55 protein-coding genes (2 of these 55 running past the window's edge) are annotated in these 56157 nt (G+C 70.9%); 21 read left to right on the top strand and 34 right to left on the bottom strand.

Annotated features, from left to right (window positions below):
* Window positions 1-209, bottom strand: partial view of an L-glutamate gamma-semialdehyde dehydrogenase gene (pruA, locus tag AC060L_RS20515; protein WP_483800268.1) — the 5' portion only. 1420 nt of this gene lie to the left of the window's left edge; only the first 209 of its 1629 coding nucleotides appear in the window; its start codon is at window positions 207-209; the stop codon falls past the left edge of the window.
* Window positions 210-389: 180 nt separating this feature from the next.
* Here pruA and AC060L_RS20510 point away from each other — a divergent pair, with 180 nt between their 5' ends.
* Complete coding sequence (locus AC060L_RS20510) at window positions 390-2033, top strand: PucR family transcriptional regulator (protein WP_483800267.1); 1644 nt, start codon at window positions 390-392, stop codon at window positions 2031-2033.
* A 16-nt stretch (window positions 2034-2049) separates the two neighbouring features.
* Here the strand turns inward: AC060L_RS20510 and AC060L_RS20505 are convergent, their stop codons facing one another.
* Window positions 2050-3249: a hypothetical protein gene (locus AC060L_RS20505; RefSeq protein ID WP_483800266.1), complete on the bottom strand. Its 1200-nt coding sequence runs from the start codon at window positions 3247-3249 to the stop codon at window positions 2050-2052.
* 221 nt (window positions 3250-3470) lie between these two features.
* Between AC060L_RS20505 and AC060L_RS20500 the strand changes: the two genes are divergently transcribed.
* Both AC060L_RS20500 and AC060L_RS20495 read left to right on the top strand, forming a co-directional pair.
* Entirely contained in the window at window positions 3471-3920 is a 450-nt protein-coding gene (locus AC060L_RS20500; protein ID WP_483800265.1) for a VOC family protein, read from the top strand.
* 65 nt (window positions 3921-3985) lie between these two features.
* Window positions 3986-4450 carry an SRPBCC family protein gene (locus tag AC060L_RS20495; protein ID WP_483800308.1) on the top strand — a complete coding sequence of 155 codons (465 nt, stop codon included), beginning with the start codon at window positions 3986-3988 and terminating at the stop codon, window positions 4448-4450.
* Window positions 4451-4483: 33 nt separating this feature from the next.
* Here the strand turns inward: AC060L_RS20495 and AC060L_RS20490 are convergent, their stop codons facing one another.
* The gene (locus AC060L_RS20490) at window positions 4484-6127 is read right to left on the bottom strand and encodes a hypothetical protein (protein WP_483800264.1); all 1644 of its coding nucleotides are present in this window, start codon (window positions 6125-6127) and stop codon (window positions 4484-4486) included.
* Window positions 6128-6513: 386 nt separating this feature from the next.
* Between AC060L_RS20490 and AC060L_RS20485 the strand changes: the two genes are divergently transcribed.
* From AC060L_RS20485 to AC060L_RS20475, 3 genes are all read left to right on the top strand, one after another.
* Complete coding sequence (locus AC060L_RS20485) at window positions 6514-7836, top strand: MFS transporter (RefSeq protein ID WP_483800263.1); 1323 nt, start codon at window positions 6514-6516, stop codon at window positions 7834-7836.
* Window positions 7837-8052: 216 nt separating this feature from the next.
* Window positions 8053-8604, top strand: coding sequence for a hypothetical protein (locus AC060L_RS20480; RefSeq protein ID WP_483800262.1), 552 nt, complete (start codon window positions 8053-8055; stop codon window positions 8602-8604).
* A 124-nt stretch (window positions 8605-8728) separates the two neighbouring features.
* Complete coding sequence (locus AC060L_RS20475) at window positions 8729-9283, top strand: YceI family protein (RefSeq protein WP_483800261.1); 555 nt, start codon at window positions 8729-8731, stop codon at window positions 9281-9283.
* A gap of 97 nt (window positions 9284-9380) precedes the next feature.
* On the opposite strand, the gene AC060L_RS20470 is transcribed toward AC060L_RS20475, so the two are convergent.
* The 4 genes from AC060L_RS20470 to AC060L_RS20455 all read right to left on the bottom strand — a co-directional run bounded on the left by AC060L_RS20470 (window position 9381) and on the right by AC060L_RS20455 (window position 11755).
* On the bottom strand, window positions 9381-9869 hold the full coding sequence (locus tag AC060L_RS20470) for an isochorismatase family protein (protein ID WP_483800260.1): 489 nt from the start codon (window positions 9867-9869) through the stop codon (window positions 9381-9383).
* A gap of 26 nt (window positions 9870-9895) precedes the next feature.
* A complete protein-coding gene (locus AC060L_RS20465) occupies window positions 9896-10552 on the bottom strand; it encodes a Uma2 family endonuclease (protein WP_483800259.1) in 657 nt (218 codons plus the stop codon).
* 136 nt (window positions 10553-10688) lie between these two features.
* On the bottom strand, window positions 10689-10907 hold the full coding sequence (locus AC060L_RS20460) for a DUF397 domain-containing protein (protein ID WP_483800258.1): 219 nt from the start codon (window positions 10905-10907) through the stop codon (window positions 10689-10691).
* The gene (locus AC060L_RS20455; RefSeq protein ID WP_483800257.1) at window positions 10904-11755 is read right to left on the bottom strand and encodes a helix-turn-helix domain-containing protein; all 852 of its coding nucleotides are present in this window, start codon (window positions 11753-11755) and stop codon (window positions 10904-10906) included. The genes AC060L_RS20460 and AC060L_RS20455 overlap by 4 nt, the downstream gene beginning before the upstream one ends.
* Window positions 11756-12114: 359 nt before the next feature.
* On the opposite strand from AC060L_RS20455, the gene AC060L_RS20450 reads away from it, so the two are divergent.
* Genes AC060L_RS20450 through AC060L_RS20440 form a run of 3 tightly spaced genes read left to right on the top strand, consistent with a single transcriptional unit; the run spans window position 12115 to window position 14107 of the window.
* On the top strand, window positions 12115-12531 hold the full coding sequence (locus tag AC060L_RS20450) for an ATP-binding protein (RefSeq protein WP_483800256.1): 417 nt from the start codon (window positions 12115-12117) through the stop codon (window positions 12529-12531).
* Complete coding sequence (locus tag AC060L_RS20445; RefSeq protein ID WP_483800255.1) at window positions 12516-12818, top strand: hypothetical protein; 303 nt, start codon at window positions 12516-12518, stop codon at window positions 12816-12818. The genes AC060L_RS20450 and AC060L_RS20445 overlap by 16 nt, the downstream gene beginning before the upstream one ends.
* Before the next feature lie 47 nt (window positions 12819-12865).
* Window positions 12866-14107 carry an MFS transporter gene (locus AC060L_RS20440; protein WP_483800254.1) on the top strand — a complete coding sequence of 414 codons (1242 nt, stop codon included), beginning with the start codon at window positions 12866-12868 and terminating at the stop codon, window positions 14105-14107.
* 19 nt (window positions 14108-14126) lie between these two features.
* Here the strand turns inward: AC060L_RS20440 and AC060L_RS20435 are convergent, their stop codons facing one another.
* The 9 genes from AC060L_RS20435 to AC060L_RS20395 form a co-directional block, all read right to left on the bottom strand.
* Window positions 14127-15050 (bottom strand): aminoglycoside phosphotransferase family protein, encoded by a 924-nt coding sequence (locus tag AC060L_RS20435; RefSeq protein ID WP_483800253.1) that lies wholly within the window; start codon window positions 15048-15050, stop codon window positions 14127-14129.
* A gap of 162 nt (window positions 15051-15212) precedes the next feature.
* The gene (locus tag AC060L_RS20430) at window positions 15213-15623 is read right to left on the bottom strand and encodes a metal-sulfur cluster assembly factor (protein ID WP_483800252.1); all 411 of its coding nucleotides are present in this window, start codon (window positions 15621-15623) and stop codon (window positions 15213-15215) included.
* A 51-nt stretch (window positions 15624-15674) separates the two neighbouring features.
* Window positions 15675-16121: a Fe-S cluster assembly sulfur transfer protein SufU gene (gene sufU / locus AC060L_RS20425; RefSeq protein WP_483800251.1), complete on the bottom strand. Its 447-nt coding sequence runs from the start codon at window positions 16119-16121 to the stop codon at window positions 15675-15677.
* Window positions 16122-16135: 14 nt separating this feature from the next.
* Window positions 16136-17401 (bottom strand): cysteine desulfurase, encoded by a 1266-nt coding sequence (locus AC060L_RS20420; RefSeq protein ID WP_483800307.1) that lies wholly within the window; start codon window positions 17399-17401, stop codon window positions 16136-16138.
* 5 nt (window positions 17402-17406) lie between these two features.
* A complete protein-coding gene (gene sufC / locus AC060L_RS20415; RefSeq protein WP_483800250.1) occupies window positions 17407-18171 on the bottom strand; it encodes a Fe-S cluster assembly ATPase SufC in 765 nt (254 codons plus the stop codon).
* Between the two features lie 2 nt (window positions 18172-18173).
* Window positions 18174-18491, bottom strand: a complete 318-nt coding sequence (locus AC060L_RS20410) for a bifunctional 3-phenylpropionate/cinnamic acid dioxygenase ferredoxin subunit (RefSeq protein ID WP_483800249.1) — start codon at window positions 18489-18491, stop codon at window positions 18174-18176.
* Window positions 18488-19720: a Fe-S cluster assembly protein SufD gene (sufD, locus tag AC060L_RS20405; protein WP_483800248.1), complete on the bottom strand. Its 1233-nt coding sequence runs from the start codon at window positions 19718-19720 to the stop codon at window positions 18488-18490. The genes AC060L_RS20410 and sufD overlap by 4 nt, the downstream gene beginning before the upstream one ends.
* Before the next feature lie 57 nt (window positions 19721-19777).
* Window positions 19778-21193 (bottom strand): Fe-S cluster assembly protein SufB, encoded by a 1416-nt coding sequence (gene sufB, locus AC060L_RS20400; protein WP_483800247.1) that lies wholly within the window; start codon window positions 21191-21193, stop codon window positions 19778-19780.
* On the bottom strand, window positions 21186-22082 hold the full coding sequence (locus AC060L_RS20395; RefSeq protein WP_483800246.1) for a helix-turn-helix transcriptional regulator: 897 nt from the start codon (window positions 22080-22082) through the stop codon (window positions 21186-21188). The genes sufB and AC060L_RS20395 overlap by 8 nt, the downstream gene beginning before the upstream one ends.
* A gap of 123 nt (window positions 22083-22205) precedes the next feature.
* Between AC060L_RS20395 and AC060L_RS20390 the strand changes: the two genes are divergently transcribed.
* Window positions 22206-23147, top strand: coding sequence for an ABC transporter ATP-binding protein (locus tag AC060L_RS20390; RefSeq protein ID WP_483800245.1), 942 nt, complete (start codon window positions 22206-22208; stop codon window positions 23145-23147).
* A 71-nt stretch (window positions 23148-23218) separates the two neighbouring features.
* Complete coding sequence (locus AC060L_RS20385; RefSeq protein WP_483800306.1) at window positions 23219-23938, top strand: ABC transporter permease; 720 nt, start codon at window positions 23219-23221, stop codon at window positions 23936-23938.
* Between the two features lie 188 nt (window positions 23939-24126).
* Here the strand turns inward: AC060L_RS20385 and AC060L_RS20380 are convergent, their stop codons facing one another.
* Window positions 24127-24465, bottom strand: a complete 339-nt coding sequence (locus tag AC060L_RS20380) for a hypothetical protein (protein WP_483800244.1) — start codon at window positions 24463-24465, stop codon at window positions 24127-24129.
* 272 nt (window positions 24466-24737) lie between these two features.
* On the opposite strand from AC060L_RS20380, the gene AC060L_RS20375 reads away from it, so the two are divergent.
* Window positions 24738-25196: a hypothetical protein gene (locus AC060L_RS20375; RefSeq protein WP_483800243.1), complete on the top strand. Its 459-nt coding sequence runs from the start codon at window positions 24738-24740 to the stop codon at window positions 25194-25196.
* Between the two features lie 615 nt (window positions 25197-25811).
* Here AC060L_RS20375 and AC060L_RS20370 read toward each other — a convergent pair.
* On the bottom strand, window positions 25812-27191 hold the full coding sequence (locus tag AC060L_RS20370; RefSeq protein WP_483800242.1) for a choice-of-anchor A family protein: 1380 nt from the start codon (window positions 27189-27191) through the stop codon (window positions 25812-25814).
* A 166-nt stretch (window positions 27192-27357) separates the two neighbouring features.
* Between AC060L_RS20370 and AC060L_RS20365 the strand changes: the two genes are divergently transcribed.
* Complete coding sequence (locus AC060L_RS20365; RefSeq protein WP_483800241.1) at window positions 27358-28329, top strand: COX15/CtaA family protein; 972 nt, start codon at window positions 27358-27360, stop codon at window positions 28327-28329.
* A gap of 136 nt (window positions 28330-28465) precedes the next feature.
* Here AC060L_RS20365 and AC060L_RS20360 read toward each other — a convergent pair whose 3' ends face one another.
* Window positions 28466-28801 (bottom strand): hypothetical protein, encoded by a 336-nt coding sequence (locus tag AC060L_RS20360; protein ID WP_483800240.1) that lies wholly within the window; start codon window positions 28799-28801, stop codon window positions 28466-28468.
* Window positions 28802-28894: 93 nt separating this feature from the next.
* Between AC060L_RS20360 and AC060L_RS20355 the strand changes: the two genes are divergently transcribed.
* A complete protein-coding gene (locus AC060L_RS20355) occupies window positions 28895-29548 on the top strand; it encodes a DUF2461 domain-containing protein (protein ID WP_483800239.1) in 654 nt (217 codons plus the stop codon).
* 29 nt (window positions 29549-29577) lie between these two features.
* Here the strand turns inward: AC060L_RS20355 and AC060L_RS20350 are convergent, their stop codons facing one another.
* Complete coding sequence (locus tag AC060L_RS20350; protein ID WP_483800238.1) at window positions 29578-30528, bottom strand: heme o synthase; 951 nt, start codon at window positions 30526-30528, stop codon at window positions 29578-29580.
* A gap of 453 nt (window positions 30529-30981) precedes the next feature.
* On the opposite strand from AC060L_RS20350, the gene tkt reads away from it, so the two are divergent.
* The 5 genes from tkt to pgl all read left to right on the top strand — a co-directional run bounded on the left by tkt (window position 30982) and on the right by pgl (window position 37929).
* A complete protein-coding gene (gene tkt, locus AC060L_RS20345; RefSeq protein WP_483800237.1) occupies window positions 30982-33081 on the top strand; it encodes a transketolase in 2100 nt (699 codons plus the stop codon).
* Between the two features lie 87 nt (window positions 33082-33168).
* Window positions 33169-34317 (top strand): transaldolase, encoded by a 1149-nt coding sequence (gene tal / locus AC060L_RS20340; protein ID WP_483800236.1) that lies wholly within the window; start codon window positions 33169-33171, stop codon window positions 34315-34317.
* Window positions 34318-34421: 104 nt separating this feature from the next.
* Complete coding sequence (gene zwf / locus AC060L_RS20335) at window positions 34422-35942, top strand: glucose-6-phosphate dehydrogenase (protein WP_483800305.1); 1521 nt, start codon at window positions 34422-34424, stop codon at window positions 35940-35942.
* The gene (gene opcA / locus AC060L_RS20330; protein ID WP_483800235.1) at window positions 35939-37147 is read left to right on the top strand and encodes a glucose-6-phosphate dehydrogenase assembly protein OpcA; all 1209 of its coding nucleotides are present in this window, start codon (window positions 35939-35941) and stop codon (window positions 37145-37147) included. Before zwf ends, opcA begins: the two co-directional genes overlap by 4 nt.
* Window positions 37144-37929 carry a 6-phosphogluconolactonase gene (pgl, locus tag AC060L_RS20325; protein ID WP_483800234.1) on the top strand — a complete coding sequence of 262 codons (786 nt, stop codon included), beginning with the start codon at window positions 37144-37146 and terminating at the stop codon, window positions 37927-37929. The genes opcA and pgl overlap by 4 nt, the downstream gene beginning before the upstream one ends.
* An 84-nt stretch (window positions 37930-38013) precedes the next feature.
* Here pgl and AC060L_RS20320 read toward each other — a convergent pair whose 3' ends face one another.
* From AC060L_RS20320 to uvrA, 11 genes are all read right to left on the bottom strand, one after another.
* Entirely contained in the window at window positions 38014-38349 is a 336-nt protein-coding gene (locus AC060L_RS20320) for an RNA polymerase-binding protein RbpA (protein WP_035841977.1), read from the bottom strand.
* Window positions 38350-38533: 184 nt separating this feature from the next.
* Complete coding sequence (gene secG / locus AC060L_RS20315) at window positions 38534-38770, bottom strand: preprotein translocase subunit SecG (protein ID WP_483800233.1); 237 nt, start codon at window positions 38768-38770, stop codon at window positions 38534-38536.
* Window positions 38771-38879: 109 nt separating this feature from the next.
* A complete protein-coding gene (gene tpiA, locus AC060L_RS20310) occupies window positions 38880-39665 on the bottom strand; it encodes a triose-phosphate isomerase (RefSeq protein ID WP_483800232.1) in 786 nt (261 codons plus the stop codon).
* A 2-nt stretch (window positions 39666-39667) separates the two neighbouring features.
* Window positions 39668-40873, bottom strand: coding sequence for a phosphoglycerate kinase (locus AC060L_RS20305; protein ID WP_483800231.1), 1206 nt, complete (start codon window positions 40871-40873; stop codon window positions 39668-39670).
* A 171-nt stretch (window positions 40874-41044) separates the two neighbouring features.
* A complete protein-coding gene (gap, locus tag AC060L_RS20300; protein ID WP_483800230.1) occupies window positions 41045-42049 on the bottom strand; it encodes a type I glyceraldehyde-3-phosphate dehydrogenase in 1005 nt (334 codons plus the stop codon).
* A 233-nt stretch (window positions 42050-42282) separates the two neighbouring features.
* Complete coding sequence (whiA, locus tag AC060L_RS20295; protein WP_483800229.1) at window positions 42283-43263, bottom strand: DNA-binding protein WhiA; 981 nt, start codon at window positions 43261-43263, stop codon at window positions 42283-42285.
* Window positions 43254-44318: a gluconeogenesis factor YvcK family protein gene (locus tag AC060L_RS20290; protein WP_483800228.1), complete on the bottom strand. Its 1065-nt coding sequence runs from the start codon at window positions 44316-44318 to the stop codon at window positions 43254-43256. Before AC060L_RS20290 ends, whiA begins: the two co-directional genes overlap by 10 nt.
* Before the next feature lie 44 nt (window positions 44319-44362).
* Window positions 44363-45268, bottom strand: a complete 906-nt coding sequence (gene rapZ, locus AC060L_RS20285) for an RNase adapter RapZ (protein ID WP_483800227.1) — start codon at window positions 45266-45268, stop codon at window positions 44363-44365.
* Window positions 45269-45270: 2 nt separating this feature from the next.
* Window positions 45271-47337 carry an excinuclease ABC subunit UvrC gene (gene uvrC, locus AC060L_RS20280; RefSeq protein WP_483800226.1) on the bottom strand — a complete coding sequence of 689 codons (2067 nt, stop codon included), beginning with the start codon at window positions 47335-47337 and terminating at the stop codon, window positions 45271-45273.
* Window positions 47338-47490: 153 nt separating this feature from the next.
* The gene (locus tag AC060L_RS20275; protein ID WP_483800225.1) at window positions 47491-47946 is read right to left on the bottom strand and encodes a Rieske (2Fe-2S) protein; all 456 of its coding nucleotides are present in this window, start codon (window positions 47944-47946) and stop codon (window positions 47491-47493) included.
* A gap of 145 nt (window positions 47947-48091) precedes the next feature.
* Window positions 48092-50998, bottom strand: a complete 2907-nt coding sequence (gene uvrA, locus AC060L_RS20270) for an excinuclease ABC subunit UvrA (RefSeq protein ID WP_483800224.1) — start codon at window positions 50996-50998, stop codon at window positions 48092-48094.
* A gap of 288 nt (window positions 50999-51286) precedes the next feature.
* Here uvrA and AC060L_RS20265 point away from each other — a divergent pair, with 288 nt between their 5' ends.
* Window positions 51287-52072, top strand: a complete 786-nt coding sequence (locus AC060L_RS20265; RefSeq protein ID WP_483800223.1) for a maleylpyruvate isomerase family mycothiol-dependent enzyme — start codon at window positions 51287-51289, stop codon at window positions 52070-52072.
* 82 nt (window positions 52073-52154) lie between these two features.
* Window positions 52155-52808 (top strand): MBL fold metallo-hydrolase, encoded by a 654-nt coding sequence (locus AC060L_RS20260; protein ID WP_483800222.1) that lies wholly within the window; start codon window positions 52155-52157, stop codon window positions 52806-52808.
* 39 nt (window positions 52809-52847) lie between these two features.
* Here AC060L_RS20260 and AC060L_RS20255 read toward each other — a convergent pair whose 3' ends face one another.
* The 3 genes from AC060L_RS20255 to uvrB all read right to left on the bottom strand — a co-directional run.
* Complete coding sequence (locus AC060L_RS20255; RefSeq protein ID WP_483800221.1) at window positions 52848-53780, bottom strand: TerC family protein; 933 nt, start codon at window positions 53778-53780, stop codon at window positions 52848-52850.
* A gap of 229 nt (window positions 53781-54009) precedes the next feature.
* Window positions 54010-54591, bottom strand: a complete 582-nt coding sequence (locus AC060L_RS20250; protein WP_483800220.1) for a TerD family protein — start codon at window positions 54589-54591, stop codon at window positions 54010-54012.
* Between the two features lie 236 nt (window positions 54592-54827).
* Window positions 54828-56157 carry the 3' portion of an excinuclease ABC subunit UvrB gene (gene uvrB, locus AC060L_RS20245; RefSeq protein WP_483800219.1) on the bottom strand. The gene runs 764 nt beyond the window's last position, so 1330 of the gene's 2094 nt are visible here — the last part of the coding sequence; its start codon lies off the right edge, out of view — the gene reads right to left on this strand; the stop codon is at window positions 54828-54830.

The following is a 56157-nucleotide window of genomic DNA, read 5'->3' as shown; positions in this document are numbered from 1 at the left end:
CGAGCCGCGTGGTTGTGCGGCTGGACGACGTGGATCTCGGCGCCGGCGCCCATCCGGCGCTCGCCGTTGATCGTCATGGTCAGCTGGACGGGCTCCTGGCCCCCCAGCTCCTTCAGCTTGGCCTCCAGGCGGGCCCGTTCCGGGCTGCCGGGGGCGTAGCTGTGGACCGGCTCGTTCACCGGCGCGGGGACCTGGGTCACAGCATCCATGGGCGCGCGCTCTCCTTCGAGTCGTGGGGGGATGGGGCCCACGCGGTTCACACGCCGGCCATGAACGAACGTTAAGCTCCGCGGCCGGTCCACATGGTTGGCCAGGCGGCTAAAGTCATCCGTACGGCATTGTCCGAGTGGATGAACCGGACGGATGAACCGGACGGATGAAGGAGTGCCATGAGTACCCCCGGCCTCCCGAGCCCCGGCCTGCCGGGCCCAGGCGTCCCGACCGCAGGCCTGCCGCTGCGGCAGCTGCTGATGTCGCTCGGCGAGCCGCTGGTCGAGCTCCAGGCCGCGCCGGCCGGCCTGGACGTCCCGGTGCGTGACGTCGCGATCCTCGACCCCGAGGACCCCGCCACCGCGAACCCCGGCGAACTCGTGCTCGCGATCGGTGCCCGCGGCCGGGCCGCGCTGCCCGCGCTGCGCGCCGCCGGCCGGGCTCGGGCGGCCGCCGTCGCCGTCAAGCTGGACGGCCCCGGCCAGGCCGACGCGCTGCGCGAGGCCGCCACCGAGGCGGGCGTCGCGCTGCTCTCGGTCCGCCGGGAGACCCGCTGGGAGCACCTGGACGCGCTGGCCCGCGCCGTGATCGGCGGCCCGGACGCCTCGGAGAACGCCGAGCAGACCGCCGGCGACCTCTTCACGCTCGCCCAGACGACCGCGGTGCTGACCGGTGGGATCGTCTCGATCGAGGACACCTCCAGCCGGGTCCTCGCGTACTCCCGCTCGGCCGACTCGGACGAGGTGGACGACCTGCGCCGGCTCTCCATCCTCGGCTGGCAGGGGCCCGAGCCGTACCTCTCCAAGCTGCGCGAGTGGGGCATCTTCCAGCACCTGCGCAGCTCGGACACCCCGATCGCGGTCGAGCCGCACCCCGAGCTCGGCCTGCGCCGGCGGCTCGCGATCGGGATCCGGGCCGGCGCGCAGCCGCTCGGCACGATCTGGGTGCAGGAGGGCTCGCAGCCGCTCACCCCGCAGGCCGAGCAGGCGCTGGTCGGCGCGGCCCGGGTGGCGGCCGCCCAGCTGGTGCGCCGCCGCCGCGAGCTCTCGGCAGACGTGCGGCTGACCCAGACGCTGCTCACTGGCCTGCTGGAGGGCAGCACCGGACCGCAGTCGCTCGCCACCCACCTGGGCCTGGACCCGCACCGCCCGGCCACCGTGCTCGCGTACTCGGCCGAGGGCTCCGACCTGACCCGGGGCGAGGTGACCGGCCTGATCTCGGTGCACACCGCCGCCCGGCACCGCGGCGGGCTGCTCGCGCCGGTCGACAGCCGGATCTACGTGCTGCTGCCCGAACTGCCGCCCGCGCTGCCGATGGCCACGCTGCGCGGCTGGGCGCAGGAGGTGGTGGACGCCGCCCGCGACCACCTGGGCGTCCAGCTGCGGGCCGCGATCGGCAGCACGGTCGGCGCGCTGGCCGCGGTGCCGGCCTCCAGGGCACAGGCGGACCGGATCCTGGACGCGATGGGGCGCGGCGGCGTGGCGCCCGAGGTCGCGGCGCTGATCGACGTGCAGGCGGAGGTGCTGGTCAGCGAGGTGCTCGCACTGCTCCAGGAGCGCGGCGAGCTGCGCGATCCGCGCCTCGCCGCGCTGGCCGCGTACGACGCGCGGCACGGCACCCGGCTCGCCGAGTCGGTGCTGGCCTGGCTGGACGCGCTCGGCGAGGTGCGGGTCGCGGCGCAGGCACTGCACATCCACCCGAACACCCTGCGGTACCGGGTGCGCCGGGCCGAACAGCTCACCGGCATCGACCTCGCCCAGCCGCAGCAACGACTGCTCGCGATGCTCCAGCTGCGGCTGCCGACCGAACCCGACCGGCTCTGACCAGGCCGGCTCCCACCTAACGACCGCGTTCGCGCCGCCACTGCTCCCAGGCCGCCAGCCAGTTCTGCTCGGCCTGCCGCCGGCGCTCGTCGGCGTCCAGCTTGGCCAGCCCGCGCGGCTCCGGCTCGCCGTCCGCCCCGGCGTTCCCGACGTTCAGCTGCTCCCAGCAGCGCTGCGCGGGCAGGCTCGGCACCTGGCTCGCGAAGACCGTGTAGCGGATCACCTCCTCGACCGCCGCCTGCCCCTCGGCCGTGCCGCACAGCCAGTCGACCCGCTCGGCCAGCCTGCTGAGGTGGTCGATCATCGAGTCCACGGCGTCGCTCGCCTCCCGCCGGTTCTCCGAGGCGAGTTTCATCTGCTGGCGCACCGCGGCCTCCCAGTGCGCGGGCGGCTCCTCACCGCGCAGCCGGCGCGGCAGCCTGGTCCGGCCGCAGGAGAGCCGGTGCGCCTGCACGGCGACCGTGCGCTCGACGCTGAACTCCAGCACCGCCCGGTGCGCGTCCAGGCCGGTGAGCACGAGCTGGCGCCGCTGGTCCTCGGCGAGGCGGCGGAGGCGGGCCATGGTGACCTCGCGCAGCAGGCCGGTGCGGCCGCCGAGGTAGGGCTCCAGGCCGTCGGTGCCGAGCAGCTCGAGCTGCACGCCGTCCGGCGCGACCCCCCGCGCGCAGATCAGCACGACCGTGCCGTGCACCAGCAGCCGGCCGGCCCAGACCGTCTGCGTCTGGTGGCCGAGCGCGCCGCCGCGCTCCTCGTGGATCTGCACCGCGACCGGCTCGCCGCCGACCGCGATCCACTCGCGCAGCGCGCGCACCGGGCCGGGGTTGTCACCCTCGTCCACGCCGATCTGGTCGTAGGCACGGTCCCGCTCGCGCTCGATCAGCTCCTCCAGCTCGGGCAGCGGGCCGTGCCGCTCGGTGCCCGGACGGTAGGTGCGCACGGTGACGTACGGGCCGTCCAGCGAGGTCCAGTCGCCGGAGCGGACCTCGACCCAGAGGATCTCGCCGTTGTTCGTCTCGTAGGCGGTCATCGCGTCGGTGTCCACCACCGAAGGCCGGTGCCGCGGCTGCGCCGGCGCGATGCCACGCGCGCCACGGCCTGCCCGGTCCACGCCGTAGACCGCGAAGTCGAGCTCGGCGAGCGCCGCGCGCACCTGACGGTCGTGCACGTCGTAGAAGTCCTCCGGCTGCGCCGCCCAGCTCCCGCCGCTGATCGTCATGCTCGGGCACCCCCGGGTCTCACCGTTCGGTCGGTCGGCGGCCGACACGGGCTGGGTGGTCGCTCGCGCGGTACCGCGTCCGCCCACGATACGTGGGTCTGACCTGCTGGGCCATCAGCTTCCCTCGTACGGTTGGCAGATCAGCGAACCGGTCCCGCCGCAGCACGGTTCGCCCTATGTTGTCCTCGCCCATGCCCATGGCGCGCAATACCCTGAGCGGCATGACCAACGACAAGGGCACCGCGCTGCCCGCCCGGATCAGCATCGTCACGCTCGGTGTGAGCGACCTGGCCCGCAGCACCGAGTTCTACAGCGCCCTCGGCTGGCCGAAGGCGAGCGCCTCGCAGGCCGAGATCGTCTGGTTCCGCACCGCCGACTCGGTGCTCGGCCTCTTCCCGGCCGAGGAGCTGGCCGCCGACGCGGGCATCCCCGCGGGTGGCGAGCCCCAGTTCCGCGGTATCACGCTCGGGATCAACCTGGAGTCCCCGGCGGCGGTGGACGCGGCGCTGGAGGTGGCCGTGCAGGCCGGTGCCACGGTCGTCAAGCCGCCGGCCGAGACCAGCTGGGGCGGCTACTCCGGCTACTTCGAGGACCCGGACGGGCACCTGTGGGAGCTCGCGCACGCCCCGGGCTTCGAGATCACCGCGGAAGGCCGGCTGGTCCTGCCGTAACGGTGCACCGCCGGTGAGGTGAATCGACAGTGACCCGGATCGGGCCCGGCTGCGTACCAGTGGGCATGGAACTCAACCACTACCACCTGACCAGCACCTGGCGGCTGGCCGCGCCGCCGGGTGCCGTCTACCGCGCGCTGCGCGACGTCGAGCGGTACCCGCAGTGGTGGCCGCAGGTGCGCGACGTCCGACGGCTGGACGAGCACCGCGGCCAGCTGCGGATCCGCTCGGCGCTGCCGATCGGGATGCTGCTGACGGCCCGGGAGCGCCGCCAGGACGAGAGCGCCGGGGTGCTGGAGGCCGAGCTGACCGGCGACCTGGTGGGCTGGTCCCGGTGGACGGTCGGCCCCGACGACTCCGCCGGCGCCGACGGCTCCGGCAGCCGGGCGGTCTTCGAGGAGGAGGTGCGGCCCGGCAAGCCGCTGATGCGCCGGCTCGCGCTGCCCGGCCGGCCGGTCTTCCTGCTCAACCACGCACTGATGATGCGAGCCGGTGAGCGCGGACTGCGGCGCCACCTGCTGCGGGCCTGAGCACCGCAGCAGGTGACGCGTTGCCCGTCCCGTTTACTTCCCGCCGTCGCGGGAGCGCGCCTTGAACGCGGCCTTGCGGGCCTCCTTGGCCACCTGCCGGTCCAGGTGCAGCTCGCCGACGGCCTCCAGCACCTGCGCGGTGTACGGGTGCTCGACCCGCCACAGCTCGCCGAAGAAGCTGGCCGGGTCCGCGGTCACCGGCAGGCCCGAGATCAGCTCGCGCAGCACCTCGGCGTCGCCCTCGCTGTCCAGCAGCTGGGCGGCGAAGGTGTCCACCGTGGTCCACAGCACCATCGAGCGCTCCGGCGCCGGCACGTCGCCGGCGCCCCGGGAGACCAGCCAGACCCGCGCGCCGCCGCCCAGCTCCGGGTCGGCGAGCACCTCGCGGGCGGCCGGCTCGGCGGGCTCGCCGAGCTCCGCGAGCGCGAGCTGCGCGAGCATCCGGCGCAGCGGAGCCGTCGGGTCGTCGCCCCGGGCGGCGGCCAGCAGCTCGCGGGCGGCGGCCAGCGGCTCCCGGTCGGCCAGCCAGACCCGGATCTCCTGCTCGGGCAGCACGTTGACGGCCTCCGCGATGCCCTGGAGCAGCGCGGCCGCGTCGCCCTGGGCGAGGTCGCCGACGAGCGGGGCATCGAAGCCCTCGTCGAGCAGCCACTGGCGGACGCCGTACTGGCCCAGCGGGGTGAGCCGGACCAGGCCGAAGCGGGCCGCCTCCTCCTCGTCGAGCGGCTCGCCGTTGCCGGCCGAAGCGCCGCCGGGGCGCGCCTCGGCGTCCTCGTCCTCCTCCTCGTCGAAGAGCTCGGGGTCGATCGGCTGGTACTCGAGCATGCCGATCTCGGCCAGGTCGGCGAGCATCGGGTCGAGTGCGACCATCACATCGGTGATGTCGCCGAGCATCTCCTCGTCCGGCTCCTCGCCCTCGGGCACCACCAGCAGCGCGGCCAGCACGCCGAGCGGCATGGTCTCCTGGCCCGGCTCGCTGAAGGCGGTGGCCTCGTAGAGCACCTGGAGCGCCTCGTCGAGCAGCTCGGCGGCCTCCTCCTGGACCTCCTCGAACTGCGTGACCAGCTCCTCGGCCCGCTCGTCGTCGGCGTCCTCGCCGGCGTCCGGCTCGGCGTCCAGCGGCTCGATCTCCACCGCCAGCTCGGCCACCACGTCGGCGGCGGCCAGCCAGAGCTCCAGCACCGCCTCCGGGTCGCGGGCCTCGACCAGCTCCAGGTCGGGGCCGGGGCCGGCCCGGCGGACGCCGTCCGCATCGTCGGTCGCGACGACCACCAGCTCCAGGTCACTGGCCAGCGACCAGATCCGCATCGCCTCCAGCACGGCCTCCTCGGAGACCTCGCCCTCGGCGGGCGCGAAGCCCAGGTGGCGGGCGGCGGACTCGCGGTCGGCGTCCAGCAGGTCGCCGAGCTCGTCCACCGCGAACAGCGGGCGGCTCCAGCGGCCCAGCTCGACGGCCTGGGCGAAGAGCGGCACGGCGAGCGCGGCAGCGGCCAGCTCGGCCTCGGGCAGCAGCCGGACCGGCGGGACGAGCACGGCGGAGTCGTCGAGATCCGGGTCGTCCGCCTCGTCCGAGCCGTGTGCGCCGTACAAATCGGCCAGCTCGAAATCGGCGGGCAGCAGGCCCTGCGGCCCGGTCGCCGACGGGTTGTCAGTGTTCTTGCGGCGTCGTCCGGCCATCAGGTGGCGATCTCCTAGTCAGAGCATTGTGCGCTGCGATCAGCGTATCGGCCGGGACCGCCGTGGCGCCTATTACTCGCCCGCTCGCCGCCGGGCCCGCTGCGCCGGTGTCGGCCCCGGTGTCGGCCCTTCGGGTCGGGGCCTCCAGTCGGGGGCGCGTACCACCTGTGCGCGCCGTGCCCGCACTACCCCGTATCCTTCCCTCTGACCCCGGCGCACACCCTGCGCACGGTCACGCCCGGGCAGCGATGCCCGGCACGTCCTTTCAGCACACCCGCTCCACCACGGTCTCCCCGCACCACGGCCACACCCACAGCGCCACCGGACGGGCTCGTCGGCACATCCCGCCGGCCCGCGGTGGTGCCTGGCCACAGGAGACCCCTGCCATGGCGGACCTCTCCCCCGCCGGTTCCGGCCTGCGCACCGCGCAGCTGACCGGCCACCGGCTCTCGGAGGCCCTGCTCCCCCTGGAGCTCGCTCCGCGGACCCAGCTCCAGCTCGCCGCCGTCAGCCGCTGGAACGCGCTGCGCGGCATCCGCGTCGGGCTCTGCGCCGGCGCCCTGCTCCTGCTTCTGATCGGCGCCAATCTGGCCACCCCGGTCTACCCCCTGTTGCAGCAGCGGCTCGGCCTGACCGCCTTCGACACCACGCTGCTCTTCACGGTCTACGTCTTCGCGCTCGTCCCGGTGCTGGCCGCGGCCGGCCACTGGTCCGACCTGGTCGGCCGGCGCGCGCTGATCCTGCCCGCGGTCGGCCTGGCCGCCAGCGGGGACGCGATCTTCGCGACCGCGAACTCCTTCGGCCAGCTCGCCGCCGGCCGGGCGATCCAGGGCATAGCCGTCGCCCTGGCCACCGGCGCGGCCGGCGCGGCGCTCGGCGACCTGCTGCCCGACCACCCGACGCTGGCCGCCAAGCTCACCCTGGCCTGCTCGGCCGGCGGCGTGGCGCTCGGCCCGGTCGTCGGCGCCTCGCTGGCGAACGGCGCGCACCCGCTGCTCACGCCGTTCCTGGCGCACGCGGTCGCGCTGCTCGTCCTGTGCGTCCCGCTCGCCCTGGTGCACCCGCGGATGCCCGGCGCCCGCCGCGAGGCCGACGCCCCGCCGCGGATCACCACTCCGGTCCACCTGCGCCCGCGCCGGCTCGCGATGCCGGTCCAGGGCCGCCGCACCTTCCTGCTCGCGGCGGGCGCCGGCTTCGTCTCCTACGCCGTCTTCGGCGTCTTCCTCAGCCTGGCCCCCGCCTTCTCGGCCGGCCTGCTGCACACCCACTCCCGGATGGTCGGCGCGATCGTCGCCGCGCTGCTGCTCGGCTCCTCGGCGCTGGCCCAGCTGCTCGTCCCGCCGACCGCCGACCGCCGCCTGATCGCCCTCGGCATGGCCGGCCTGGCCGGCGGCCTGGGCCTGGTCGTCACCGCCCAGGCCGAGCACGTCCCGGCCCTGCTCTTCGCCGGCAGCGTCCTCGGCGGCGCCTGCCAGGGCATCGCCTTCCGCTCCCTCTTCACCAGCGCGGTCGCCGCGATGGACCCGGCCCGCCGAGCCGGCGAGATGAGCACCCTGTGGGTCATCGTCTACCTCGGCAGCTCCGCCCCGATCGTCGCCGTCGGCGCGCTGTCCCGCTCGTACGGCCTGCTCCCGGCCGTCAGCGGCTTCGCCGTCGTCGCGGCAGCAGCCTGCCTGGGCCTCGCAGCAGCGGTACTGAAGCGCGCATAGCCCGACCCGCACCCCTCCCCGACCCGCCCGGCTGCCGACAGGCACCCGGGCGGTTTCGCGTTCCACACCACCGGCCACATCGACCCCTTGGAACCCAACTACCGCATTAATAAAGGCGGTTGTATCACCAACGGTTCGCTGACAGACTCCTCCTCGGCCCGGCGGCACACAGGCCGCCCACACGGGCCCATCGCTTCTGTCTGGGGGGGACCACGAATGAAGCACAACTCACGCAAGCATGCCCTGGCGCGCTCCGCCGCCGGGCTCGGACTGGCCGCCGCCATGGCCGCGACCACGGTGCTGACGGCAGGTGCCGCGCACGCGCAGACCGGCATCACGGGAACGTTCGGCTTCAGCGGCGACACCGGCGAGTACGTCAGCCAGGGGCTGTCGTACCACTACTCGACCACCACGGGGGACAGCATCTCGCTGCCCACGGTCAGCGCCGACGACCACTGGCTCGACATCTGGGTCAAGGGCGCAAACGGCGACGACTGGATGCTCCGGCTCGCTGGGCCCGCCGGCTCGCCGCTGAAGCCCGGCCTGTACAGCGGCGCCACCGGCTTCGTCTCCGGCGCCGCGACCCAGCCGAGCATGGACTTCTCCGGCAACGGCCGCGGCTGCAACACGCTCACCGGCTCGTTCGACATCGCCTCGGTGACGTTCGCCCCGACCGGCGGCCTGGAGTCCCTGGACGCCACCTTCCAGGAGCACTGCGAAGGCCTCGCCCCCGAGCTGAACGGCCGCGTCGTCATCTCCGCGTCCTGACATCACAGCCGACGGCGGACGCCACCGCCGGTCGGCCGCGCCCCGGCGCGGCTGACCAGCAGTGGCGCTCCGATTACCTACCGTGGTCTGCGAAAAGCCTTCGGAGACCACGCTAGGAGCAGCCATGACCACACCCGCACTCACCGAACTGACCGGCCGCTACGTCATCGACCAGGCCCACTCGCGGATCGGCTTCACGGCCCGGCACGCCATGGTCACCAAGGTGCGCGGTCAGTTCCAGGAGTTCGAGGGCTTCGCGCAGCTGGACGGCGCGGACCCGTCCGCCTCGACCGTCTCGATCACCATCCAGGCCGCGAGCATCTCCACCGCCAACGACCAGCGCGACGGCCACCTGCGCACCAACGACTTCCTCGACGCCCCGAGCTACCCCACGATCACCTTCACCTCCACCGGCATCGAGTCCCTCGGCAACGACAAGTACAGCCTGACCGGCGACCTGACCATCAAGGGCACCGCCCACAAGGTCACCCTGGACGTCGAGTACGCCGGCAGCGCCCGCGACCCGTACGGCAACCTCCGCCTCGGTTTCGAGGGCTCGACCACGATCAGCCGCAAGGACTGGGGCATCACCTGGAACGCGGCCCTGGAGGGCGGCGGCGTGCTGGTCAGCGACAAGGTGGTGCTGGAGTTCGACGTCTCGGCGATCAAGCAGGAGTAGCCGGATCCGGCCGGATCCAGGCGCTGTTTCACGTTCGGGGTCTTGTCGCAGCGCGTGGCGAGGCCCCGCCGGCGGTATGTACCGGACCGGGCCGATCTCAGCTGTAGTCGGAGGTGCTCCTCACCTCGCCGAAGCGTGGGAAGATCCGCTCCACGGTGAACTCGTGCTCGTCTGCGGCCAGTCCGGACATCGCGTCGGCCACGAACTCCACCTGGTAGCCGTGGTCGGCCGCGGCCCGTGCGGTGGACTCGACGCCCATCGTGGTGACCAACCCGGCGATCACCAAGGTGTCCACGCCGAGTTTGCGCAACTGCTCGTCCAGATCGGTGCCGTAGAACGCGCCGATGGTCCGCTTGACCACCACGAGGTCACCGTCGTCCACCAGGCCGTCGGCGAAGTCACTGCCTGGCGGCTGTTCAGCGACGTTCGGGCGCTCCACCCGGACCAGCACCACCGGCCGCCCACTCACCCGGAACGACTTGGCCAACTCGCGGCTACGCGCGAGCACTTCGTCACCGGCGTGCGGAGCCAACGGAAGGGCGATGATGCGCGGCATCAGGTCGATGAGGATCAGTGCGGAGGTCATGGCGATGATCGTAGAGCCGCCAGACCCTAGTCGGACCACGGACGCCAGCGCTCGGTGCGAATCTCGACGCCGAACGGCTCGGGCAGCCGCACCAGGTCGCCGAACTTCCAGGTCAGGGAGTCCTCGTAGCGGCCCGCGAAGCGATCGGGGCTGCTGTAGAGCGCGACGCCGGGAGACTTGGGGTCCCGGTCGATCAGCAGGTAGAAGCCGATTCCCGCACGGGCGTAGCCGCTCCACTTGGTACCCCGGGGGCGACGGCCGATCACCGGCTCGCGGTCATTGGACGCGTTCGACTCCGAGGTCACCTCGACGACCATCGCGACCTGGTGGGGAAGCAGGAACCTGAGCTCATCCGACCAGCCCTCGGCCTCGACTGCCGTGTCGAAGACGAGGAGGTCGGGGATGTAGCCGTCGCCGACGTCCGCCATGTTGAGGCCGACATTCTGCATCGCCAGCCAAGGGAATCGGGGATCGGCGTAGCTCATGCCACCGATCGCTCGCTCGATCGCTGTGACGATCCCCGCATGTGGAAACACCGGCGCAGGCGACACCATCATCTCCCCCCCGAGCACCTCCACCCGCATGTTCTTCGTCAGGTGGAGGTAGTCGGCAAGCTCGCCCCGCACCCACATCGCGTATGGAGAGTCGGGCAGTGAGTAATGCGCGATCGCAGCTACGGACACCTCGGCACTCCTTCCACGCTCGCGAGCCCAGCCTTGCCCACGATAGGCAGATCCACCGCTGCCGCGTGGATCATTCCCCCGAAGGGGCGAACCAGGCGGCAGCGGTGTTGACGGCGGCCGCAGGCCCCGGGCGATGTCAGCGGCCGGCGAAGCCACCGGCCTGCACGCCAGACACGAACGCCTTCCACGCATCGGCCCCGAAGACCAGCGCAGGCCCGTGCGGGTCCTTGCTGTCCCGTACGGGTACGCCCTCACAGGTGCTGTTAGCGACCTCGACGCAGTTCTCGTTGCCGTTGCTGTATGAGGACTTTCGGAAGGCCAAGCCGAAGGCGGAAGCGTCCGGGTAGTGGGTCATTTGGTGAGCCTGTCTTTCAGATCGGTGATGAATTCGAACGACTTCTCCAGGGACAACGCCTCAGCGGTGATCTTCTGGAACATCGCCTTGTACCGCCCCACGTCAGCGCGGTCCTCGATCCAGAGGCTGCTGGCGGCAGTTGGGACCAGGACTACGTCAAGGTCGCTCTGATGAGGAAAGTTGAGCCCCGTGAACGCGCCGTCCATGCCCGGATGTACGGCGGCGTCGAGTGGCATGACCTGGATGTTCACATTGGGTAGGTGCGTCAGGCTGACGAGCCGTTCGAGTTGATTGGCCATCACACCCGGCGCTCCCACGCGGGCCCGAAGTGCTGCCTCGTTCACCACCGCCCAGACCTCCGGCGGATTTGGTCGAGTGAGCACCGACTGTCGAGCCATGCGCACCTCAACCTGAGCGTCCACACCCAGGGCCTGGTTCCCCAGTCGAGCGATGACGGTCCGGGCATAGTCCGCAGTCTGGAAGAGCCCCGGGACGAAGAACGTCTCGTAGAGCTTGATCTCCGAAGCCTCGGTTTCGAGGGAGATGAGATCGCTGAGTCGTGGCGTCAGGACTTCTCGGTAGCTCTGCCACCAGCCGCGCTTTGCAGCGTTCCGTGTGACCTCAAGGAGAACCTTGGTCAGCTCGGCGTCTGCGTCGTAGAACTCGAGGAGCTCGGCAACTTCCTTCTCACGCACAGCAACCTTGGCGTTCTCCATGCGACTGATCTTGGATACGCCCCACTTGGGGAGGTTGCTGCTCACCTCCTCGGCGGACAGGCCCTTGGCCTCACGGAGCCGCCGCAACTCGGCGCCAAGTTGCCTACGTCGAACGGTCTGTGCGAGTGCCACGGTTCCCTCTCCTACAGCTGTCGCTGGACCAGTTTGCCCGCCGAGCGGCGCTGTTCGCTACCGCTCGCCGTGAGTCCAGGTGGCCGATCTGGGGTGCGAATAGCAATTTTGCTAATCCATACGAGCGACTTGCGCAGAGTCTAGACCCAGGTCCATGCTGTCAGTAGCGAGATGCATCCATTGAGTGATCATTTGTCTGCCCGCTCACTGCTCCGCGTCTCCGGCCTGCATGTTTGCAACGGCTTACCCGCATTCGTGACGAGCTGCCACTGGCCGGCCCCCGGCCCGAGTTGGCCGGCTCCGAAGGCGCTGTGTCGCGCCCAGCTCACCCAACACCCATGCTGCAAGGGAGCTTTGTCATGCCCGAAAGGTCAACCAGACCGACTTTCCCCACCGAGCAGGACCACCTCTGGCTGCCGCGAAACCGGCGCTCCCCCGGGCTCGCGCGGCGGCACCTGCGCGCCTTCCTGCTGCGTGTGCACCGTGGTGAACGGTTCGCCGAGGCTGCGGAGTTGCTCGTCAGTGAGCTGGTGACCAACGCGCTGCTGCACGGCACCCAGGCCGGCCAGCTCATCTGGCTCGGGCTGGAGGCGGACCATGAGCGCCTGTGCATCTCGGTCGAGGACGCCTGCGACACCCCGCCCAGGCTCTGCCTCGCCGCCGACGGGCTGTCCGGGCGCGGCCTGTTGCTCGTCGACAAGCTGTCCGAGGAGTGGGGCTGGGGTCCGCGCGACGGTATCGGCAAGCGGGTGTGGTGCACGTGTGCACCGAGCTGACGGTCTACGAGCGGGCCCGTGGTCCCGTGGTGGTGGAGATCGAGGGGATCACGCCCCCTGCACGCTTCGCGCGCCTGCCGGACGCGCTGGCAGCGCTCTGGCAGTCGGTCCGGCTGCTGCCGCTCGACGGGCTTCAACTGACGTTCCTCGACCACTGCCTGACCAATCCGCGCGCCGTGGAACGGGCGATGGAGGAACTGGTGCGCGCGGGCGCCATGACGCTGACCATCCTCCTCCCGGACGGCCGGCACCTGATGACCGTCCGCCCGGCCGGACCGGCCGAGTAGTCACCGACTAGCCCTCGACCAGGTCGAGGGCCCTACGGTCAACCGTCATGGCAACTCTCGACACCACTCACTCCCCCACCCCGCCCGCCCGGCCGGCGCTGCCCCGGCCGTATCTCGTCTGGCTCGCGGGGACGCGGGCCTCAGGGGTCGGTGACGCGGCGCTGGCCTTCGCCCTGGGCTGGGCGGCCAGTGGCTACGGCGGACGGACGGCGGCTCTGGTGCTGACCGCGATCACCGTGCCCCGGACCGTGTTCCTGCTGCTGGGCGGAGCGGTCGCCGATCGTTTCGGCGCCCGGCGCGTGATGATCGTCGGGGATCTGGTGATGCTCGCCGCGGTGCTCGCGCTGGCTGTGACGGGCCGGAGCGCCGGGAGCTCGCCATGGCTGCTGATCACGTTCGCCGCGGTGGTCGGGACGGTCGATGCGTTCTACCTCCCCGCGACCGGGTCGATGCCCCGGCGTCTGGTCGGCAAGGGGCAGCTTCCCCGGGCGCTGGCGCTGCGGCAGGCGGGCATCCAGCTGGCTGCTCTGCTCGGCGCGCCGCTGGGGGCGGTACTGGTGGCGGTGGCAGGGCTGAGCGGGACAGCGCTGGTCGATGCGGCCACCTTCGCCGTCGTCCTGGCCGTGACGATACGGGTCCGCCCGGTCGCCGAGGAGGAGCGCCCAGCCGGCGCGGAGGGCCTGCTCGCGGGGATCGCCGACGGGCTCAGGCTCGCGGCGGGCGATCCGCTCCTGCGGCCCGCACTGGTGCTGGCTGCCACGGCCGCGGGAGGGCTGCTGCCGGTGGTGTCCCTGCTCAGCCCGCTGCTGGCCCGCTCCAGCGGCTGGGGGCCGGGCGCGGCCGGGGTGGTCGCCGCCGGACAGGGAACCGGGATCCTCCTGACGGCGCTGCTGATCTCCCGACTGGGCCCGATGCGGCGGAGCGGGGTCGGAGCGGCCCTCGGTCTCGGGCTCGCGGCCGTGGGGGTCGCCGGGCTCGCGGCGGCCCCGGCCGCCGGGCCGGCGGTCGCCGCGGGAGTGATCGTCGGCGCGGGGTCGGGCGCGTTCGCCTGCCACCTGGGTCCGCTGGTCCTGGCCACCGCCCCAGACACCCACCTTGCCCGGGTCCAGTCACTGCTGACCCTGGTGCAGAGCCTGGCGCTGGTGGTGGCCAACAACGTCCTTGGCGCGCTGGACGATTGGGCCGGGGCCAGGATCGCGATCACCGTCTGCGCGCTGGTCACCTGCGCGGCCGCGATCACCGGGTTGGCCTCGCCCTCGCTCCGGCTGCTGCGGCAGAAGGCGTCCTGAGGACGTATCCAGGGATGCTTCACCGCCCGTCCGCTGCCTCCAGGATCGCGTGGAGGCGGGACAGGCATTCGGTGACGAACTCCGGGTAGCGGCCCCAGTAGTACGACACCCCGCTGACTCCGATCGCGATGGCCCACGCCCGGGCGCGCAGCCAGGTCGCATCGTCGAGGCTCATCGCGTCCCAGTACGCCTGCCGGGCCGCGGCCGGGAGGTCCCACAGCGGTGCGTGCTCGGCGTCGGGGAAGCCGACCGAGAGGCCTCCGAAGTCGATGACCGCGTGCAGCTTTCCGTCCTGGACCAGAAGGTTGGAGGGTTTGAGATCGCCGTGGAGCCACACCTGACGGGCAGATGGCTCGGGCAGGGCGAGCGCGCTCTGCCACATCCGCCGTAGCTGCCGCAGCTGCGCGAGGTCGAGGTCGAGGTCGAGGCCCTCGATGGTCTCGCAGTCGTCGAAGCACCCGCTGATCCACTCGTCGCAGGCACGCAGGCCGGCGCCGCGGTACCAGCTCAGCTCGCCCTGCCGGGTGGCTCCCATCAGGGGGATCGCGTGCAGGCTCTGCACGGCCGTCGCCAGATCAGCCCCGAAGGCGGGCCAGTCGGTCACCGATCCCGGGCCGGGCTCAGCGCCGTCGATCCAGCGGTACACCGACCAGGCGAGCGGGAACGTGGAGCTCGGAGTACCACCGTGCACCGGCTCGGGGATGCGGCAGCGGAGGTGCGGCGCCAGCCGTGGCAGCCAGGTCTGCTCCTTCCGGACGGCCTCCGCGTTGTCCGGGGTGCGCGGCAGCCGCATGAGCAGGTGATCGCCGAGCCGGTACATCCTGTTGTCCGTGCCCGCGCCGGCCGCCGAGATCGGGAGGTCGGCCCACTCCGGTCGCTGCTCCCGCAGGAGCGACCGGACGACCGCCTCGTCCGCACGGATCTCGTTCTCATGAAGTGTCACGGTGAGAGCGTGCTGCCCGGGCTTCCCCGCCGCCACCAATTATTTCCAGCGGATATGCCGCTGCCGCGTGGATTGGTCCCCCGAAGGGGAAATCCACGCGGCAGTGGCATATCGAAAACCGACGGCGATCGGCCTCAGACGGTCAGCCTCGGACAGTCGGCCTCAGACGTTGAAGCCCAGCGCGCGCAGCTGCTCGCGGCCGTCGTCCGTGATCTTGTCCGGGCCCCACGGCGGCATCCAGACCCAGTTGATCCGCAGGTCCTTGACCAGGTCCTCGGTCGCGGTCTTGGCCTGGTCCTCGATGACGTCGGTCAGCGGGCAGGCCGCCGAGGTGAGCGTCATGTCGATGGTGGCCACGTCGTCTTCGTCGATGTGGATGCCGTAGATCAGGCCCAGGTTGACCACGTCGATGCCCAGCTCGGGGTCCACGACGTCCATCAGGGCCTCGGTGAGGTCCTCGACGGAGACGGTGCCCGCGGTGGTGCCGACGATGACGGTCGGACCCTCGGCCGGTGCGGCAGGCGCGGCGGCCGACTCTGCGGCCGCCGGGGTGGCGGCTTCGGTCTCGCTCATGATGAAAGGGTTTCCTTCGGTCTTCGGTTCGTCAGATCGTCAGGTCGTCGACTACGTCGTCGGCTGCTCGGACAGCGCCTTGGCGGTCGCGTCCTTCCAGGCCATCCAGCTGAGCAGCGCGCACTTGACCCGGGCGGGGTACTTGGAGACACCGGCGAACGCGACCGCGTCCTCCAGCACCTCCTCGTCGCCCTCGCCCTGACCCTTGCTCTGCATCAGCTCCAGGAATGCCTCCTGGATCACCTGGGCCTCGCCGACCGGCTTGCCGACCACCAGGTCGTTCAGCACCGAGGCGCTGGCCTGGCTGATCGAGCAGCCCTGCGACTCGTACGAGACGTCGGCGACGATCGCGCCGTCGAGCCGCACCCGCAGCGTGATCTCGTCGCCGCAGGTGGGGTTGACGTGGTGGACCTCGGCGTCGCCGTCCCGCAGCCCCTTGCCGTGCGGGTTGCGGTAGTGGTCCAGGATGATCTCCTGGTACATGGAGTCGAGCTTCATGCCGCCGTCACCCCTCAGCCGAAGAAGTTGCGGACGTGGTGCAGGCCGTCGATCAGCTGGTCCACCTCGCCCGGCGTCGAGTACAGGTAGAACGACGCCCGCGTGGTCGCCGGAACGTTGAACCGCAAGCAGACCGGCCGCGCGCAGTGGTGTCCCACCCGAACCGCGATGCCCTGCTCGTCGAGCACCTGGCCGACGTCGTGCGGGTGGATGTCGCCGAGCACGAAGGAGATCGCCGCGCCGCGGTCAACGGCGTTGCGCGGGCCGATGATCCGAAGATCCGGCACCTCCTGCAGCCGCGCGACCGCGTACTCGGTGATCGCGTGCTCGTGCGCCGCGATCCGCTCCATGCCGACGTTCGACAGGTAGTCGATGGCCGCGCCGAGCCCGACCGCCTGGGCGATCGGCGGGGTGCCGGCCTCGAACTTGTGCGGCGCCGGGGCGTAGGTGGACGAGCCCATGGTGACGGTCTCGATCATCTCGCCGCCACCGAGGAACGGCGGGAGGTCCTCCAGCAGCTCCTGGCGGCCCCAGAGCACGCCGATGCCGGTCGGGGCCAGCATCTTGTGGCCGGTGAAGGCGACGAAGTCGGCCTCCAGCGCCTGCACGTCCAGCACCATGTGCGGGGCGGCCTGCGAGGCGTCGATCAGCACCAGCGCGCCGACGTCCTGCGCGCGGCGGACGATCGTCTCGACCGGGTTGACGGTGCCGAGCAGGTTGGAGACGAGCGTGAACGAGACGATCTTCGTCTTCTCGGTGATCAGCTCGTTGATGTTGGAGAGGTCGAGCCGGCCCTCGTCGGTCAGCCCGAACCACTTCAGCTTCGCGCCGGTGCGCTGCGAGAGCAACTGCCACGGAACGATGTTGGAGTGGTGCTCCATCTCGGTGATGACGATCTCCGCGTCGGCATCGACGCGGTACGGCTCGTCGGCCCAACCGAGCATGTTGGCAACGAGGTTGAGCGACTCCGAGGCGTTCTTGGTGAAGATCACCTCGTCCCGGCTCGGCGCGTTGATGAACGCCGCGACCTTGTCGCGCGCGCCCTCGTACAGCGCCGTGGCCTCCTCCGCCAGCACGTGCACACCGCGGTGCACGTTGGCGTTGTGCTGCTCGTAGTACGCGTTGAGCGCGTCGAGCACCTGGCGGGGCTTCTGCGAGGTGGCCGCGTTGTCCAGGTAGACCAGGGGCTTCCCGTCGTGCAGCACACGCCCGAGCACCGGGAAGTCCTTGCGGATCGCGTCGGTGTCGAGCAGGCCGCTCAGCGTCGAGCCGGGATGGATGATTGTCACTCGGAAGCGCCACCCTTCACGTAAGCCTCGTAGCCCTCGTTCTCCAGCTTGTCGGCCAGCTCGGCGCCACCGGACTCGACGATCCGGCCGGCCGAGAACACGTGAACGTAGTCGGGCTTGATGTACCGCAGGATGCGGGTGTAGTGCGTGACCAGCAGGGTGCCGACCTCACCGGTCGAGCGGACCCGGTTGATGCCCTCGGAGACCTGGCGCAGCGCGTCGACGTCCAGGCCGGAGTCGGTCTCGTCGAGGATCGCGATCTTCGGCTTGAGCAGCTCGAGCTGGAGGATCTCGTGGCGCTTCTTCTCGCCGCCGGAGAAGCCCTCGTTGACGTTGCGCTCGGCGAAGGCCGGGTCCATCTGCAGGGTGGCCATGGCCTCCTTGACCTCCTTCACCCAGAGCCGCAGCTTGGGGGCCTCGCCGCGGACGGCGGTGGCGGCGGTGCGCAGGAAGTTGGAGACCGAGACGCCGGGGACCTCGACCGGGTACTGCATGGCCAGGAAGACGCCGGCGCGGGCGCGCTCGTCCACCGACATGGCCAGCACGTCCTCGCCGTCGAGCAGCACCTCGCCGCTGGTGACGGTGTACTTCGGGTGGCCCGCGAGCGTGTACGCCAGGGTGGACTTGCCGGAGCCGTTGGGGCCCATGATGGCGTGGGTCTCGCCCTGCTTCACGGTCAGATCGACACCGCGCAGGATCTCCTTCTGGGCGTTGTCGGCCTCGACGGAGACGTGCAGGTCACGGATTTCAAGGGTTGCCATGCTCAGGACTCCTGGGTGACGGAGACGAGCACATCGTCCCCTTCGATCTTTACGGGGTAAACGGGAACCGGCTTGGTGGCGGGCAGTCCGGAGGGCTTGCCGCTGCGCAGGTCGAAGCTGGAGCCGTGCAGCCAGCACTCGATCCGGCAGTCCTCGACCTCGCCCTCGGAGAGCGAGACGTTCGCGTGCGAGCAGATGTCGTTGATCGCGAACACCTCGCCCTCGGTGCGCACCACAGCGACCGCGACGCCGTCGAGCTCCACGCGCTTGGGCGTGTCCTCGGACAGGTCGCTCAGCGCGCAGACGCGCAGGAAACTCATGCCACGCCCGCCAGCTCGTCCTCGATCTTCTGCAGCAGCTGGTCGTGCAGCTCGGGGACGCCGATCTGCTGGACCAGCTCGGCGAAGAAGCCGCGCACCACCAGGCGGCGCGCGTCGTCCTGCGGGATGCCGCGGGACTGCAGGTAGAAGAGCTGCTCGTCGTCGAAGCGGCCGGTCGCCGAGGCGTGGCCGGCGCCGACGATCTCGCCGGTCTCGATCTCCAGGTTCGGGATCGAGTCCACCCGGGCGCCGTCGGTGAGCACCAGGTTGCGGTTGTGCTCGTAGGTGTCGGTGCCCTCGGCGGCGGCGCGGATCAGCACGTCGCCGACCCAGACCGCGTGCGCGTCCTTGCCCTGCAGCGCGCCCTTGTAGACCACGTTGGAGCGGCAGTGCGGCGTGTCGTGGTCGATCTGGAGACGGTGCTCCAGGTGCTGGCCGGCGTCCGCGAAGTAGAGGCCGAACAGCTCGGCCTCGCCGCCGGGGGCCGCGTAGGTGACCCGCGGGTGGATCCGCACCAGGTCGCCGCCGAACGTCACAACGACGGACTTCAGCGAGGCGTCCCGGCCGACCAGCGCGGTCTGCTGGACGGCGTGCACCGCGTCCCGCTCCCAGTCCTGGATCGAGACGAAGGTGAGCTTGGCGCCGTCGCCGACCAGCAGCTCGACGTTGGCGGCCCGGGTGCCGGAGCCGGTGTGGTTGATCACGACCACGGCCTCGGCGAACGGCTTGACGTCGATCACCACGTGCGCGAAGCGGGTGCCGCCCTCGCCGCGCACATCGATCTTCACCGGCTCGGTGAGCACCGCGTCCTTGGGGACGGTGACCACCAGCGCCTCCTCGAAGGCGCTGAACGCCTGCGCGGCGACCCGGTCGACCGGCTTGCCGGCCCGCCCGATCCGCTCGTCGTCACGGCCGACGGCATCGGCGGTGACGCCCTCGGGCAGGCTCAGCTCGACCTTGTCCTCGCCCCGCTCGGCGGCGGCGGCCGTGCCGTCGTGCAGGCCGGCCAGGCGGTGCAGCGGGGTGAACCGCCAGTCCTCCTCGCGGCCGGTCGGCACCGGGAAGTCGTTCACGTCGTACGAGGGCTTGACCGCGACGCGGGCGTCGATCGGCTGCTGCACGGTGGCCCGGCCGGTGCCGGGGCCGGCCAGCTGCGCGCCGGCGCCGGCGGTCCCGACCTCGATCGACCCGGCCGTCGTGGAGCCGGTGGTGTTCTGAACGTCAGCCATGGCTGTCGTAGTGCTCTCTTCCTGAAAGGTTGGGTGGGCTGCGGGACGGCTGGCGGGTCAGCCGACCGAGCCCTCCATCTGCAGCTCGATCAGCCGGTTGAGCTCCAGCGCGTACTCCATCGGCAGCTCGCGCGCGATCGGCTCGACGAAGCCACGGACGATCATCGCCATCGCCTCGAACTCGGTCATGCCGCGGCTCATCAGGTAGAAGAGCTGGTCCTCGCTGACCTTGGAGACGGTCGCCTCGTGGCCCATCGACACGTCGTCCTCGCGGACGTCCACGTACGGGTACGTGTCCGAGCGGGAGATCGTGTCGACCAGCAGCGCGTCACAGAGCACGTTGGACTTCGCGCCCTTGGAGCCCTCGCCGATCTCGATCAGACCGCGGTAGGAGGTGCGGCCACCGCCGCGCGCCACCGACTTGGAGACGATGTTGGAGGAGGTGTTCGGCGCCAGGTGCACCATCTTCGCGCCGGCGTCCTGGTGCTGGCCCTCGCCCGCGAACGCGATCGACAGCGTCTCGCCCTTGGCGTGCTCGCCCATCAGGTAGACGGCCGGGTACTTCATGGTGACCTTGGAACCGATGTTGCCGTCGATCCACTCCATGGTCGCGCCCTCGTACGCCACGGCGCGCTTGGTGACCAGGTTGTAGACGTTGTTCGACCAGTTCTGGATCGTCGTGTAGCGGCAGCGGCCGCCCTTCTTGACGATGATCTCGACCACGGCGCTGTGCAGCGAGTCCGAGGAGTAGATCGGCGCGGTGCAGCCCTCGACGTAGTGGACGTAGGCGTCCTCGTCGACGATGATCAGCGTCCGCTCGAACTGGCCCATGTTCTCGGTGTTGATCCGGAAGTAGGCCTGCAGCGGGATGTCCACGTGCACGCCCTTCGGCACGTAGATGAACGAGCCGCCGGACCACACGGCCGTGTTCAGCGCGGCGAACTTGTTGTCGCCGGCCGGGATCACGGTGCCGAAGTACTCCTGGAAGATCTCCGGGTGCTGCTTCAGCGCGGTGTCCGTGTCGAGGAAGATCACGCCCTGCTCCTCCAGGTCCTCACGGATCTGGTGGTAGACGACCTCGGACTCGTACTGCGCGGCGACACCGGCGACCAGGCGCTGCTTCTCGGCCTCCGGGATGCCCAGCTTGTCGTACGTCGCCTTGATGTCGGCGGGCAGGTCCTCCCAGGACTCCGCCTGCTTCTCGGTCGAGCGCACGAAGTACTTGATGTTGTCGAAGTCGATGCCGGTGAGGTCGGAGCCCCAGGTCGGCATGGGCTTCTTGCCGAACAGCTTCAGGCCCTTGAGGCGCAGGTTGAGCATCCACTCCGACTCGGACTTCTTGCCCGAGATGTCGCGGACGACCTCCTCGCTCAGGCCGCGCTTGGCCACCGAGCCGGCCGCGTCGGGGTCCGACCAGCCGTACTCGTAGGTGCCCAGACCTTCGAGCTCCGGGTGGGAAACGGTGTCAGTCATGCGGGTTCCTCCGCGCGGACGCAGTCGGTGTTTCGGTGGTCGTACCGGCAGTCGGCGCTGCACCGGAGCCGTTGCCCGAGCCTTCGCTCGTGGCACTGCCCGAGCCTTCGCTCGCGGCGGGCGACGGTGCGGCACCGGGTGCCGGCACATAGGTGGTGCAGACCCCGTCGCCGTGGGCGATCGTGGCCAGCCGTTGCACATGGGTTCCCAGCAGCTGGGAGAAGACCTCGGTCTCCGCCTCGCAGAGCTGGGGGAACTGCTCGGCGATGTGCGCGACCGGGCAGTGGTGCTGGCAGAGCTGGGCGCCCGCGGGGGCTTTCGCGGCCGCGGACGGCACTCGCCGCACAGTGGCAGCGTACCCGTCGGCACTCAGGGCCTGCGCGAGTGCCTCGGGACGCTGGTCGGCCGCGGCCTGCTCCAGCACGGTGAGGTACTTCTGGCCCTGCTTGCCGAACCTGGCCCGGGCGAACGCGGCGACCGCCTCCTCGCCGGCCTTGCCGCCGCCGACCGCCTCGGCGATCCAGCGCAGCGCGTCGCCGGCGAGCTGGTCGTACGCCTGGTAGAAGGCGTCCCGGCCGGACTCGGTGAGCGCGAAGACCTTGGCCGGGCGGCCGCGGCCGCGGCTGCCGTAGACCCGCTGCTCGCGGGACTCGACCAGACCGGTCGCGAGCAGCCCGTCCAGGTGACGGCGGACGGCCGCGGCGGTCAGCCCGAGCCGGCTCGCCAGGTCGGCGGCCGAGGAGGGCCCGTGGTCCAGGATCGACCGGGCCACCCGGTCACGGGTCGCCCGGTGGCCGTCCAGCAGGACCTCGGCCGAGGTCGCGGGCACCGGGAACTCGGGGGCCGACTCGGCCTCCGGTGCCTGCTGGTGCTCGCGGATGTTTTTCACAACACCATTGTTGCGTAATTGCTTCGGGGCCGACAAGCCGTGATCCACGCCTCAACGGTGGCATCCATCACGCAGGCAAGCCTTACCTGACGGGCCTCGGCGGGGACTTTTACACTTCCCCCTATGCAAACAGACCCCCGGCCGGACCCCGCCGTCGAGATCGCCGGGCTGGTCAAGCGCTATGGCGACAAGACCGCGGTCGACGGCCTCGACCTGCGGATCGAGCGCGGCACCGTCACCGCCGTGCTCGGGCCGAACGGCGCCGGCAAGACCACCACCATCGAGACCTGCGAGGGATACCGCCGTCCGGACGCGGGCACCGTGCGGGTCCTCGGGCTCGACCCGGTCCGCCAGGCCGCCGAGCTGCGGCCCCGGATCGGCGTGATGCTCCAGTCCGGCGGCGTGTACGCCGGCGCCCGCGCCGTCGAAATGCTCCGGCACACCGCCAAGCTGCACGCGCACCCGCTGGACGTGGACGCACTCGTCGAGCGCCTCGGCCTCGGCTCCTGCGGCCGCACGACGTACCGCCGCCTCTCCGGAGGCCAGCAGCAGCGGCTCGCGCTCGCGATGGCCGTGGTCGGCCGCCCCGAGCTGGTCTTCCTGGACGAGCCGACGGCCGGCCTGGACCCGCAGGCCCGCCGGGCCACCTGGGACCTGGTCCGCGACCTGCGCCGGGACGGGGTCACCGTCGTCGTGACGACCCACTACATGGACGAGGCCGAACAGCTCGCCGACGCCGTCAACATCGTCGACCGGGGCCGCGTCATCGCCTCCGGCACCCCCGAGGAGCTCTGCCGCGGCGGCGCCGAGAGCAGCCTGCACTTCGACGGCCCGGCCGGCCTCGACCTCGGCGCGCTCACCAAGGTGCTGCCCGACGGCGCCGCGGCCGTCGAGCTGGCGCCCGGCTCCTACCGGGTCCAGGCCACCCCGATGGACCCGAAGCTGGTCGCAGCCGTCACCGCCTGGTGCGCCGAGGCCGGCGTGCTGCCCGAGAAGCTGACCGTGCAGCGGCGCAGCCTCGAAGACGTCTTCCTCGAACTGACCGGACGGGACCTGCGCTCGTGAGCACTGTCGACTCCACCCCCAAATACACCCCCGACTACACCCCCAAGCCCGGGCCCGCCCCCGTCGGCCGGATGCTGCTCGCACAGACCGCCTTCGAGACGAAGATGCTGCTGCGCAACGGCGAGCAGCTGCTGCTCACCGTGGTGATCCCGACCGTCCTGCTGGTGCTCTTCAGCGCGGTCGACGTCGTCTCGGTCACCGGCCCCGGCAAGCGCGTCGACTTCCTCGCCCCCGGCCTGCTCGCCCTCGCCGTGATGTCCACCGCCTTCACCGGCCAGGCGATCGCCACCGGCTTCGAACGCCGCTACGGCGTCCTCAAGCGCCTCGGCGCCAGCCCGCTGCCCCGCTGGACCCTGCTGACCGCGAAGACCGGCTGCGTCCTGGTCACCGAGGCCCTCCAGGTCGCCCTGCTCTCCGTCATCGCCCTCGCCCTCGGCTGGTCCCCCCACGGCAACCCCCTCGCCGTCGCCCTGCTGCTGATCCTGGGCACCGCCGCCTTCTCCGGCCTCGGCCTCCTGATGGCCGGCACCCTCAAGGCCGAGGCCACCCTGGCCGGCGCGAACCTGGTCTTCATCCTGCTGCTCCTGGCCGGCGGCGTGATCGTCCCGCTCACCAAGTTCCCGGCCGCCGTCCGGTCCGTGCTGGACCTGCTCCCGATCAGCGCCCTCTCGGACGGCCTCCGCTCGGTCCTCCAGACGGGCAGCGGCACGCCGTGGGGCGACCTCGGCATCCTGGCGGTCTGGGCGGTACTGGGGCTGGCCGCGGCGGCGCGCTTCTTCCGCTGGGAGTAAACAGGAACAGAAGCTGATTCAGCGTGGTGAAGGCCGCCGCCTCGATTGGAAGAAATGCCGATCAGAGCTCGACCGGCGTGGCCATCTTGAAGCAGGCCACCTCATATGCGGACAGGCTCCCACTGGATCCGAATTCCAGTGGGAGCCTGTCCGCATATGGCAGCCGGGCGAATCGCCCGCACGCCCTGTCATTCGCCTGAGGTCAGCAGGCGCAGCTTTATTGCACCAAGCTTGCCGTTGATCATTTCACCAAGGCGATCGGCGACCATCTCAGCAGCGGCCCAGCTCAGCTCCCCCACCGTGACCTTCAGTGGGCCGGCAATGAGCCAGCCGGCCTCTGTCGCAATATCCATGGAGACGAGAAACTCGTCACCCTTTCGCCTGATGGTCACACCGATATCGACAGGGTCCACACTGGCGTCATCTCGCCGGGACAGCGAGATGTGCGCATAGAGCACGAATGCCCGGACCTGGTGATGAGATACAACCCCAGCCAGGGCAGGAATCTCTGCGGAGAGGCTCTTCACGCTTGCCTCACAGAGCTCATGGAGTCTCTGTACGACCCTGCTGACAGCAGGACCTTCCATCACGGCACATCCTTCACGATTGAGCTGACATGCCCTTTGCCCCGACTGAGGAATGGCCGTTCTTCAAATAGCGGCTCGGTCGCAAACGCAGAACGGGGCGGGGACCAATGCGGTCCCCGCCCCGTTCGCTTGCCCGTGGAGCAGCTGTGTGCGGGTCAGCTGATCAACTGTTGCTCGATCAGTTGTGACGGCCCGCGCGGCGACGACGGCTCATGAAGACCAGACCGCCACCGAGCAGCACGACCGCCGCACCGATGCCGGCGATCGGGCCGGCCTCGCTGCCGCCGCCGGTGAAGGCGAGCGATGCGCCGGTCGCCGACGGGGTCGGCTTGGCCGCAGCCGTGGTGGGCACGGTCGAGGTCAACGCCGCCTGGGTCGGGCCCGGGGTGGTGGGCGCCGGGGCGGTCGGCGACGGAGACGTGCTGGTCGACGTGCTCGGGCTCGACGACGGGGAGGTGCTGGCCGACGTGCTCGGGCGCGGCGACGGGGACGGCGAGGTGCTCGTCGAGGTGCTCGGGCTCGGCGACGGAGACGTGCTCGTCGACGTGCTGGGCGACGGCGACGGGGAGGTGCTCGTCGACGTGCTCGGGCTCGGGGTGGGCGTCGGGGTCGGCGTCGGGCACGGCGCGTCCGGCGTCACCGTCCACGTACCGCTCCACGGCGGGTTGTGAGTCCCGTTCGGGTCGTCCTTCGTCCAGACCTGGACGGTGACCTTCGCGGTGGGCGAAGCGGGGAAGGTCTTCGGTCCGTAAACACCGGAGAAGCCCTGGTGGTTGACGACGTTCTGCCCGTCGATCGTCACCGTGACCCAGTTGGACTCGATGCCGTCCGGGTAGTAGTGCAGGTCGACACTGAGCGTGGTGCAGTCCCGGTGGAAGACCTGGTCGTGCGCCGAGGCGCTGGTCGCCAGCGCTCCGGTGGCGACCACTGCGAGCGCTGTGGCCCCGACGAGGGTGCGGCCCGATATCCGCCTCTGTCGCGCCATATCATGATTCCTTCCGAATTGGGCTGTGCAGCCTGGTCGTTCCGGTGATCTGTGAGCGACCGGCTACACCTGGTTCGGGGGACTCTACCGGCACTCGCACCCCTTACCACCCCCGCGGAACGGCCGGATCTGGCCTGGCCGCCGCGCAATTCACGTGCTGGCACCGCAGATCATGCCTCTCACCTCCGGGAACGGCCGTTCTCCGGAGGAGAGTTGTCTTCCTCACAATCCCATAGTCAAGTCGACTCGGACTGATCAAAACCGATCAGCCGGGGCCCTGATCAGGACTTTTGAATGAACATCAGCCCTTTCGGGCAGCCCGCCGCCGAGTCGCGAGCACGATGCAGCCGCCCGCGACCAGCACCAGCACGCCACCGATCGTCAGCGGAATCACGCCGTTCGCGCCGGTGAAGGCCAGCCCGCCGTGCGGGGCAGCGGAGGCACTCGGGGTTGCCGAGGCGGGGGCGCTCGCACTCGGCGCCAGGGCGCTCGTGGTGCTGGACGGCGTGCGTGAGGCGGCAGGCGCCGGGCTGGTCGGCGCCGGGTGGGTGGTCGGGGCACCGGGCGAGCTGCTCACGGCCACTGGAACGACCGAGGCGCTCGCGGACGGAGCGGGAGCGGACGGCGAGCCGGTGGCCGAAGTGCTGGACGGCGCGCTGGCCGAGGCAGAGGCAGAGACCGACGCCGACGGCGTGCCCGGCGTCAGCGCCGGCAGGCAGGCGGTGAACGGGTAGTGGTGGGTCTCCGCTCCCCCGCTGCCGGTCAGCGAGTGCACGATGACCGAGCCGTTGACCGGGCCGCCGGTGCCCAGGTCCAGGGCGGCGTTCGGGGCGAGGATGCTGCCGGCCCAGGCGAGCGCGCTGTTCTTGACGACCGTGGTCGCGGTCGGGAAGTTCCACAGCAGCGAGGCCCGGACGGCGCCGCCGTCGGCGCTCTGCAGCTTGTCGTCCTCGACGTACGCCTGCGTGCCGTGGTCCCAGAGCCAGACCGAGGTGGTGCCGGCCGCCCGGGAGTCGTAGCCGTCGCCGGTCACGTTGACCACCGCGACCGCGCCGGCCGGGAGCTTCAGCTGGATCGCCCTGGCGCCCTGCAGCTGCGCCGCGCCGACCGTGAAGCTGTTGTAGCCGGCGGCCGTCGCGGTCAGCGTGAGGGTGGCGCCCGCGCCGCTGCCGCTCGCCGTGACCGAGGTGCCGGGGGTCGCACCCTGCGCGGCCAGCGCGGCGGAGAGGCCGCGCAGCCTCGCGAACTCGGCAGCGAAGTCGATCGGCGAGCTGCCGTGCGCGACCGTGCCGGCGTGGCCCTCCAGCCGGCCGGTGCCGCGCTTCTGCCCGGCGTAGACGCCATTGCCCTTCATCACCTCGGTGTTGCCGGAGCCGACGTTGACGTCACCGCCGACCACCAGTGCGTCGCCGCCGGGCAGCGCGCCGACCTGGTCGGCCGTCAGCTCCTGGCCGACGCTGAAGCCGTGGCTGAAGTCGGCGTTGCCACCGACCGCGACCGCGCCCTCGGCGTCCGGCGAGTGGCTGTCGTCGGCCTCGACGAACTCGCCGTAGTGGTCGGCCGCGCCGAAGCTCTGGCACTGCGGGGAGGTCGGGGCGGCGAGGGCGGCCGGCGCGGCGAACGCGCCCAGGGCGAGCGAACCGCCGAGCGCGAGGGCCGCGGCGGAGACAGATATGCGCATGCGGCGCACTCTTCCGGTGATCACCAGAAGTGGTCAAGACCAATGTCCGCTATGACGACAACCTGCCGATATGCCGCGATAACCCGGGTATGCGATGAACGCCCGGACCATCCGCCCACCCCCCGATGCCGCCCCCGCCGCAAGATCGCCTGTATGGCGACCTACGATGGTTGCCGTGCGTACCCCCTTCTCCCTGCTCGCCGAACGCTGGCACCCGTCCCCCACCATGGTGCGGCGCGCCGCGCTGAGCGCGCTGGTGATGAGCATCGTCATCGTGGTGACCGGCGGCGCGGTCCGGCTCACCGGCTCCGGGCTCGGTTGCAGCACCTGGCCGACCTGCACCTCCGCAAGCCTGACGCCGACGCCCGCGATGGGCGTGCACGGCATCATCGAGTTCACCAACCGGATGCTGACGTACGTGCTCTGCGCGGCCGTCGGCTGGACGATCCTGGCGGCCCGCTGCGCTCCGCAGTGGCGTCGCAGCCTGACCCGGCTCGGCTGGGCGCAGTTCTGGGTCGTGATGAGCAACGCCGTGCTCGGCGGGATCACCGTGCTGGCCGGGCTCAACCCCTACATCGTCGCCTGCCACATGCTCGCGGCGCTCGCGCTGGTCTGGGTGGCCGTGCTGACCTGGGAGCGCGCCAAGGAGGGCGACGGCCCGCCCCGGCCGCTGGTCGCCGAGCCACTGCGCAAGCTCTCCTACGTGCTGGTCGCGGCGACCGGTGCGCTGGTGGTCGCCGGCACCCTGGTGACCGGCGCCGGGCACCACCCGGGCGACTCCAGCGACGTGCCGCGGATCGCGATCAACTACGACCGCCTCGCCCAGGTGCACGCCGACTTCGCGTTCGTCACGGTCGGGCTCTCGCTCGCGGTCATCTTCACGCTGGCCGCCGTGAAGGCGCCGGCGGCCGCGCGGGCCCGGGGCCGGGAGCTGTTCCTGGTGCTGCTGGCCCAGGCCGTGATCGGGTACGTGCAGTACTTCACCGACGTGCCGGAGCTGCTGGTCGGCATCCACATGCTCGGCGCCACGCTGACCTGGATCGCCGCGCTGCGGATCCCGCTCGCGCTGCGCACCCGGGACGAGGCGGAGCAGCCGGCCGACGTCCCGACGCCGACACCCGAGGCCGCCACCGTCTGACGGCCGTCCACGCGGGACGCGTAGGACGAAGGCACGTACGACGAAGGCGCGTACGGCAAAGGCCCCGACCCCCACCGCACCCGGGGAGTCAGGGCCTTCGTCGTACCGGCGACCGAGCTGCACCCGGCCGCCGAGCTCAACCGCCGATCTGGATGCCCGCCATCCGCTTCCACTCGTACGAACCGGTTCGCACCTTGAGCGCGAGCTCGCCCTCGAAGGAGTCGTGCAGCGTCACCCCGGCCAGCTCGGCGGCCCGGCGGCCGACGGCGTAGTTCGGGGCCACCTGGTCGCCCCAGGCGCCGTCCTGGCCGACCACGACGATCCGGGTGGCGACCCGGCCGACATACTCCACCACGCCGTCCGCGCTGCCGCCGTGCTGCTTGGCGAAGGCGGTCAGGTTCTTGGCGATGCGCTTGGCGCGGCGCTCGGTGCGGGCGTCCACGACGGGGGCGAGGGTCTCTGCGCTGCTCATGCCCGCATGCTACCCACGGGTAGCGGAGCTGGCGACGCCAGGGCGGTGTGCCGCGGGCCACAACCGCCCCACCCACCCCCTACGCTCGACGGCGTGACTTTCCATGGCTGGCCCGCCGAGGCCCTCGACTTCTACGCGGGCCTGGAGACGGACAACTCCAAGAGCTACTGGACCGCCCACAAGGCGCGCTACGAGGAGGCGGTGCACGCCCCGGCCGCCGAGCTGCTCGAAGAGCTCGCCACCGAGTTCGGCGACGAGTTCGGCGAGGGCAAGATCTTCCGCCCGTACCGGGACGTGCGGTTCAGCGCCGACAAGACGCCGTACAAGACCCACCTCGGCGCGGTGCTGGAGCGCGGCGGCTACATCCAGCTCTCGGCGAGCGGGCTGGCCTGCGCGACCGGGATGTACCGGATGGCGCCCGACCAGCTGCAGCGCTACCGGGAGGCGGTGGCCGAGGACGTCACCGGGCAGGAGCTGGAACGGGTGATCGCGAAGCTCACCAGGGCCGGCCTCGACGTGCACGGCGTGGACTCGCTGAAGAGCGCCCCGCGCGGCTACCCGAAGGACCACCCGCGGATCGCGCTGCTGCGCCACAAGGGGCTGATCAGCTGGCAGGACTGGCCGGTGGAGGCCTGGCTGGGCACCGCTGCGGCGAAACGGAAGATCGTCACGTTCCTGCGCGCCGCCCGCCCACTACAGGACTGGCTCGGCACCCGAGTGGGGCCGAGCCAGCTGTCACACGACTAAAGCAGTAGTACTACGTCACTTGCGACGAGTCACTTGCCGATGAACGGATCCACCGCGATCGCCACCATGAGCAGCGTCAGGTACGTGATGGACCAGTGGAAGAGCCGCATCTCCTTGAGCTTGGCGCCGACCACGCCCGCCTTGGCGCGCGCGTGCAGGCCGTGCGCCTCCTTCAGCCAGAACGCGCCGAGCACGACCGCGCTGACCGGGTAGAGCCAGCTGGTGTGCGCGAGCGGCCACAGCGCCAGCGAGACCGCCACCATGATCCACGAGTAGGCGACGATCTGGCGGGCCACCGCCAGGTTGCCCTTGGTCACCGGCAGCATCGGGATGCCGGCCTTCTCGTAGTCCTCGCGGACCTTCATCGAGAGCGGCCAGTAGTGCGGCGGCGTCCAGAAGAAGATCACCAGGAAGAGCACCAGCGGCGCCCAGTCCAGCGAGTTGCGCACCGCGGCCCAGCCGACCAGCACCGGCATGCAGCCGGCGATGCCGCCCCAGACGATGTTCTGCGCGGTGCGCCGCTTCAGCCCGAGCGTGTAGACGAAGACGTAGAAGAGGTACCCGGCCAGCGCCAGTCCGGAGGCCAGCCAGTTCACCAGCAGGCCGAGCCAGACCGTGGAGACGACGCCCAGCGCGATCCCGAAGACCATGGCCTCGCGCGGCGAGACCATGCCGGTGACCAGCGGCCGCCGCTCGGTGCGGCTCATCACCGCGTCGATGTCGCGGTCGATGTACATGTTCAGCGCGTTCGCGCCGCCCGCGGAGAGGTACCCCCCGATGACGACCGCCAGCACGCGCCACAGGTCGGGCACCCCACGCTGGGCCAGGAACATCACCGGCACCGTGCTCATCAGCAGCAGTTCGATGATCCGAGGCTTGGTCAGTGCGACAAATGCCCCGACACGGGCCCCGAACGGCCGGTGCGCGGGGGTCGTCCCGAGGACCCCGGCGGGGCGGGATTCGACGGCGGTCACGAACACCCCAACTGAAGATGAATTCTCGCAGGCGCCCCGGCTCCGATACTTCGTGAATCCGTTCACGCTGCGCGTACCACGCCACCTTAGACGGTGCATATCTCCCGATCCGCCTCGGGGTCCGCTGACGGGGCCGGGCCGCACTCCCGCGGGTGAACTGCCTGGCCCGCGCCCTGCCCACCGGAACGCGGCCGGGGACAAATCGGGCCAAGGTGGTACCGGCGCACAACGGCGCACAGGCCACCGCACTGCACACAGTACGGACCGGAAGCGAAGGTCGATCCTTCCTGTTAGCCCAGTACGGAAGGTGTGCGGCGACCCGGACGGTAGGCTCCTCGGAGAAGCGGGATCAACCCTCCGTGACCGGCAATACCGAACTACCGTCAGGACCACAGTGACGTGGCCGACCCGGTCCCCTTCACGGGGTGACACTTCAATACGGAAGGAGCCCTGAGAAGGGTGAGCACCACGCCGACGAACGCAATCGAGTGGACCGATCTGGACCAGCGGACGGTGGACACCGCCCGCGTCCTGGCCATGGACGCCGTGCAGAAGGTCGGGAACGGGCACCCCGGGACCGCGATGGCCCTGGCCCCGGCGGCCTACCTCATCTTCCAGCGTTTCCTGCGGCACGACCCGACCGACCCGAACTGGGTCGGTCGCGACCGTTTCGTGCTGTCCCCCGGGCACACCAGCATGACCCTGTACACCCAGCTCTTCCTCTCGGGCTACGGCCTCGAGCTGGACGACCTGAAGTCGTTCCGGGTCCACGGCAGCCGCACCCCCGGCCACCCCGAGCACGGCCACACCGCCGGCGTCGAGACCACCACCGGTCCGCTCGGCCAGGGCATCGCGAACGCGGTCGGCATGGCGATGGCCTCCCGCTACGAGCGCGGCCTGTTCGACGCCGAGGCGCCGCACGGCGAGTCGCCGTTCGACCACACCATCTGGGCCATCGTCTCCGACGGTGACCTGGAGGAGGGCATCTCGGCCGAGGCGTCCTCGCTGGCCGGTCACCAGAAGCTCGGCAACCTGGTCGCGCTGTACGACGACAACCACATCTCGATCGAGGGCAACACGCAGACCGCCTTCTCCGAGGACGTGCTGCACCGCTACGAGGCGTACGGCTGGCACGTCCAGCGGGTCACCCCGAAGGACAACGGCGACATCGACGTGCGGGCGCTGGCCGCCGCGCTGGCCGCCGCCAAGGCCGAGACCTCGCGTCCGTCCATGATCGCGATGCGCACGATCATCGCCTGGCCGGCCCCGGACGCGCAGAACACCGCCAAGGCGCACGGCTCGGCGCTCGGTGCGGCCGAGATCGCGGCCACCAAGAAGGTGCTGGGCTTCGACCCGGAGCGCACCTTCGAGGTCTCCGAGGAGGTGCTCAGCCACGCCCGCCAGGTGATCCAGCGCGGCAAGGCCACCCGCGCCGAGTGGGAGCAGACCTTCGCCGCGTGGCGCGCCGCGGACGCCTCGCGCGCCGCCGAGTTCGACCGGATCCAGGCCGGCGAGCTGCCGAACGGCTGGAAGAAGGAGCTGCCGGTCTTCCCCGCCGGCAAGGAGGTCGCCACCCGCAAGGCCAGTGGCGAGACGCTCAAGGCGCTCGGCGCGGTGATCCCGGAGCTGTGGGGCGGCTCGGCCGACCTCGCGGAGTCGAACCTCACCACGATCGACGAGACCAGCTCGTTCCTGCCCGAGGGCAACCCGCTCAAGGGCGCCAGCCCGTACGGCCGCACGATCCACTTCGGGATCCGCGAGCACGCCATGGGCTCGACCATGAACGGCATCGCGCTGCACGGCAAGACGCGCGTGTACGGCGGCACCTTCCTGGTCTTCGCCGACTACATGCGCCCGGCCGTGCGCCTGGCCGCGCTGATGAAGCTGCCGGTCACCTACGTCTGGACGCACGACTCGATCGGCCTGGGCGAGGACGGCCCGACCCACCAGCCGGTCGAGCACATGGCCGCGCTGCGGGCGATCCCGGGCCTGTCGATGGTCCGCCCGGCCGACGCGAACGAGACCGCCGTCGCCTGGCGCACCATCCTGGAGCGGCACACCGTGCACCCGGGCCCGGTCGGCCTGGCGCTCACCCGGCAGAACGTGCCGACCTGGGACCGCGAGGTCTTCGGCTCCGCCGAGGGCACCGCGAAGGGTGGCTACATCCTGGCCGAGGCGTCCGACAACGCCCCGCAGGTGATCCTGATCGGCACCGGCTCCGAGGTGCAGCTCGCGATGAAGGCGCGCGAGACCCTGGAGTCGGAGGGCATCCCGACCCGGGTGGTCTCGATGCCGTCGGTCGAGTGGTTCAACGAGCAGGACCAGGCGTACCGCGACCACGTGCTGGCGCCCACCGTGAAGGCGCGGGTCTCGGTCGAGGCCGGCATCGCCCAGGGCTGGCGCGAGTTCGTCGGCGACCACGGCCAGATCGTCAGCCTGGAGCACTTCGGTGCCTCGGCCGACTACCAGGTGCTGTACCAGGAGTTCGGCATCACCGCCGAGGCCGTGGCGCACGCCGCGCACAAGTCGCTGCGCTCGCTGGAAGCCGTCAACCGCTAGTACCCCCGCCGCGCGGCCGACGCCACCGCCGGCCGCGCGGCTCCTCCCGCTTCCTGAAGTACCGATATCCCGTAAGGACTGAGCAGTATGACTGACGCACTGAAGCGCCTCAGCGACGAAGGCGTGGCGATCTGGCTGGACGACCTCAGCCGCACCCGGCTGAACTCCGGCAACCTGGCCGAGCTCGTTCAGACCAAGCACGTGGTGGGCGTCACCACCAACCCCACGATCTTCCAGAAGGCGATCGCCGGCAGCGGCGACTCCTCCTACGACGGCCAGCTGCGCGACCTGGCGGTGCGCAAGGTCACCACCGACGAGGCGATCCGCATGATCACCACCTCGGACGTGCGCGACGCCGCCGACGTGCTGCGCCCGGTCTACGACGCGAGCAACGGCCGTGACGGCCGGGTCTCGATCGAGGTCGACCCGCGCCTGGCCCACCAGAGTGCGCCGACGGTCGCCGAGGCCAAGCAGCTGTGGTGGCTGGTGGACCGCCCGAACATCTTCATCAAGATCCCGGCCACCAAGGCCGGTCTGCCCGCGATCTGCGAGGTGATCGGCCGCGGGATCAGCGTCAACGTCACGCTGATCTTCTCGCTGGACCGCTACAAGGCCGTCATGGACGCGTTCCTGACCGGCCTGGAGCAGGCCAAGGCGAAGGGCATCGACCTCTCCTCGATCGAGTCGGTCGCCTCCTTCTTCGTCTCCCGCGTGGACACCGAGATCGACAAGCGGCTCAACGCGATCGGCACCGACGAGGCCAAGGCGCTGCGCTCCAAGGCCGCCCTGGCCAACGCCCGCCTCGCCTACCAGGCGTACGAGGAGGTCTTCGGCTCGGTGGACGGCAAGAAGCCGGCCGGCGAGCGCTGGAAGGCCCTGGAGGCGGCCGGCGCCAAGCCGCAGCGCCCGCTCTGGGCGTCCACCGGTGTCAAGGACCCGGCCCTGCCGGACACCCTGTACGTGACCGAGCTGGTCGCGCCCGGCACCGTCAACACCATGCCCGAGGCCACCCTGGACGCCACCGGCGACCACGGCCAGGTCACCGGCGACACCATCACGGTCAACTACGAGGACGCCCAGGGCGTGCTCGACGCGCTGGCCGCGGTCGGCGTGGACTACGACGACGTCGTGCAGGTCCTGGAGGACGAGGGCGTCAGCAAGTTCGAGATCTCCTGGCAGGAGCTGCTCGACACCGTCACCGCCTCGCTGGCCTCCTTCGCCGCCGACGCCAACTGACACCTGCTCACACGACGCACTGAAGCGGAGCCCAAGCAGTGAGCAATGCACCAGCATTTCCCGACCTGGAGGGGGCCGAGGTGACGCAAGGAGAAAGCCCGCAGCTGCCAGTCAACCCGCTGCGTGATCCGGCGGACCGCCGGCTGCCGCGGATCGCCGGCCCGTCCGGTCTGGTCATCTTCGGCGTCACCGGCGACCTGTCGCGCAAGAAGCTGATGCCGGCGATCTACGACCTGGCCAACCGTGGCCTGCTGCCGCCGGGTTTCTCACTGGTGGGCTTCGCCCGCCGTGAGTGGGAGCACGAGGACTTCGCGCAGGAGGTGCACGACGCCGTCAAGGAGCACGCGCGCACGCCCTTCCGCGAGGAGGTCTGGCAGCAGCTGGCCAAGGGCATGCGGTTCGTCCAGGGCACCTTCGACGACGACGAGGCGTTCGAGACGCTCCGCGAGACGATCGAGGACCTGGACAAGGCGCAGGGCACCAGCGGCAACTTCGCGTTCTACCTGTCGGTGCCGCCGAAGTTCTTCCCGAACGTGGTCCAGCAGCTCAAGAAGCACGGCCTGGCCGACCCGCCGCAGGGCTCCTGGCGCCGCGCGGTGATCGAGAAGCCGTTCGGCCACGACCTGGCCAGCGCCCAGGAGTTGAACCGGATCGTCCACGAGGTCTTCCCGCGTGACGAGGTCTTCCGGATCGACCACTACCTGGGCAAGGAGACGGTCCAGAACATCCTGGCGCTGCGGTTCGCCAACTCGATGTTCGAGCCGATCTGGAACCGGTCGTACGTGGACCACGTGCAGATCACCATGGCCGAGGACATCGGCATCGGCGGTCGCGCGGGGTACTACGACGGCATCGGCTCGGCCCGGGACGTCATCCAGAACCACCTGCTCCAGCTGATGGCGCTGACCGCCATCGAGGAGCCGGCCTCGTTCCACCCGAAGGCCCTGGTCGCCGAGAAGCTCAAGGTGCTCAGCGCCGTGCAGCTGCCCAAGGACCTCGGCCGGCACACCGTGCGCGGGCAGTACGCGTCCGGCTGGCAGGGTGGCGAGGAGGTGGTCGGTTACCTGGAGGAGGACGGGATCAACCCGGAGTCCAAGACCGACACCTTCGCCGCCATCAAGCTGGAGATCAACAACCGGCGCTGGGCCGGCGTGCCGTTCTACCTGCGCACCGGCAAGCGCCTGGGCCGCCGGGTGACCGAGATCGCGGTGGTCTTCCAGCGCGCTCCGTACCTGCCGTTCGACTCCTACGCGACCGAGGAGCTGGGGCAGAACGCCCTGGTGATCCGGGTGCAGCCGGACGAGGGCGTCACGGTGCGGTTCGGCTCCAAGGTGCCGGGCACCTCGATGGAGGTCCGGGACGTCACGATGGACTTCGCCTACGGCGAGTCGTTCACCGAGTCCAGCCCGGAGGCCTACGAGCGGCTGATCCTGGACGTGCTGCTGGGTGACGCCAACCTGTTCCCGCGCCACCAGGAGGTCGAGGCGTCCTGGGACATCCTCGACCCGATCGAGAAGTACTGGGACCAGCACGGCAAGCCCGCGCAGTACCCGGCCGGCACCTGGGGTCCGGCCGAGGCGGACGAGATGCTCGCACGAGACGGCAGGAGCTGGCGCCGGCCATGAAGATCGACCTGACGGACACCACGTCCAGCAAGATCAACAGCGCGTTGATGGACGCTCGCCGGGCCGGCGGTTCGACCGCTGCCGGCATGGTCCTCACGATGATCATCGTGGTCGACGAGGGCAGCGCGTACGACGCCCTCAAGGCGGCCAACGACGCCTCGCGCGAGCACCCCTCGCGCACCCTCGTGGTGATCAAGCGGGCCGGGCGTTCGCCGCGGGCCCGCGCCGGCACCCGGCTCGACGCCGAGGTGCTGGCCGGCTCCGAGGCCGGCTCCGGTGAGACGGTCATCCTGCGGATGCACGGCGAGCTGGTCTCGCACGCGCAGTCGGTGGTGCTGCCGCTGCTGCTGCCCGACGCCCCCGTGGTCGTCTGGTGGCCGGAGAACGCGCCGCTGCACCCCGCGCAGGACGCGCTCGGCGCACTCGCCCAGCGCCGGATCACCGACGCCGTGACGGCCGAGTCCCCGGTCGGCCAGCTGGAGGTGCGCGCCGAGAGCTACACCCCCGGCGACACCGACCTGGCCTGGACCCGGATCACCGGCTGGCGCTCGATGCTGGCCGCCGCCCTGGACCAGCGCCCGATCAAGGTCACCTCGGCCGTGGTCGAGGGCGAGTCGTACAACCCCAGCGTCGAGCTGCTCGGCCTGTGGCTGCACGACCGCCTGCACGTGCCGGTGCAGCGGGTGGTCAGCGACGGCCCGGGCATCACCTCGGTGACGATGCGCAGCCACGACGGCGACATCGTGCTGGACCGCCCCGACGGCCTGATGGGCACGCTCTCGATCCCCGGCTCGCCGGACCGGATCGTGGCGCTCAAGCGGCGCGAGACGGCCGAGCTGATCGCCGAGGAGCTGCGCCGGCTCGACCCGGACGACATCTACGCGGCAGCGGTGCGCACCGGCGTGAGCCGGCTGCAGGAGCCGTCCAGCGAGACGGCGCACGCCGACGCGGTGGCCACCGGCGCGGTGGCCGCGGAGGCGGTCGCCACGGCGATCGGCAACGCGGTCGAGGCCGCGGTGGCGGCGCCGCGGGTGACGGCGAAGGTGCCGGAGGCCGAGGTCGAGGCGGCCGAGGCTCCGGCTGCCGAGCCCGAGGCCCCGAAGGCGGCCAAGAAGGCCACCACCCGCAAGGCGCCGGCGGCCAAGAAGGCCCCGGCGGCCGGCACCGCGAAGAAGGCCGCTCCCCGCAAGCGGAGTGGCTCGTGACACCGGTTCCCCAGCTGGTGGTGCACCGGGACAAGGAGCTGATGGCCCAGGCGGCCGCCGCCCGACTGATCACCAAGATCGTCGACGCGCAGGCCGCCCGGGGCACCGCCTCCGTGGTGCTCACCGGCGGGCGCAACGGCAACGCGCTGCTCGCGGCGATCGCCGCGTCCCCGGCCCGGGACGCGGTGGACTGGTCGCGGATCGACCTGTGGTGGGGCGACGAGCGCTTCGTGCCCTCCGACGACCCGGAGCGCAACGCGGTGCAGGCCACCGACGAGCTGCTCACCAAGGTCCCGGTCGATCCGGCCCGGGTGCACTACATGCCGGCCTCGGACGGCGTGGACGGCAGTGACGTGGAGGCGGCCGCCGAGCGGTACGCCGAGGAGCTGGCCAAGGCCGCCGGTCCGCAGGACCGCAGCCGGGTGCCCGCCTTCGACGTGCTGCTGCTCGGCGTCGGCCCGGACACCCACATCGCCTCGCTCTTCCCGGAGCACCCGGGCGTGCGGGAGCAGGCGAGCACGGTGGTCGGGGTGCGCGGGGCTCCCAAGCCGCCGCCCACCCGGATCTCGCTGACGCTGCCGGCGATCCGGGCGGCCCGTGAGGTCTGGCTGCTGGCCGCGGGCGAGGACAAGGCCGACGCGGTCGCGCTGGCGCTGTCCGGTCCGGGCGAGATCCAGGCCCCGGCCTCCGGCGCGTACGGCACCAGCCGCACGCTCTGGCTGCTGGACCGGGCCGCGGCGTCGAAGATCCCGGCGCAGCTCTACCCGCCGGCCTCGGCCTGACGGACGCAAGCCGAAGGGGTGGTGCGCATCGCGCACCACCCCTTCAGTGTGTTCGGACGATCGGATCGACGACCGGATCAGCGATCAGATCTCGCCACGCAGCTTCGCCAGCGCCTCGGCGAGGATCGCCTCGCCGTCGGCGTCGGTGCGACGCTCGCGGACGTAGGCCAGGTGCGTCTTGTACGGCTCGTTGCGCGAGGGCGCCGGCGGGTTGTGCTCGTCCTGCCCCGCCGGGAACCCGCAGCGCGGGCAGTCCCAGGTGTCCGGGATGACGGCCTCGGCAGCGAAACTCGGGCGCGTCTCGTGCTTGTTGGCGCACCAGAAGGAGATCCGGTTGCGGGGGGCGGACTCGCCGCGCTCCGCCTCGCCCATCGGGCCTGCCCCGACCCTGCTGCCACGGATGGCGTTGCCACTTGCCACGGTCTGACTCCCTGCGTGCCCTTATCCGCCTGGTCTGCCCAGGCGTTGCTGACCGCCGCCCCCAGCGGGACCCGGTCTCACCCTGCTCCCGCCGACCGGCCGCCCGCTGCGGACAGTGGCAAGTTGTCCTAGTGTACGGACCGGATAAGGATATGTCCGCACTGCCTTCGGAACTGAGTCCGGATCAGCTCTTGACCTTGATCAGCAGACCCAGTACGACGATGCATGCGAACCAAGCCAGGCCGATGACGATCGTGATCCGGTCCAGGTTGCGCTCGGCGACCGCCGAACCGCCACCGGCCGACATCGCGCCACCGCCGAACATGTCGGACAGACCGCCGCCCTTCCCCTTGTGCAGCAGCACGAGGACGATCATCAACAGGCTGAAGACGATCAGGGCAATCGAGAACCCGAGAACCACGGCGGGACCAACTCTCTCGTTCTATGGGGTCATGAGCTGGGTCATGAGCGAAGGGCCGGGCCGCCCGGTAAAAGGCGGTCCGGCCCAAAGACTACGTTGCTGTGAGCGGTTAGCCTACCGCCTGCTCGCGGTAACGCACGACCTTGACGAACTCGTCGGCGTCCAGCGAGGCCCCGCCGATCAGACCGCCGTCGATGTCGGGCTGGACCATCAGGCCCGCCACGTTGCCGGCCTTCATCGAACCGCCGTACAGCACCCGGACCTTGTCGGCCAGCTCGGCGCTGTACAGCTCGGCCAGCCGGGCCCGGATCGCGGCGCAGACCTGCTGCGCGTCCGCCGGGGTGGCCACCTCGCCGGTGCCGATCGCCCAGACCGGCTCGTACGCGACCACGATCGTCTCGGCCTGGTCGGCCGGGATGCCCTCCAGCGCGCCGTCCAGCTGCGCCAGCGTGTACTCGACGTGCGTGCCGGCCTTGCGGATCTCCAGCGGCTCGCCGACGCAGAGGATCGGCACGATGCCGTTCCGGAACGCCGCCTTGACCTTGGCGTTGACGATCTCCTCGTTCTCGCCGTGGTACTCGCGGCGCTCCGAGTGGCCGATCGTCGCGTAGCTGCACTTCAGCTTCGACAGCATCGGGCCGGAGACCTCGCCGGTGTAGGCACCGGAGTCGTGCGCCGAGATGTCCTGCGAGCCGTACTTGATCTTCAGCTTGTCGCCGTCCACCAGCGTCTGCACCGAGCGCAGATCGGTGAACGGGACCAGCACGGCGACCTCGACGGCCGCGTAGTCCTTGTCGGCCAGCGCGAACGCCAGCTTCTGGGTGTGCTGGATGGCCTCAAGGTGGTTGAGGTTCATCTTCCAGTTGCCCGCCATCAGCGGGAGACGCTCGGTCATGTTCAGCCTTCCAGGGCGGCGAGACCGGGGAGCGTCTTGCCCTCCAGGTACTCGAGGCTCGCGCCACCGCCGGTCGAGATGTGCCCGAACTTCGTCTCGTCGAAGCCCAGGATGCGGACGGCCGCCGCGGAGTCGCCGCCGCCGACCACGGTGAAGGCGTCGCTCTCCGTCAGGGCCTGTGCGACGGCCTTGCAGCCCTCGGCGAAGGTCGGGTGCTCGAAGACGCCGAGCGGGCCGTTCCAGAAGACCGTCTTGGCGTCCGCCAGCTTCTCGGCGAACAGCGCGCGGGTCTTCGGGCCGATGTCCAGGCCCTCCTTGTCGGCCGGGATCTTGTCGGCGTCGACGACCTCGAAGTCCGGCACGGGGGCGTGCGTCTTGGTGTCCGGGAAGTGCGCGGAGACCGCGATGTCCACCGGGAGGACGAACTCGACGCCGTTGGCCTTCGCCCGGTCCAGGTACTCCAGGACGGTCGGGATCTGGTCGGCCTGGAGCAGCGAGATGCCGACCTCGTGGCCCAGGGCCTTGAGGAAGGTGTACGCCATGCCGCCGCCGACCAGGATCCGGTCGGCCTTGCCCAGCAGGTTGTCGATCACCGCGAGCTTGTCGGAGACCTTGGCACCACCGAGGACCACGACGTAGGGGCGCTCGACCTCGTCGGTGAGCTTCTTGAGGACGGCCACCTCCTTCTCGATCAGCAGGCCGGCCGCGTGCGGCAGCCGGGCCGGCAGGTCGTAGACCGAGGCGTGCTTGCGGTGCACCGCGCCGAAGCCGTCGCCGACGTACAGGTCGGCGAGCTCGGCCAGCTGGTCCGCGAAGGCGCCGCGCTCGGCGTCGTCCTTCGAGGTCTCACCGGCGTTGAAGCGCAGGTTCTCCAGCAGCGTGACCTCGCCGTCGCGCAGGGCGGCGACGGTGGCCTTCGCGCTGTCACCCACGGTGTCGGTCGCGAAGGCGACCGGCGTGCCGAGGATCTCGCCCAGGCGCACGGCGGCCGGCGCGAGCGAGTACTTCTCGTCCGGCTCGCCCTTCGGGCGGCCCAGGTGCGAGGCGACGATCACCTTGGCGCCGCGCTCCAGCAGCCCCGCGATCGTCGGGGCGACGGCGCGGATCCGGCCGTCGTCCGTGATGGTGGTGCCGTTCAGCGGCACGTTGAGGTCGGCGCGGACGAATACCCGCCGGCCGGCGACATCGAGGTCGTCGATGGTCTTCACAGTCTTCGATCTCCTGGGAGAGGGGGGATGACGCTGGGAGTGGCACAGCGCCGGGCCACCGGGACGAAGGTGAGGGTAGGGCAAGGAGGTGAGGGTGGGCAGGGGCAGGGCCCGGACGCGGTGTCCGCCGTCCGGGCCCTGCCCCCTCACATCACGTCAGCTTCCGCTGAGTCAGAGCTGGCCACCGACGAGCGTGGTCAGGTTGACGAGGCGGTTCGAGTAGCCCCACTCGTTGTCGTACCAGCCGAAGACCTTGACCTGGTCGCCCTGGACCATGGTCATCAGCGAGTCGAAGATGGTGGAGAACGGCGAGTTCACGATGTCGGAGGAGACGATCGGGTCCTCGGTGTACTGCAGGATGCCCTTGAGGGAGCCCTGGGAGGCCTTCTGGAAGGCCGCGTTGACCTCCTCGACGGTGACCTCGCGCTCCAGGGTGACGACCAGGTCGGTGATCGAACCGGTCGGGACCGGCACGCGCAGCGAGGTGCCGTCCAGCTTGCCCTTGAGCTCCGGCAGCACCAGCGCGGTGGCCTTGGCGGCACCGGTGGAGGTCGGGATGATGTTGATCGACGCGGCACGGGCGCGACGCAGGTCCTTGTGCGGGAAGTCCAGCGTGACCTGGTCGTTGGTGAACGCGTGCACCGTCGTCATCATGCCCTTGACGATGCCGAAGTTCTCGTTCAGCACCTTGGCCAGCGGCGCCACGCAGTTCGTGGTGCAGGAGGCGTTGGAGATGACGGTGTGGTTCGCGGCGTCGTACTTGTCGTCGTTGACGCCCATCACGATGGTGACGTCCTCGTCGGTGGCGGGCGCCGAGATGATGACCTTCTTCGCGCCGGCGGCAACGTGCTTCTTTGCCTGGTCCGCCTTGGTGAAGATGCCGGTCGACTCGATGACGACGTCCACGCCCAGCTCGCCCCACGGCAGGCTGGCCGGGTCGCGCTCGGCGATGACCTTGAAGGTCTTGCCATCGACGGTGATGCTGTCGGCGGTGTGACTGACCTCGCCCGGGAAGGTGCCCAGGATCGAGTCGTACTTGAGCAGGTGAGCCAGGGTCTTGGTGTCGGTCAGGTCGTTGACACCGACGATCTCGATGTCCGCGCCCTGGGACTTGACCGCGCGGAAGAAGTTGCGGCCGATGCGGCCGAATCCGTTGATACCTACCCGGATCGTCACGAAACCGATCTCCTCTGGAGGTGCGCCGGACTATGCCGACGGAGTGGAAATTGGGATGTCCCCGACCACCACTGACCCTACCTCCCTGAGGTCCGACGGGGCACATCAGTCTGCGGGTCAAGACCCTGGCGTGGCGTTCCTGGACACACTTCCGTGAACGCCACGCCCCTCGACGAGAGCAGTTGAAGGACCATCGGACGAACCGTCTTAACAAACCGTCTGAACGAACCGTCTCAGCTGAGGGCCATCTCCTCGGTCAGATTCGCCTCCGTGCTGGGCAGGCCGAGCTCGGACGCCCGCTTGTCGGCCATCGCGAGCAGCCGGCGGATCCGCCCGGCCACCGCGTCCTTGGTCAGCGGCGGGTCGGCGAGCGCGCCCAGCTCCTCCAGCGAGGCCTGCTTGTGCTGCATCCGCAGCTGGCCGGCCGCCGCCAGGTGCTCGGGGACCTCGTCGCCGAGGATCTCCAGCGCCCGCTGCACCCGGGCCCCGGCCGCGACGGCCGCACGGGCCGAGCGGCGCAGGTTCGCGTCGTCGAAGTTGGCCAGCCGGTTCGCGGTCGCCCGCACCTCGCGGCGCAGCCGGCGCTCCTCCCAGGCGAGCACCGACTCGTGCGCGCCGAGCCGGGTGAGCAGCGCGCCGATCGCGTCGCCGTCGCGGATCACCACCCGGTCCGCGCCGCGCACCTCGCGGGCCTTGGCCGGGATGCCGAGCCGGCGGGCCGCGCCGACCAGCGCCAGCGCCGCCTCGGAGCCGGGGCAGGTGATCTCCAGCGAGGAGGACCGGCCCGGCTCGGTCAGCGAGCCGTGCGCCAGGAAGGCACCGCGCCAAGCCGCCTCGGCGTCGCAGGTGGCGCCGGAGACCACCGCCGGGGGCAGGCCCCGGATCGGCCGACCTCGCCCGTCCACCAGCCCGGTCTGTCGGGCCAGCAACTCACCGTCCTTGATCACCCGGACCACGTACCGGCTGCCGCGCCGCAGGCCGCTGGGGGCCATCACCACCAGTTCGGAGGCGTGCCCGAAGATCTCCAGTAGGTCCTTGCGCAGTCGCCGGGCCGCAATTCCGGTGTCCAGCTCCGCCTCGATCACGATCCGACCGCTCACAATGTGCAGTCCGCCCGCGAATCGCAGGATCGCCGACACCTCAGCCTTGCGACAGCAGGCCCGGGTGACAGGGAGCCGGCTGATTTCGTCCTTCACAGCTGCCGTCATCGCCATGGGCCGATCCTTCCATGTGTCCGGAAAATCCGGTCGTACGCGGCCGCCAAGAGCTCCGGGTCGTGTCGCGGGGTGCCGTCGGCCGAGGCGACCTTGTCCAGCACCAGGGCAGCGCCCATTCTTCCCGCGGCCTTCTCCAGGCCCGCCAGGTCGGCCACGCCGAAGGCGCCACCGGTCACCGCCCGCTCGTCCACCAGGATGGCGTCCACCCCGAGGTCCGGGGCGTGGTCGGCGATCACGTCCAGGTGACGCTGCGGGGTGAAGCCCTCGGTCTCGCCGGGCTGCGGCGCCAGGTTGAGCGTGAGCAGCCGGCGGGCCTTCGTCTCGACGAGCGCCTTGGCCAGCTCGGGGACCAGCAGGTGCGGCAGCACGCTGGTGAACCAGGAGCCCGGGCCGAGCACCACCCAGTCCGCCTCCAGCACCGCGGCCACCGCCTCCGGCACCGCCGGCGGCTCCTCGGGCAGCAGCCGGACCGACTGCACGGTGCCCGGGGTGACCGCCACGTTGGCCTGGCCGCGGACCGCCGAGACGGCGCACGGCCGGCCCGGGTCGTGGCCGCGCACCTGCGCCTCGATGTCCAGCGGGACCGCCGACATCGGCAGCACCCGGCCCTGCACGTTGAGCAGTCGGCCGACCCACTCCAGGGCCGCGACCGGGTCGCCGAGCTTCTCCCAGAGCGCCACGATCAGCAGGTTGCCGACCGCGTGGCCGCCGAGCTCGCCGGTGCCACTGAAGCGCTGCTGGATCACCTCGGACCAGGTCCGGCCCCAGTCGTCGTCGCCGCAGAGCGCGGCCAGCGCCTTGCGCAGGTCGCCGGGGGGCAGCACGCCGAGCTCCTCGCGCAGCCGGCCGCTGGAGCCGCCGTCGTCGGCCACCGTGACCACGGCGGTGAGGTCCGAGGTGAGCCGGCGCAGCGCGGAGAGCGAGGCGGACAGGCCCTGCCCGCCGCCCAGCGCGGTGATCCGCGGCGCGGTGCCGACGCGTCTGGACGCGCCCGGGGAACCCCGCTCGGCGGCCTTGTGCTGGAGCTGCCGCGCTGGCGAGTATCCCGTCACACCTACCCCACGTTTCTACTTCCGGCGGTGCTGTGGGACCGCCGTCACTCCCGTCCCATGTCGCGGTGCACCAGCACCGTTTCCACGCCGTCGGCGATCAGACGCTTCGTCAGCCGCTCCGACATGGCCACGCTGCGATGCTTGCCACCGGTGCAGCCTACGGCAAGCGTCATATAACGCTTGCCTTCGCGCCGGTAACCCTCGGTAACAATCTTCAGCAGCTCGGCGTATCCGTCCAGGAACTCCTTGGCTCCGGGCTGCTGGAAGACGTAGTCGGAGACGTCACCGTCGGTGCCGGTGCGGGCCCGCAGCTCGGGGACCCAGTGCGGGTTCGGCAGGAAGCGGCAGTCGACCACCAGGTCGGCGTCGACCGGCAGGCCGTACTTGAAGCCGAAGGACATCACGGTGCAGCGCAGCTCGGGCTCGTCGTGGTCGGCGAACTGGGTGTCGAGCTTGGCGCGCAGCTGGTGCACGTTGAGGTCGGAGGTGTCGATCACCAGGTCGGCCTCGCCGCGCAGCTCGCGCAGCAGGTCGCGCTCCTGGGCGATGCCGTCCACGATCCGGCCGTCGCCCTGCAGCGGGTGCGGGCGGCGCACGCTCTCGAAGCGGCGGACCAGCTCCTCGTCGGTGGACTCCAGGAAGACCACCCGCAGTCGAACACCGCGCTTCTCCAGCTCCTCCAGCGAGGCGAGCAGGTCGTCGAAGAACTGGCGGCCGCGGACGTCGACCACGACGCCGATCCGGGCCACCGCACCGCCGGAGCGGGCGCCGAGGTCCACCATGGTCGGGATCAGTGCCGGCGGCAGGTTGTCGACCACGAACCAGCCGAGGTCCTCCAGGCACTTCGCGGCCGTGCTGCGGCCGGCTCCGGACATGCCGGAGATGATCACCAGCTCCGGGGCCGTCTCCGCTCCGGCGTTCGGCCGGGCGTTGCCCCCATCGTCGGCCACTGTCACTTCGCTTCTCCGCTCTCGGTGCTGTCCATGCCGGCCGGCACGGTTTCGGCTGCATCCATGATCTCGCCTGTGGCGGTGTTCACGGCGAATGCCGTGGATGGCCGGGAGGCCAACGCCGCGACAACAGTCTCCGCCGTGCGCCGTCCGATCCCCGGGACCTCGCAGATCTCCTCGACCGTGGCGGCGCGCAGCTTCTTCAACGAGCCGAAATGCTTGAGCAGCGCGGTCCGCCGGGTCTCGCCCAGGCCCGGGACGGCGTCCAGACCGCCGCTGGTGAAGCGCTTGGCGCGCTTGCTGCGCTGGTAGGTGATCGCGAAGCGGTGCGCCTCGTCGCGGACCCGCTGGAGCAGGTAGAGGCCCTCGCTGCTGCGCGGCAGCACGACCGGGTCGTCCTCGCCGGGCAGCCAGACCTCCTCCAGCCGCTTGGCCAGGCCGCAGAGCGCGACATCGTCGATGCCGAGCTCGTCGAGCGCGCGCTTGGCGGCGGCCACCTGGGGCTGGCCACCATCGACGACCAGCAGCTGCGGCGGGTAGGCGAAGCGCTTCGGGCGGCCGTCCTCGGTGGTCAGCGTGCCCGGCTCGTCGTCCTCGGCGTCCAGCGCGGTGCCCGGCTCGGGGACGGCCTCGGGGACCGCCCACTCCCCCGTCTGCTCGCGCTCGCGCAGGTAGCGGCGGAACCGGCGGCCGATCACCTCGTGCATCGAGCGGACGTCGTCCTGGCCCTCGAAGCCCTTGATCTGGAACCGGCGGTACTCGCTCTTGCGGGCCAGGCCGTCCTCGAAGACGACCATCGAGGCGACCACGTCGTCGCCCTGGAGGTGGGAGATGTCGAAGCACTCGATCCGCAGCGGGACGCTGTCCAGCTCCAGCGCGTCGGCGATCTCCTGCAGCGCCCGGCTACGGGTCGTCAGGTCCGAGGCCCGCTTGGTCTTGTGCAGCGCGAGCGCCTGCTGGGCGTTGCGCTCGACGGTGGTCATCAGGTCCTTCTTGTCGCCGCGCTGCGGGACCCGCAGATCGACGCCGGCGCCGCGCAGGCCGGCCAGCCACTCCTGGACCGGCCCCGCCGGCTCGGGCAGCGCCGGCACCAGCACCTCGCGCGGGACGGTCTCACCGAGCTCGTCCCCGCTGACGCCGCCGTAGAGCTGCTGCAGCGCGTGCTCGACGAGTGCCGCGGTGTCCACGTCCTCGACCTTGTCGGTGACCCAGCCGCGCTGGCCGCGCACCCGCCCGCCGCGGACGTGGAAGATCTGCACGGCCGCCTCCAGCTCGTCCTCGGCGAGCGCGAGCAGGTCCGCGTCGGTGCCGTCGGCGAGCACGACCGCGTTCTTCTCCATCGCGCGCTTGAGCGCCTCGATGTCGTCGCGCAGCCGGCCGGCCTTCTCGTACTCCAGCTCGGCCGCGGCCTCGCGCATCTGCTCTTCGAGACGGCGCAGGTAGTTGCCGGTGCGCCCGGCCATGAAGTCGCAGAACTCCTCGGCCAGATCCCGGTGCTCCTCGGCGGAGACCTTGCCGACGCAGGGCGCCGCGCACTTGCCGATGTAGCCGAGCAGGCACGGCCGGCCGACCTGCTGGGCCCGCTTGAAGACGCCGTTGGAACAGGTGCGGACCGGGAAGACGCGCAGCAGCAGGTCCACCGTCTCGCGGATCGCCCAGGCGTGGCCGTACGGCCCGAAGTAGCGCACGCCCTTCTTGTGCGCCCCGCGCATCACCTGCACGCGGGGGAACTGCTCGTTCAGCGTGACCGCGAGCTCCGGGTAGCTCTTGTCGTCGCGGTACTTGACGTTGAACCGGGGGTCGAACTCCTTGATCCAGGCGTACTCCAGCTGGAGCGCCTCGACCTCGGTGCCGACCACGGTCCACTCCACCGAGGCGGCGGTGGTGACCATGGTCGCGGTGCGCGGGTGCAGGTTCGCGATGTCCTGGAAGTACGAGGAGAGCCGCGGCCGCAGGCTCTTCGCCTTGCCGACGTAGATCACCCGGCCGTGCTCGTCCCGGAACCGGTAGACCCCGGGCGAGACCGGGATCGCGCCCGGCGCCGGGCGGTAGGTGGACGGGTCAGCCATCGTCGCTCCCCCTCTGTGCAACCCTTCGTTCCTGTGGTGACACGGGAAACCCTAGTCCCCGGCTCGGACAGCCGGCGTCCAGGGACCACCCAGCGGACACTCAGCCCGGCCGGGATCAGCAGTCGCGCCGGGAGTCAGCAGCCCCGCCAGGAGTCAGCTGGGTGTCACCGTGATCGTGCCGCCGGTCACCGCGACCGGGTAGGACGGCAGCGCGGTCGGCGCCGGGCCGCCGGCGACCGTGCCGTCCGCGATGTTGAAGCGGCTGCCGTGGCACGGGCACTCGATCAGCTTGTCCTTCACCTGGTCGACGATGCAGCCGGCGTGCGTGCAGCGGGCGCTGAACGCCTTGTACTGGCCCGCGGTCGGCTGGGTGACCACGATGTGCTGGTCGCGGTAGACCTTGCCGCCGCCGACCGGCACGTCGGAGGCCGGGCCGACCGTGACCGGGCTCGGCGCGGCCTTGGCGCTGCCGGTGGTCTGGCCACTGCTCTGACCGCTGCTCGACGAGCAGCCGGCCACGGTGAGCGCGGCACCGCCGGCCAGCGCGGCCGCGCCGCAGCAGAGCAGCGTGCGGCGGGTGGTGGTGGGCTGCTCGGCGGCCTCGGACATCGGTGACTCCCTGTCGTGCGACGTGCGGTCGGGCCGCAGTCTAGCCGCGCGCGATGAGCCCGACCGGTGCCGCCCGGTGCCGCCCGAACGGCTCGGGCGGCACCGGGCGGCCACTGCTCCCCCAGCCGGCTGCTTCCCCGGCCGGCTACTTCTTCGCGGCCGCGCGCTTGCGGGGCGAGCGGGGCGCCGGGACCGGTGCCTCGTCGGTGACCCGGTCGCCGAGGATGTCCCGCAGGAACTTGCCGGTGTGGCTGGCCGTCACGCCGGCGATCTCCTCCGGGGTGCCCTCGGCGACGACCATGCCGCCGCCGTTGCCGCCCTCCGGGCCCATGTCGACGATCCAGTCAGCCGTCTTGATCACATCGAGGTTGTGCTCGATGACGATCACCGTGTTGCCCTTCTCGACCAGCCCGCTGAGCACCTTGATCAGCTTGCTGATGTCCTCGAAGTGCAGGCCGGTGGTCGGCTCGTCGAGCACGTAGACGGTCCGGCCGGTGGAACGCTTCTGCAGCTCCGAGGCGAGCTTGACGCGCTGCGCCTCGCCACCGGAGAGGGTCGGCGCGCTCTGGCCGAGCCGGACGTAGCCGAGGCCGACGTCGTTGAGCGTGCGCAGGTGGCGGGCGATCGCCGGGACCGCCTCGAAGAAGTGCAGCGCCTCCTCGATCGGCATGTCCAGCACCTCGGCGATGGACTTGCCCTTGTAGTGCACCTCCAGCGTCTCCCGGTTGTACCGCGCCCCGTGGCAGACCTCGCAGGGGACGTAGACGTCCGGCAGGAAGTTCATCTCGATCTTGATGGTGCCGTCGCCGGAGCAGTTCTCGCAGCGGCCGCCCTTGACGTTGAACGAGAAGCGGCCCTGCAGGTAGCCGCGCACCTTCGCCTCGGTGGTCTCCGCGAAGAGCTTGCGGACGTGGTCGAAGACGCCGGTGTAGGTGGCCGGGTTGGAGCGCGGGGTGCGGCCGATCGGCGACTGGTCCACGTGCACCACCTTGTCCACCAGGTCGGTCCCGGTGACCCGGGTGTGCCGGCCCGGCACGCTGCGCGCGCCGTTCAGCTCGCGCGCCAGGTGGGTGTAGAGGATGTCGTTGACCAGCGTGGACTTGCCCGAGCCCGAGACGCCGGTGATCGCGGTGAAGGTGCCGAGCGGGAAGCCCACCGTGACGTCGCGCAGGTTGTTCTCGCGCGCGCCGTGCACCACGATCTGCCGCTTCTTGTCGCGCGGGCGGCGCGCGTCGGGGATCGGGATCGACCGCTTGCCGGACAGGTACTGGCCGGTCAGCGACTCGGGGTTGCGCAGCAGGTCCTTGAGCGCCCCGGAGTGCACCACCTTGCCACCGTGCTCGCCGGCGCCCGGGCCGATGTCGACCACCCAGTCCGCGGTCTTGATGGTGTCCTCGTCGTGCTCGACCACGATCAGCGTGTTGCCGATGTCGCGCAGCCGGACCAGCGTCTCGATCAGCCGGTGGTTGTCGCGCTGGTGCAGGCCGATCGAGGGCTCGTCCAGCACGTAGAGCACGCCGACCAGGCCGGAGCCGATCTGGGTGGCGAGCCGGATCCGCTGCGCCTCGCCGCCGGAGAGTGTGCCGGCCGCGCGGTTCAGCGAGAGGTAGTCCAGGCCGACGTCGACCAGGAAGCGCAGCCGCTCGTTGACCTCCTTCAGCACCCGCTCGGCGATCTTCTTGTCCCGGGCGCTCAGCTTCATCGCACCGAGGAACTCGGCGCAGTCGCTGATCGACATCGCCGAGACCTCGGCGATCGACTTGCCCTGCACGGTGACCGCGAGCACCACCGGCTTGAGCCGGGTGCCGTGACAGGCCGGGCAGGGCACCTGGCGCATGTAGCCCTCGAAGCGCTCCCGGCTGGTGTCCGTCTCCGCCTCGCCGTGCCGGCGCTGGACGTAGGAGATCGCGCCCTCGAAGCCGGTGACGTACGAACGCTCGCGGCCGAACCGGTTGTTGTAGCGGACCTCGACCTTGGCCTTGTGGCCGTAGAGCAGCGCCTTCTTCGCGCGGGCCGGCAGCCCGGCCCAGGGGATGTCGGTCCGGAAGCCGAGTTCGGCCGCCAGCGCGTTGATCATCCGCGCGTAGTGCTCCTTCATGTGACCCATGGTCCAGGGGTGGATCGCCCCCTCCTCCAGGGTCTTCTCCTCGTCGGGGACCACGAGTTCCGGGTCCACCTCCAGCCGGCTGCCGAGCCCGGCGCACTCCGGGCAGGCGCCGAACGGCGAGTTGAAGGAGAACGAGCGCGGCTCCAGCTCCTCGAACGAGACGTCGTCGTACGGGCAGTAGAGGTGCTCGGAGTACATCCGCTCGCGCTCGGGGTCCGCCGCGTCGAGGTCGACGAAGTCGAGCACCACCATGCCGCCGGCCAGCTTGAGCGCGGTCTCCACCGAGTCGGTCAGCCGGCGCTTGGCGCTCTCCTTGACCGTGAGGCGGTCGATGACCACCTCGATGGTGTGCTTCTCCTGCTTCTTGAGCTTCGGCGGCTCGGTCAGCTGGATCGTCTCGCCGTTCACCCGGGCCCGGGCGTAGCCCTTGGACTGGAGATCGGCGAAGAGGTCGACGAACTCGCCCTTGCGCTCGCGCACCACCGGGCTGAGCACCTGGAACCGGGTGCCCTCGGGGAGCTCCAGCACCTTGTCCACGATCGCCTGCGGGGACTGCTTGGCGATCGGGCGCCCGCAGTGCGGGCAGTGCGGCTTGCCGACCCGGGCGAAGAGCAGCCGGAGGTAGTCGTACACCTCGGTGATGGTGCCGACGGTCGAGCGCGGGTTGCGGTTGGTGGACTTCTGGTCGATCGAGACGGCCGGCGAGAGGCCCTCGATGAAGTCGACGTCGGGCTTGTCCATCTGCCCGAGGAACTGCCGGGCGTAGGAGGAGAGCGACTCGACGTAGCGCCGCTGCCCCTCGGCGAAGATGGTGTCGAAGGCCAGCGAGGACTTGCCCGACCCGGACAGCCCGGTGAAGACGATCAGCGAGTCCCGGGGCAGGTCGAGCGAGACGTTCTTGAGGTTGTGCTCGCGAGCACCACGGACGATGAGGCGGTCGGCCACAGCTAATGGCGCCTTTCTCCGGGACGGGCAGGTCAGTGGGTCTGGGGGTGGGCCCAAGGGGAGCGGGTGGTGCTTCCAGTGTCGCCGATCAGCGTATAGCTCACACGTTCGATTATCGACCGTGCTCGACGCCGGGGAGCAGACACCACCCGAACGAGTGAATACCACCGCACTGACAATCAGCCTGGTTCGCCGGAAACCCCCTGCTCAGCGTGGACTCCGGCGATAGCCTTCGACTGTCCAACGAGCCATCGCCGTTCAGGCAACGCCACTTTGGAGATCCACCCGATGACCGCGCCCCGGACCGAGTCCGACCCCGCCGCCGCCACCGCCCACGCCGCCGCCGTACTGCGTGAGGTCGAGGCGAGCACCGAACACCTGCTGCGCACCGTCGCCGAGCTGACCCCGCAGGCGGTGGCCGAGCCCTCCGCGCTGCCGGGCTGGACCCGCGGCCACGTGCTCGCGCACATCGCCCGCAACGCGGACTCGCTGGTCAACCTGCTGGAGTCGGCCCGCACCGGCCGGGACATCCCGCAGTACGCGAGTGACAGCGCCCGCGAGGAGGGCATCCAGCAGGGCGCCCCGCGCCCGCCGGCCGAGCAGCTGGCCGACCTGCGGGCCTCCGCCGAGCGGTTCGCCCAGGCCGCCGCCGCGCTGCCCGCCGAGGCCTGGCAGGCCGTGCTGCGGCACCGGCACGGCTACACGTTCCCGGCCTGGGAGCTGCCCGACAAGCGGCTGGCCGAGCTGGAGTACCACCACGTGGACCTGGACGCCGGCTACACCCCGGCGCACTGGTCGGCCGGCTTCGCGATCACCGAGTTCCGCCGGCTCGGCGCGAAGTTCGCCGGCCTGCCGGAGTTGCCGGCCATCGAGCTGATCGCCGAGGACACCGGCGACTCGGCCCGCCTCGGCGACCCGCAGGCGCCCGCCGCGCTGCGCGTCGAGGGCCCGGTGCGCGGGCTCACCGCGTGGCTCTCCGGCCGCTCGGACGGCGACGGCCTCCAGGTGCACCAGGACGGCGTCCAGCTCACCGACCCGCGCACCGCGCTGCCGAAGCTCCCGGCGATGGGCTGAGCCGCGATCATGGTCAGTGTCGGCAAGCGGTCCGCAGCGCCGGACCCGAACAGCAGGATCCGAACAGCAGAGGAGTGACCCGATGAGCTACCACGGAGCGGTCAAGGTCGGCGGCCCGCCGGACGTGCGGGAACTGGCCCACCTGATCATCACCAAGGTCGCGGTCGGCCCGTTCGACAACAACGCCTACCTGCTGCGCTGCCGGGCCACCGACGAGCAGCTGCTGATCGACGCGGCGGCCGACGCACCGGCCCTGCTGGAGACGGTCGGCGAGCAGCTGGCCACAGTGGTCACCACGCACCGCCACCACGACCACTGGAACGCGCTGGCCGAGGTGGTCGCCGCGACCGGCGCCCGCACGCTGGCCGGCGAGTTCGACGCCGAGGGCATCGAGGTGCCGACCGACCAGCAGCTCGCCGACGGCGACACCGTCCGGGTCGGCGCGGTCGACCTGACGGTCCGCCACCTGGTCGGCCACACCCCGGGCGCGATCGTGCTGATCTACGACGACCCCGAGGGCCACCCGCACGTCTTCACCGGGGACTGCCTCTTCCCGGGCGGCGTGGGCAACACCTGGAAGGACCCGGAGGCCTTCCGCACCCTCTTCCGGGACGTCTCCACGAAGCTCTTCGACGCCCTGCCCGACGAGACCTGGGTCTACCCGGGCCACGGCAAGGACACCACCCTCGGCGCCGAGCGCCCGCACCTGCCGCAGTGGCAGGAGCGGGGCTGGTAGCACTGGTAGCAGCGGACGCTGTGGCAGTCGGGCCGGCCGTCAGACGTCGGCCGGCTCGACTTCCGCCGCTACGGCACGCTCGGCCCGGCGCGAGGCGATCAGGCTGGTGGCGGTCGTGACGGCCAGCACCGCGAGGATGACGCCCAGCGAGAGCGGGATGCCGATCTCCGGCACGTGCACGCCGCTCTCGTGCAGGGCGTGCAGCACCAGCTTCACGCCGATGAAGCCGAGGATCACCGAGAGGCCGTAGGAGAGGTGGACCAGCTTCTTCAGCAGGCCGCCGAGCAGGAAGTACAGCTGCCGCAGGCCCATCAGCGCGAAGGCGTTGGCCGTGAAGACGATGTACGGCTCCTGGGTGAGGCCGAAGATCGCCGGGATCGAGTCGAGCGCGAAGAGCAGGTCGGTGGTGCCGATCGCGAGCATCACGACGGTCATCGCGGACATCGACGGGAAGCGCCGCCGGACCACCGTCAGCAGCCGGTTCTCCTCGAACTCGGCGTTCTCCTGGTGGCCGGCCCTGGCCTCCTTGATCAGCTTCCAGGCCGTCCAGACCAGGAACGCGCCGAACAGGTAGAAGACCCAGGAGAACGTGCTGACCAGCGCGGCGCCACCGGCGATGAAGACCGCCCTGAGCACCAGCGCGATGATCACCCCGACCATCAGCACCCGCTGCTGGTGGATCTTGGGTACCGCGAACTTGGACATGATCAGGATGAAGACGAAGAGGTTGTCCACGCTCAGCGACTTCTCGGTGACGTAGCCGGCGAAGAACTCACCGGCCGGCTGGGCACCGGAGTGCCACCAGAGGAAGCCGCCGAAGAGCAGTGCCAGCACCACCCAGACGACCGTCCAGGTGCCGGCCTCGCGGAGCGACACCTCGTGCGGCTTGCGGCCGCCGATGAAGAAGTCGGCGGCGATGAGTGCGGTCAGCACCCCGATGGTGGTGACCCACATGGCGAGCGATACGTCCACGAAACAGCTCCTCCGGCACACGTCGTTGCCGGAGGTCTCTTCCATCCACGCGCACGGGGGCCACTGCCACTCCGTACGCGGGACCGGTGCACCCGGGTCGGCCGTCCGTCGGCCGCCGTGCTGACGGGAACACCGTAGGGGGAATACTCCCCTCCGCTCCCAGAAGAGTAACAGGAAGAGCAAAGGGAAGGTAAAGGGCGAGGGTGGCGAGCTCGGGAGGAGGCAGGGCTCAGAGGAACGGCGCGATCGCCGGCAGCAGGTCCTGGAAGGTCTTGGCCTGAGCCGGTACGCCGATCGCCTGCATGCCCCAGCCGCCGGCCGGATCCCGGTAGACCTTCGCCATGATCTGCCCGGTGTGCGCGCCGCCGCCGGTCAGCTCGTAGCGGGCCAGCTCCTGCCCGGTCGTCTCGTCCAGCAGCCGGCAGTGCGCGTTCTCCACCTCGGCGAAGGTCTGCCCGGTGTACGAGCTGACCGTGAAGACCACCTGGGTGATCTGGCCGGGCACCCGCGACAGGTCCACCACGATGGCCTCGTCGTCCCCGCCGGTGCCGACGCCGCCGACCAGGTTGTCGCCGGTGTGCCGGACCGAGCCGTCCCGGCTGACCAGCTGCTGGAAGAAGACCACGTCGGCCGGGGTGTGCTCGGCGTAGAGCAGCGCCGAGGCGTCCAGGTCGATCTGCCGGCTGCGGCTGCCGAACAGGCCGCGCTTGGGCGACGCCCGCCAGCCCAGGCCCATCCGGACCAGGCTCAGCGACTCGCCGCCGGCCTTGCGCAGGCTGACCTGCTCCCCCTTGGCCAGATTCACCGACACGGTGCTGTCCTCTCTCTTCGTCCGGCACGCGCTCGGCGCATGCCGGCAACGGTGGTCGGAACACCCCGGCGCCGTCCCCCGGCTGAGGCAAACATTAAGAAGCTGAAGCAAACATTAGAACCTCGGCAAGCCCCCCGGCCAGGGGCGGCCCGCAGCAGAAGCCGCAGGCCGCAGCCTGTGCGGCAGCCAAGCCGCACTACGTCTAGATCCGCCGGCGCCGGCCGCGCCCGAGTCGGTCAGGCGATCCCGGCCTCGCGCATCTGTCGCAACTCCTTCTTCAGCTCCTTGACCTCGTCACGCAACCGGGCCGCCACCTCGAACTGGAGCGAGGCCGCGGCGGCGTGCATCCGGTCGGTCATCTCCTGCACCAGCTCGGCCAGTTCGGCGGCCGGCAGGCTCTTCGCCGGCTTGCGGTCGGCGCCGAGCGCGGGCACCGGCGCCTTCTTGCCCTTGGCGGCGTCCCGGTAGCCGGTGGCCATCAGCTCCTCGGTGTCGATCTCCTCGCGGGCCAGCGTGTCGAGGATGTCGCCGATCTTCTTGCGCAGCGGCTGCGGGTCGATGCCGTGCTTCTCGTTGTACGCCTGCTGGACGGCCCGGCGGCGGTTCGTCTCGTCGATCGCCTTCTCCATCGACGGCGTGATCCGGTCCGCGTACATGTGCACCTGGCCCGAGACGTTACGGGCGGCGCGGCCGATGGTCTGGATCAGCGAGGTGCCGGAGCGCAGGAAGCCCTCCTTGTCGGCGTCCAGGATCGCCACCAGCGAGACCTCGGGCAGGTCCAGGCCCTCGCGGAGCAGGTTGATGCCGACCAGCACGTCGTACTTGCCGGCCCGCAGCTCGCGCAGCAGCTCGACCCGGCGCAGCGTGTCGATGTCGCTGTGCAGGTAGCGGACCCGGATGTCCAGACCGAGCAGGTAGTCGGTGAGGTCCTCGGACATCTTCTTGGTCAGCGTGGTGACCAGCACCCGCTCGTCCTTGGCGACCCGGTCGCGGATCTCGTGCACCAGGTCGTCGATCTGGCCCTCGGTCGGCTTGACGATCACCTCGGGGTCGATCAGGCCGGTCGGGCGGATGATCTGCTGCACCTGGCCGTCGCCGCGGGAGAGCTCGTACGGGCCCGGGGTGGCCGAGAGGTAGACGGTCTGGCCGACCCGGCCGAGGAACTCCTCCCACTTCAGCGGGCGGTTGTCCATCGCCGAGGGCAGCCGGAAGCCGTGCTCGACCAGCGTGCGCTTGCGCGAGGCGTCGCCCTCGTACATCGCGCCGATCTGCGGGACGGTCACGTGCGACTCGTCGATCACCAGGAGGAAGTCCTCCGGGAAGTAGTCGAGCAGCGTGTTGGGAGCGGTGCCGGGCTCGCGGCCGTCGAAGTGCATCGAGTAGTTCTCGACGCCGGAGCAGCTGCCGATCTGCCGCAGCATCTCGATGTCGTAGGTGGTGCGCATCCGCAGCCGCTGGGCCTCCAGCAGCTTGCCCTGCTTCTCCAGCGTGGCGAGGCGCTCCACCAGCTCGGCCTCGATGCCGGTGATCGCCCGCTCCATCCGCTCCGGGCCGGCCACGTAGTGC

It is taken from the genome of Kitasatospora sp. NEAU-69 (assembly GCF_057158765.1).
The sequence above is the reverse complement of the archived record's forward strand: the minus strand, read 5'-3'. Positions and strand labels throughout refer to the sequence as shown.

Excerpts from the sequence above, each read along its gene's own strand:
- AC060L_RS20510 (WP_483800267.1), top strand. The coding sequence starts at position 390 with ATGAGTACCCCCGGCCTCCCGAGCCCCGGCCTGCCGGGCCCAGGCGTC.
- AC060L_RS20505 (WP_483800266.1), bottom strand. The coding sequence starts at position 3,249 with ATGACGATCAGCGGCGGGAGCTGGGCGGCGCAGCCGGAGGACTTCTAC.
- AC060L_RS20500 (WP_483800265.1), top strand. The coding sequence starts at position 3,471 with ATGACCAACGACAAGGGCACCGCGCTGCCCGCCCGGATCAGCATCGTC.
- AC060L_RS20495 (WP_483800308.1), top strand. The coding sequence starts at position 3,986 with ATGGAACTCAACCACTACCACCTGACCAGCACCTGGCGGCTGGCCGCG.
- AC060L_RS20490 (WP_483800264.1), bottom strand. The coding sequence starts at position 6,127 with ATGGCCGGACGACGCCGCAAGAACACTGACAACCCGTCGGCGACCGGG.
- AC060L_RS20485 (WP_483800263.1), top strand. The coding sequence starts at position 6,514 with ATGGCGGACCTCTCCCCCGCCGGTTCCGGCCTGCGCACCGCGCAGCTG.
- AC060L_RS20480 (WP_483800262.1), top strand. The coding sequence starts at position 8,053 with ATGAAGCACAACTCACGCAAGCATGCCCTGGCGCGCTCCGCCGCCGGG.
- AC060L_RS20475 (WP_483800261.1), top strand. The coding sequence starts at position 8,729 with ATGACCACACCCGCACTCACCGAACTGACCGGCCGCTACGTCATCGAC.
- AC060L_RS20470 (WP_483800260.1), bottom strand. The coding sequence starts at position 9,869 with ATGACCTCCGCACTGATCCTCATCGACCTGATGCCGCGCATCATCGCC.
- AC060L_RS20460 (WP_483800258.1), bottom strand. The coding sequence starts at position 10,907 with ATGACCCACTACCCGGACGCTTCCGCCTTCGGCTTGGCCTTCCGAAAG.
- AC060L_RS20450 (WP_483800256.1), top strand. The coding sequence starts at position 12,115 with ATGCCCGAAAGGTCAACCAGACCGACTTTCCCCACCGAGCAGGACCAC.
- AC060L_RS20440 (WP_483800254.1), top strand. The coding sequence starts at position 12,866 with ATGGCAACTCTCGACACCACTCACTCCCCCACCCCGCCCGCCCGGCCG.
- AC060L_RS20430 (WP_483800252.1), bottom strand. The coding sequence starts at position 15,623 with ATGAGCGAGACCGAAGCCGCCACCCCGGCGGCCGCAGAGTCGGCCGCC.
- sufU (WP_483800251.1), bottom strand. The coding sequence starts at position 16,121 with ATGAAGCTCGACTCCATGTACCAGGAGATCATCCTGGACCACTACCGC.
- sufC (WP_483800250.1), bottom strand. The coding sequence starts at position 18,171 with ATGGCAACCCTTGAAATCCGTGACCTGCACGTCTCCGTCGAGGCCGAC.
- AC060L_RS20410 (WP_483800249.1), bottom strand. The coding sequence starts at position 18,491 with ATGAGTTTCCTGCGCGTCTGCGCGCTGAGCGACCTGTCCGAGGACACG.
- sufD (WP_483800248.1), bottom strand. The coding sequence starts at position 19,720 with ATGGCTGACGTTCAGAACACCACCGGCTCCACGACGGCCGGGTCGATC.
- sufB (WP_483800247.1), bottom strand. The coding sequence starts at position 21,193 with ATGACTGACACCGTTTCCCACCCGGAGCTCGAAGGTCTGGGCACCTAC.
- AC060L_RS20390 (WP_483800245.1), top strand. The coding sequence starts at position 22,206 with ATGCAAACAGACCCCCGGCCGGACCCCGCCGTCGAGATCGCCGGGCTG.
- AC060L_RS20385 (WP_483800306.1), top strand. The coding sequence starts at position 23,219 with ATGCTGCTCGCACAGACCGCCTTCGAGACGAAGATGCTGCTGCGCAAC.
- AC060L_RS20375 (WP_483800243.1), top strand. The coding sequence starts at position 24,738 with ATGAAGACCAGACCGCCACCGAGCAGCACGACCGCCGCACCGATGCCG.
- AC060L_RS20370 (WP_483800242.1), bottom strand. The coding sequence starts at position 27,191 with ATGCGCATATCTGTCTCCGCCGCGGCCCTCGCGCTCGGCGGTTCGCTC.
- AC060L_RS20365 (WP_483800241.1), top strand. The coding sequence starts at position 27,358 with ATGGTTGCCGTGCGTACCCCCTTCTCCCTGCTCGCCGAACGCTGGCAC.
- AC060L_RS20360 (WP_483800240.1), bottom strand. The coding sequence starts at position 28,801 with ATGAGCAGCGCAGAGACCCTCGCCCCCGTCGTGGACGCCCGCACCGAG.
- tal (WP_483800236.1), top strand. The coding sequence starts at position 33,169 with ATGACTGACGCACTGAAGCGCCTCAGCGACGAAGGCGTGGCGATCTGG.
- opcA (WP_483800235.1), top strand. The coding sequence starts at position 35,939 with ATGAAGATCGACCTGACGGACACCACGTCCAGCAAGATCAACAGCGCG.
- tpiA (WP_483800232.1), bottom strand. The coding sequence starts at position 39,665 with ATGACCGAGCGTCTCCCGCTGATGGCGGGCAACTGGAAGATGAACCTC.
- whiA (WP_483800229.1), bottom strand. The coding sequence starts at position 43,263 with ATGGCGATGACGGCAGCTGTGAAGGACGAAATCAGCCGGCTCCCTGTC.
- uvrC (WP_483800226.1), bottom strand. The coding sequence starts at position 47,337 with ATGGCTGACCCGTCCACCTACCGCCCGGCGCCGGGCGCGATCCCGGTC.
- AC060L_RS20275 (WP_483800225.1), bottom strand. The coding sequence starts at position 47,946 with ATGTCCGAGGCCGCCGAGCAGCCCACCACCACCCGCCGCACGCTGCTC.
- AC060L_RS20265 (WP_483800223.1), top strand. The coding sequence starts at position 51,287 with ATGACCGCGCCCCGGACCGAGTCCGACCCCGCCGCCGCCACCGCCCAC.
- AC060L_RS20260 (WP_483800222.1), top strand. The coding sequence starts at position 52,155 with ATGAGCTACCACGGAGCGGTCAAGGTCGGCGGCCCGCCGGACGTGCGG.